At 69.9% G+C, this 53,936-nt stretch carries 60 protein-coding genes and 1 pseudogene (1 of these 61 running past the window's edge); 22 read left to right on the top strand and 39 right to left on the bottom strand.

The window, feature by feature from the left end; all coding sequences use genetic code 11:
• The 8 genes from AXK61_RS14355 to rpsH form a co-directional block, all read right to left on the bottom strand.
• Positions 1-391, bottom strand: partial view of an adenylate kinase gene (locus tag AXK61_RS14355; protein ID WP_068573253.1) — the 5' portion only. 155 nt of this gene lie to the left of the window's left edge; 391 of the gene's 546 nt are visible here — the first part of the coding sequence; the start codon lies at positions 389-391; its stop codon lies beyond the left edge, outside the window.
• A complete protein-coding gene (secY, locus tag AXK61_RS14350) occupies positions 388-1,707 on the bottom strand; it encodes a preprotein translocase subunit SecY (RefSeq protein ID WP_068573251.1) in 1,320 nt (439 codons plus the stop codon). Before secY ends, AXK61_RS14355 begins: the two co-directional genes overlap by 4 nt.
• 321 nt (positions 1,708-2,028) lie before the next feature.
• Positions 2,029-2,487 (bottom strand): 50S ribosomal protein L15, encoded by a 459-nt coding sequence (rplO, locus tag AXK61_RS14345; RefSeq protein ID WP_068573249.1) that lies wholly within the window; start codon positions 2,485-2,487, stop codon positions 2,029-2,031.
• A gap of 3 nt (positions 2,488-2,490) precedes the next feature.
• Positions 2,491-2,670 (bottom strand): 50S ribosomal protein L30, encoded by a 180-nt coding sequence (gene rpmD, locus AXK61_RS14340; protein ID WP_068573247.1) that lies wholly within the window; start codon positions 2,668-2,670, stop codon positions 2,491-2,493.
• A 3-nt stretch (positions 2,671-2,673) separates the two neighbouring features.
• Positions 2,674-3,318, bottom strand: a complete 645-nt coding sequence (gene rpsE, locus AXK61_RS14335) for a 30S ribosomal protein S5 (RefSeq protein WP_068573245.1) — start codon at positions 3,316-3,318, stop codon at positions 2,674-2,676.
• A 43-nt stretch (positions 3,319-3,361) separates the two neighbouring features.
• A complete protein-coding gene (rplR, locus tag AXK61_RS14330) occupies positions 3,362-3,766 on the bottom strand; it encodes a 50S ribosomal protein L18 (protein WP_068573243.1) in 405 nt (134 codons plus the stop codon).
• A gap of 3 nt (positions 3,767-3,769) precedes the next feature.
• A complete protein-coding gene (rplF, locus tag AXK61_RS14325; protein ID WP_068573241.1) occupies positions 3,770-4,309 on the bottom strand; it encodes a 50S ribosomal protein L6 in 540 nt (179 codons plus the stop codon).
• A gap of 15 nt (positions 4,310-4,324) precedes the next feature.
• Entirely contained in the window at positions 4,325-4,723 is a 399-nt protein-coding gene (gene rpsH, locus AXK61_RS14320) for a 30S ribosomal protein S8 (protein ID WP_068533016.1), read from the bottom strand.
• 555 nt (positions 4,724-5,278) lie between these two features.
• Here rpsH and AXK61_RS14315 point away from each other — a divergent pair.
• Positions 5,279-6,004, top strand: coding sequence for a hypothetical protein (locus AXK61_RS14315; protein ID WP_068573239.1), 726 nt, complete (start codon positions 5,279-5,281; stop codon positions 6,002-6,004).
• Positions 6,005-6,064: 60 nt separating this feature from the next.
• Here the strand turns inward: AXK61_RS14315 and AXK61_RS14310 are convergent, their stop codons facing one another.
• Positions 6,065-6,931, bottom strand: coding sequence for a hypothetical protein (locus tag AXK61_RS14310; RefSeq protein ID WP_068745965.1), 867 nt, complete (start codon positions 6,929-6,931; stop codon positions 6,065-6,067).
• A gap of 80 nt (positions 6,932-7,011) precedes the next feature.
• Here AXK61_RS14310 and AXK61_RS14305 point away from each other — a divergent pair, with 80 nt between their 5' ends.
• On the top strand, positions 7,012-7,395 hold the full coding sequence (locus AXK61_RS14305) for a DoxX family protein (protein WP_068745962.1): 384 nt from the start codon (positions 7,012-7,014) through the stop codon (positions 7,393-7,395).
• On the opposite strand, the gene AXK61_RS14300 is transcribed toward AXK61_RS14305, so the two are convergent.
• A complete protein-coding gene (locus AXK61_RS14300) occupies positions 7,370-7,885 on the bottom strand; it encodes an OsmC family protein (RefSeq protein ID WP_068745960.1) in 516 nt (171 codons plus the stop codon). The genes AXK61_RS14305 and AXK61_RS14300 overlap by 26 nt on opposite strands.
• 110 nt (positions 7,886-7,995) lie before the next feature.
• Between AXK61_RS14300 and AXK61_RS14295 the strand changes: the two genes are divergently transcribed.
• Positions 7,996-9,228: a hypothetical protein gene (locus AXK61_RS14295; RefSeq protein WP_068745958.1), complete on the top strand. Its 1,233-nt coding sequence runs from the start codon at positions 7,996-7,998 to the stop codon at positions 9,226-9,228.
• Positions 9,229-9,244: 16 nt separating this feature from the next.
• On the opposite strand, the gene AXK61_RS14290 is transcribed toward AXK61_RS14295, so the two are convergent.
• The 7 genes from AXK61_RS14290 to rplN form a co-directional block, all read right to left on the bottom strand.
• Entirely contained in the window at positions 9,245-10,363 is a 1,119-nt protein-coding gene (locus AXK61_RS14290; protein ID WP_082789358.1) for a cellulase family glycosylhydrolase, read from the bottom strand.
• 257 nt (positions 10,364-10,620) lie between these two features.
• The gene (locus AXK61_RS14285) at positions 10,621-11,346 is read right to left on the bottom strand and encodes a hypothetical protein (RefSeq protein ID WP_231855551.1); all 726 of its coding nucleotides are present in this window, start codon (positions 11,344-11,346) and stop codon (positions 10,621-10,623) included.
• A gap of 30 nt (positions 11,347-11,376) precedes the next feature.
• The gene (locus tag AXK61_RS14280; protein ID WP_068745956.1) at positions 11,377-12,717 is read right to left on the bottom strand and encodes a DUF5933 domain-containing protein; all 1,341 of its coding nucleotides are present in this window, start codon (positions 12,715-12,717) and stop codon (positions 11,377-11,379) included.
• A gap of 170 nt (positions 12,718-12,887) precedes the next feature.
• Positions 12,888-13,073: a type Z 30S ribosomal protein S14 gene (locus tag AXK61_RS14275; RefSeq protein ID WP_068522657.1), complete on the bottom strand. Its 186-nt coding sequence runs from the start codon at positions 13,071-13,073 to the stop codon at positions 12,888-12,890.
• A gap of 3 nt (positions 13,074-13,076) precedes the next feature.
• Entirely contained in the window at positions 13,077-13,640 is a 564-nt protein-coding gene (rplE, locus tag AXK61_RS14270; protein WP_013128002.1) for a 50S ribosomal protein L5, read from the bottom strand.
• A 1-nt stretch (position 13,641) separates the two neighbouring features.
• Positions 13,642-13,947 (bottom strand): 50S ribosomal protein L24, encoded by a 306-nt coding sequence (gene rplX, locus AXK61_RS14265; protein ID WP_068573227.1) that lies wholly within the window; start codon positions 13,945-13,947, stop codon positions 13,642-13,644.
• Between the two features lies 1 nt (position 13,948).
• Positions 13,949-14,317 carry a 50S ribosomal protein L14 gene (gene rplN / locus AXK61_RS14260; protein WP_068573225.1) on the bottom strand — a complete coding sequence of 123 codons (369 nt, stop codon included), beginning with the start codon at positions 14,315-14,317 and terminating at the stop codon, positions 13,949-13,951.
• A gap of 437 nt (positions 14,318-14,754) precedes the next feature.
• On the opposite strand from rplN, the gene AXK61_RS14255 reads away from it, so the two are divergent.
• From AXK61_RS14255 to AXK61_RS14235, 5 genes are read left to right on the top strand one after another with little or no spacing between them, the layout of a single operon-like run.
• Positions 14,755-15,789 (top strand): endonuclease domain-containing protein, encoded by a 1,035-nt coding sequence (locus AXK61_RS14255; RefSeq protein WP_068745954.1) that lies wholly within the window; start codon positions 14,755-14,757, stop codon positions 15,787-15,789.
• Between the two features lie 16 nt (positions 15,790-15,805).
• Positions 15,806-16,516: a hypothetical protein gene (locus tag AXK61_RS14250; RefSeq protein WP_068573219.1), complete on the top strand. Its 711-nt coding sequence runs from the start codon at positions 15,806-15,808 to the stop codon at positions 16,514-16,516.
• Positions 16,513-19,836, top strand: a complete 3,324-nt coding sequence (locus AXK61_RS14245) for a helicase HerA domain-containing protein (RefSeq protein ID WP_068745952.1) — start codon at positions 16,513-16,515, stop codon at positions 19,834-19,836. The genes AXK61_RS14250 and AXK61_RS14245 overlap by 4 nt, the downstream gene beginning before the upstream one ends.
• Positions 19,836-20,771: a hypothetical protein gene (locus AXK61_RS14240; RefSeq protein WP_068745950.1), complete on the top strand. Its 936-nt coding sequence runs from the start codon at positions 19,836-19,838 to the stop codon at positions 20,769-20,771. The genes AXK61_RS14245 and AXK61_RS14240 overlap by 1 nt, the downstream gene beginning before the upstream one ends.
• A 26-nt stretch (positions 20,772-20,797) precedes the next feature.
• Positions 20,798-21,037, top strand: a complete 240-nt coding sequence (locus tag AXK61_RS14235) for a hypothetical protein (RefSeq protein WP_068746033.1) — start codon at positions 20,798-20,800, stop codon at positions 21,035-21,037.
• Between the two features lie 6 nt (positions 21,038-21,043).
• Here AXK61_RS14235 and AXK61_RS14230 read toward each other — a convergent pair whose 3' ends face one another.
• Positions 21,044-22,456: a DEAD/DEAH box helicase gene (locus tag AXK61_RS14230; RefSeq protein WP_068746031.1), complete on the bottom strand. Its 1,413-nt coding sequence runs from the start codon at positions 22,454-22,456 to the stop codon at positions 21,044-21,046.
• Positions 22,457-22,792: 336 nt separating this feature from the next.
• On the opposite strand from AXK61_RS14230, the gene AXK61_RS14225 reads away from it, so the two are divergent.
• Together AXK61_RS14225 and AXK61_RS14220 are read left to right on the top strand one after the other, a co-directional pair.
• Positions 22,793-23,407 carry a hypothetical protein gene (locus tag AXK61_RS14225; RefSeq protein WP_068745947.1) on the top strand — a complete coding sequence of 205 codons (615 nt, stop codon included), beginning with the start codon at positions 22,793-22,795 and terminating at the stop codon, positions 23,405-23,407.
• 99 nt (positions 23,408-23,506) lie between these two features.
• The gene (locus AXK61_RS14220) at positions 23,507-24,019 is read left to right on the top strand and encodes a hypothetical protein (RefSeq protein WP_068745945.1); all 513 of its coding nucleotides are present in this window, start codon (positions 23,507-23,509) and stop codon (positions 24,017-24,019) included.
• A gap of 75 nt (positions 24,020-24,094) precedes the next feature.
• Here the strand turns inward: AXK61_RS14220 and rpsQ are convergent, their stop codons facing one another.
• Genes rpsQ through rpsJ form a run of 11 tightly spaced genes read right to left on the bottom strand, consistent with a single transcriptional unit; the run spans position 24,095 to position 29,325 of the window.
• Positions 24,095-24,379, bottom strand: coding sequence for a 30S ribosomal protein S17 (gene rpsQ / locus AXK61_RS14215; RefSeq protein WP_068573211.1), 285 nt, complete (start codon positions 24,377-24,379; stop codon positions 24,095-24,097).
• The gene (rpmC, locus tag AXK61_RS14210) at positions 24,376-24,606 is read right to left on the bottom strand and encodes a 50S ribosomal protein L29 (RefSeq protein ID WP_013128010.1); all 231 of its coding nucleotides are present in this window, start codon (positions 24,604-24,606) and stop codon (positions 24,376-24,378) included. The genes rpsQ and rpmC overlap by 4 nt, the downstream gene beginning before the upstream one ends.
• Entirely contained in the window at positions 24,606-25,022 is a 417-nt protein-coding gene (gene rplP, locus AXK61_RS14205) for a 50S ribosomal protein L16 (protein ID WP_068573209.1), read from the bottom strand. The genes rpmC and rplP overlap by 1 nt, the downstream gene beginning before the upstream one ends.
• A gap of 4 nt (positions 25,023-25,026) precedes the next feature.
• Positions 25,027-25,836, bottom strand: a complete 810-nt coding sequence (rpsC, locus tag AXK61_RS14200) for a 30S ribosomal protein S3 (RefSeq protein ID WP_068573207.1) — start codon at positions 25,834-25,836, stop codon at positions 25,027-25,029.
• 2 nt (positions 25,837-25,838) lie between these two features.
• Complete coding sequence (rplV, locus tag AXK61_RS14195; RefSeq protein ID WP_068573205.1) at positions 25,839-26,240, bottom strand: 50S ribosomal protein L22; 402 nt, start codon at positions 26,238-26,240, stop codon at positions 25,839-25,841.
• On the bottom strand, positions 26,240-26,521 hold the full coding sequence (gene rpsS / locus AXK61_RS14190; RefSeq protein WP_068573204.1) for a 30S ribosomal protein S19: 282 nt from the start codon (positions 26,519-26,521) through the stop codon (positions 26,240-26,242). The genes rplV and rpsS overlap by 1 nt, the downstream gene beginning before the upstream one ends.
• Before the next feature lie 14 nt (positions 26,522-26,535).
• Complete coding sequence (rplB, locus tag AXK61_RS14185) at positions 26,536-27,372, bottom strand: 50S ribosomal protein L2 (RefSeq protein ID WP_068573202.1); 837 nt, start codon at positions 27,370-27,372, stop codon at positions 26,536-26,538.
• Positions 27,373-27,684 (bottom strand): 50S ribosomal protein L23, encoded by a 312-nt coding sequence (gene rplW / locus AXK61_RS14180; protein ID WP_068573200.1) that lies wholly within the window; start codon positions 27,682-27,684, stop codon positions 27,373-27,375.
• Positions 27,684-28,337, bottom strand: coding sequence for a 50S ribosomal protein L4 (gene rplD / locus AXK61_RS14175; protein WP_068573199.1), 654 nt, complete (start codon positions 28,335-28,337; stop codon positions 27,684-27,686). The genes rplW and rplD overlap by 1 nt, the downstream gene beginning before the upstream one ends.
• Positions 28,334-28,999 (bottom strand): 50S ribosomal protein L3, encoded by a 666-nt coding sequence (gene rplC / locus AXK61_RS14170; RefSeq protein ID WP_068573197.1) that lies wholly within the window; start codon positions 28,997-28,999, stop codon positions 28,334-28,336. Before rplC ends, rplD begins: the two co-directional genes overlap by 4 nt.
• A gap of 20 nt (positions 29,000-29,019) precedes the next feature.
• Positions 29,020-29,325, bottom strand: a complete 306-nt coding sequence (gene rpsJ / locus AXK61_RS14165; RefSeq protein ID WP_003938093.1) for a 30S ribosomal protein S10 — start codon at positions 29,323-29,325, stop codon at positions 29,020-29,022.
• 382 nt (positions 29,326-29,707) lie between these two features.
• Here rpsJ and AXK61_RS14160 point away from each other — a divergent pair, with 382 nt between their 5' ends.
• A complete protein-coding gene (locus tag AXK61_RS14160; protein WP_068573195.1) occupies positions 29,708-30,715 on the top strand; it encodes an alpha/beta hydrolase family protein in 1,008 nt (335 codons plus the stop codon).
• Between the two features lie 143 nt (positions 30,716-30,858).
• Here AXK61_RS14160 and AXK61_RS14155 read toward each other — a convergent pair whose 3' ends face one another.
• Positions 30,859-31,482 (bottom strand): hypothetical protein, encoded by a 624-nt coding sequence (locus AXK61_RS14155; RefSeq protein WP_068573193.1) that lies wholly within the window; start codon positions 31,480-31,482, stop codon positions 30,859-30,861.
• 93 nt (positions 31,483-31,575) lie between these two features.
• Here AXK61_RS14155 and AXK61_RS14150 point away from each other — a divergent pair, with 93 nt between their 5' ends.
• Together AXK61_RS14150 and AXK61_RS14145 are read left to right on the top strand one after the other, a co-directional pair.
• On the top strand, positions 31,576-32,058 hold the full coding sequence (locus AXK61_RS14150) for a hotdog fold domain-containing protein (protein ID WP_068573191.1): 483 nt from the start codon (positions 31,576-31,578) through the stop codon (positions 32,056-32,058).
• Between the two features lie 121 nt (positions 32,059-32,179).
• Positions 32,180-32,911, top strand: coding sequence for a chymotrypsin family serine protease (locus AXK61_RS14145; protein ID WP_068573190.1), 732 nt, complete (start codon positions 32,180-32,182; stop codon positions 32,909-32,911).
• A 151-nt stretch (positions 32,912-33,062) separates the two neighbouring features.
• Here the strand turns inward: AXK61_RS14145 and AXK61_RS14140 are convergent, their stop codons facing one another.
• Both AXK61_RS14140 and AXK61_RS14135 read right to left on the bottom strand, forming a co-directional pair.
• On the bottom strand, positions 33,063-34,439 hold the full coding sequence (locus AXK61_RS14140; protein WP_068573188.1) for a serine/threonine-protein kinase: 1,377 nt from the start codon (positions 34,437-34,439) through the stop codon (positions 33,063-33,065).
• A gap of 130 nt (positions 34,440-34,569) precedes the next feature.
• Positions 34,570-35,667 (bottom strand): CaiB/BaiF CoA transferase family protein, encoded by a 1,098-nt coding sequence (locus tag AXK61_RS14135; protein WP_068573186.1) that lies wholly within the window; start codon positions 35,665-35,667, stop codon positions 34,570-34,572.
• 33 nt (positions 35,668-35,700) lie between these two features.
• Between AXK61_RS14135 and AXK61_RS14130 the strand changes: the two genes are divergently transcribed.
• A complete protein-coding gene (locus AXK61_RS14130; protein ID WP_068573184.1) occupies positions 35,701-36,330 on the top strand; it encodes an alpha/beta hydrolase family protein in 630 nt (209 codons plus the stop codon).
• On the opposite strand, the gene AXK61_RS14125 is transcribed toward AXK61_RS14130, so the two are convergent.
• On the bottom strand, positions 36,315-37,802 hold the full coding sequence (locus tag AXK61_RS14125) for a flavin-containing monooxygenase (RefSeq protein WP_068745941.1): 1,488 nt from the start codon (positions 37,800-37,802) through the stop codon (positions 36,315-36,317). The two genes, AXK61_RS14130 and AXK61_RS14125, sit on opposite strands and share 16 nt — an antisense overlap.
• 75 nt (positions 37,803-37,877) lie before the next feature.
• Here AXK61_RS14125 and AXK61_RS14120 point away from each other — a divergent pair, with 75 nt between their 5' ends.
• Genes AXK61_RS14120 through AXK61_RS14110 form a run of 3 tightly spaced genes read left to right on the top strand, consistent with a single transcriptional unit; the run spans position 37,878 to position 41,420 of the window.
• Positions 37,878-39,230 carry an ABC1 kinase family protein gene (locus AXK61_RS14120; RefSeq protein ID WP_068745939.1) on the top strand — a complete coding sequence of 451 codons (1,353 nt, stop codon included), beginning with the start codon at positions 37,878-37,880 and terminating at the stop codon, positions 39,228-39,230.
• A 52-nt stretch (positions 39,231-39,282) separates the two neighbouring features.
• On the top strand, positions 39,283-40,305 hold the full coding sequence (locus AXK61_RS14115) for a ferredoxin--NADP reductase (protein WP_068573178.1): 1,023 nt from the start codon (positions 39,283-39,285) through the stop codon (positions 40,303-40,305).
• Complete coding sequence (locus AXK61_RS14110) at positions 40,305-41,420, top strand: alcohol dehydrogenase catalytic domain-containing protein (RefSeq protein WP_068573176.1); 1,116 nt, start codon at positions 40,305-40,307, stop codon at positions 41,418-41,420. Before AXK61_RS14115 ends, AXK61_RS14110 begins: the two co-directional genes overlap by 1 nt.
• Here AXK61_RS14110 and AXK61_RS14105 read toward each other — a convergent pair whose 3' ends face one another.
• On the bottom strand, positions 41,421-42,230 hold the full coding sequence (locus AXK61_RS14105) for an SDR family oxidoreductase (protein WP_068573174.1): 810 nt from the start codon (positions 42,228-42,230) through the stop codon (positions 41,421-41,423). It lies immediately after the preceding gene.
• 93 nt (positions 42,231-42,323) lie between these two features.
• Between AXK61_RS14105 and AXK61_RS25420 the strand changes: the two genes are divergently transcribed.
• Positions 42,324-42,482: a DUF5302 domain-containing protein gene (locus AXK61_RS25420; RefSeq protein ID WP_175400061.1), complete on the top strand. Its 159-nt coding sequence runs from the start codon at positions 42,324-42,326 to the stop codon at positions 42,480-42,482.
• A gap of 197 nt (positions 42,483-42,679) precedes the next feature.
• The gene (locus AXK61_RS14100; RefSeq protein WP_068573173.1) at positions 42,680-43,450 is read left to right on the top strand and encodes a hypothetical protein; all 771 of its coding nucleotides are present in this window, start codon (positions 42,680-42,682) and stop codon (positions 43,448-43,450) included.
• A gap of 7 nt (positions 43,451-43,457) precedes the next feature.
• Here AXK61_RS14100 and AXK61_RS14095 read toward each other — a convergent pair whose 3' ends face one another.
• Entirely contained in the window at positions 43,458-43,814 is a 357-nt protein-coding gene (locus AXK61_RS14095) for a DUF732 domain-containing protein (RefSeq protein WP_068573171.1), read from the bottom strand.
• A gap of 138 nt (positions 43,815-43,952) precedes the next feature.
• Here AXK61_RS14095 and AXK61_RS14090 point away from each other — a divergent pair, with 138 nt between their 5' ends.
• A complete protein-coding gene (locus AXK61_RS14090) occupies positions 43,953-44,594 on the top strand; it encodes a peroxiredoxin-like family protein (protein ID WP_156485674.1) in 642 nt (213 codons plus the stop codon).
• Between the two features lie 137 nt (positions 44,595-44,731).
• The gene (locus tag AXK61_RS14085) at positions 44,732-45,652 is read left to right on the top strand and encodes a TIGR04222 domain-containing membrane protein (RefSeq protein WP_068745936.1); all 921 of its coding nucleotides are present in this window, start codon (positions 44,732-44,734) and stop codon (positions 45,650-45,652) included.
• A gap of 44 nt (positions 45,653-45,696) precedes the next feature.
• Here the strand turns inward: AXK61_RS14085 and drmC are convergent, their stop codons facing one another.
• The 4 genes from drmC to AXK61_RS14065 all read right to left on the bottom strand — a co-directional run bounded on the left by drmC (position 45,697) and on the right by AXK61_RS14065 (position 53,542).
• Positions 45,697-46,365: a DISARM system phospholipase D-like protein DrmC gene (gene drmC / locus AXK61_RS14080; protein WP_197466809.1), complete on the bottom strand. Its 669-nt coding sequence runs from the start codon at positions 46,363-46,365 to the stop codon at positions 45,697-45,699.
• A 25-nt stretch (positions 46,366-46,390) separates the two neighbouring features.
• Positions 46,391-48,433 carry a DUF1998 domain-containing protein gene (gene drmB, locus AXK61_RS14075; RefSeq protein WP_068745932.1) on the bottom strand — a complete coding sequence of 681 codons (2,043 nt, stop codon included), beginning with the start codon at positions 48,431-48,433 and terminating at the stop codon, positions 46,391-46,393.
• Positions 48,433-52,143, bottom strand: a complete 3,711-nt coding sequence (gene drmA, locus AXK61_RS14070) for a DISARM system helicase DrmA (RefSeq protein ID WP_068745929.1) — start codon at positions 52,141-52,143, stop codon at positions 48,433-48,435. Before drmA ends, drmB begins: the two co-directional genes overlap by 1 nt.
• Positions 52,144-52,243: 100 nt before the next feature.
• A complete protein-coding gene (locus AXK61_RS14065) occupies positions 52,244-53,542 on the bottom strand; it encodes a recombinase family protein (protein WP_197466808.1) in 1,299 nt (432 codons plus the stop codon).
• Between AXK61_RS14065 and AXK61_RS14060 the strand changes: the two are divergent.
• Positions 53,535-53,936: pseudogene (locus tag AXK61_RS14060) on the top strand (IS21 family transposase); the annotation flags it as partial. The gene AXK61_RS14065 and the pseudogene AXK61_RS14060 sit on opposite strands and share 8 nt — an antisense overlap.

The following is a 53,936-nucleotide window of genomic DNA, read 5'->3' as shown; positions in this document are numbered from 1 at the left end:
CCGCGCGGCCGCGCGCGAGCATGCGCTCGACGACGGTGTCCTCCGGGACGTCGAAGGAGATCACGGCGTCGAGCTTCTCGCCGCGCTCGGTGAGGATCTCGGCCAGCGAGTCGGCCTGATCCGTCGAGCGCGGGAAGCCGTCGAGGATGAAGCCGTTCTTCGCGTCCGGCTCCGTCAGGCGCGAGCGCACCATGTCGACGGTGACCGACGACGGGACCAGCTCGCCCGCGTCCATGTACTTCTTGGCCTGGACGCCGAGCGCGGTGCCCTCGCTGATGTTCGCACGGAAGAGGTCGCCGGTGGAGATGTGCGGGATGCCGTACTTCTCGGACAGCCGCTCGGCCTGCGTACCCTTGCCCGCCCCGGGAGGGCCCAGAATAACCAGTCTCACTTGAGGAATCCTTCGTAGTTGCGTTGCATCAATTGACTCTCGATCTGCTTCGTGGTGTCGAGCGCCACGACCACGATGATGAGGATCATCGTGCCGCCGAAGGGCAGATTGCTCGTGCTCGAACCGCCGCCCATCTCGAGGAACAGGTTGGGGAGAATCGCGATGATACCCAGGTACAGCGAGCCCGGGAGGGTGATCCGCTGCAGGACGTAGTTGAGGTAGTCCGCGGTCGGCTTGCCGGGGCGGATGCCCGGGATGAAGCCGCCGAACTTCTTCATCTCGTCCGCGCGCTCCTCCGGGTTGAAGGTGATCGCCACGTAGAAGTACGTGAAGAAGATGATCAGCGCGAAGTAGACGGCGATGTGCCAGGGGCTCGCGGGGTTGACCAGGTTGTTCTGGATCCACACCACCCAGCTCGCCGTCGAGCCGTTCGCGACCAGCTGGATCACCAGCTGCGGCAGGTACAGCAGCGACGACGCGAAGATGACCGGGATGACGCCCGCGGTGTTGACCTTCAGCGGCAGGTAGGTCGACGAGCCGCCGTACATCTTGCGGCCGACCATGCGCTTGGCGTACTGCACCGGGATGCGGCGCTGCCCCTGCTCGACGAAGACGACCGCGACGAGGATCACCACGACCGCGACGCACACGAGGCCGAAGACGAGGCCGCCCTGGCTCTGGAGGATCTTCTGCCCGTCGGCGGGCAGGCGGGAGGCGATGCCCGCGAAGATGAGCAGAGACATGCCGTTGCCGATCCCGCGCTCGGTGATCAGCTCGCCGAACCACATCACGACGATCGCGCCGGCGGTCATCACGACCACGATGGTGACCAGGGTGAACAGGTCGTTGTTCGGGAGGATCGGCTTGTCGGCCGGGCAGCCCTGCAGCAGCTGGCCGCGCGAGGCCATCGCGACGATCGCGGTGGCCTGCAGCAGTGCCAGCGCCACCGTGAGGTAGCGGGTGTACTGGGTGATCTTCGCCTGGCCGGCCTGGCCCTCCTTGCGGAGGGTCTCGAACCGTGGGATGACCACCATCAGCAGCTGGATGATGATCGACGCCGTGATGTACGGCATGATGCCGATCGCGAACACCGACAGCTGCAGCAGTGCGCCGCCGGAGAACATGTTGATCAGCGAGTAGACATCGGCGTTCGCGCCCTTGCTGACAGTATCGATGCACTCACTGACGTTCTTGAAGTCCACGCCGGGCGACGGCAGGGTCGCGCCGAATCGGTAGAGCACGACGATGCCCAGGACGATCAGCATCTTCCGTCGCAGATCCGGGGTCCGGAAGATCGGGACTAGGGCCGAAAGCACACATCCTCCTGGCAGCCGGGCGACCCCGACCGGGGCGCCCCACGCTCGTGGACACGTCCTCCACCCGCGGCGGAGTGCCGTGTCCTCATGGGTAATCCTGCAAACGTATGAAACTCTAACAGCCGCTCTCAAAGAGGCTGTTCAGGGTGGGTGGCAGACCGCATGCGCGGTGACCAGCCCGCGCGGCACACAGCCCGCGGGTTCGGAGCGTACCGCCCGGCAGGAGGCGGACGGTCACCGTCGAACCCGCGAAACGAGAGCCGCGGTAGGCACCGGTGACCGGCGCCTACCGCGGCGTCCACGTTGCGCTCAGCGCGAGGACTAGGCCTCGGCCGAGGGCTTCAGCTCGGTGGTCGAACCACCGGCGGCCTCGATCTTCGCCTTGGCGGCGCCGGTGACCTTGGTCGCCGTCACGTCCACCTTGACGCTGATCTCGCCGTCGCCGAGAACCTTGACGACACGGTTCTTGCGAACCGCACCGGCGGCGACGAGCTCGTCGATGCCGATGGTGCCGCCCTGCGGGAACAGACGGGCGATGTCGCCCACGTTCACGACCTGGTACTCGACCCGGTTGCGGTTCTTGAAGCCCTTGAGCTTCGGCAGCCGCATGTGCAGCGGCATCTGCCCGCCCTCGAAGTTCACGGGGACGTTCTTGCGGGCCTTGGTGCCCTTGGTGCCGCGACCGGCGGTCTTACCCTTGGAGCCCTCACCGCGACCCACGCGGGTCTTCGCGGTCTTCGCGCCCTTAGCGGGACGGAGATCGTGCAGCTTGATAGCCATTGCTTACACCTCCTCCACTTCCACGAGATGCGACACGACCTGGATCAGGCCGCGGTTGACGGGGGTGTCCTCACGGACGACCTGCTTGCGGATGCCCTTGAGGCCCAGCGTCCGCAGGCTGTCGCGCTGGTTCTGCTTGAGCCCGACCAGGCCACGCGTCTGAGTGATCTTCAGCTGTGCCATGACTTACGCTCCCTGACCCGCGCGAGCGCGGAGCATGCCGGCCGGGGCGACGTCCTCGACGGGCAGGCCGCGACGAGCCGCGACCTCCTCGGGACGCTGCAGCTCCTTGAGAGCCGCCACGGTCGCGTGCACCACGTTGATGGCGTTGTCCGAGCCCAGGCTCTTGGCGATGACGTCGTGGACGCCGGCCGCCTCGAGCACGGGACGCACGGCGCCACCGGCGATGACACCGGTACCCGGGCTGGCGGGACGCAGCAGCACGACGCCGGCCGCGGCCTCACCCTGCACCGGGTGCACGATGGTGTTGCCGATCATGGGGACGCGGAAGAAGTTCTTCCGAGCCTCCTCGACACCCTTCTGGATGGCCGCAGGAACTTCCTTGGCCTTGCCGTAACCGACGCCGACCATGCCCTGGCCGTCGCCGACGATCACGAGGGCGGTGAAGCTGAAGCGCCGACCACCCTTCACGACCTTCGACACGCGGTTGATGGTGACGACCTTCTCGATGAACTGGCTCTTCTCGGCCTCACGGCCACCGCGCTGATCGCGATCGCGACCACCACGGCCGCCGCGGCGGTCGTTCGAGTTCTCGGGGCCGTTGCTGCCGGCGGGCCCATTGCCGCCGTCACGACGCTGACGTCCGGGCATCAGGCTGCCTCTCCTTCGATGGAAAAGATGGTGGTGTTGGTCATCAGAACTCCAACCCGCCTTCGCGAGCGGCGTCCGCGAGAGCGGCGATCCGGCCGTGGTACTTGTTGCCACCACGGTCGAACACGACGGCCTCGACACCGGCTGCCTTGGCGCGGGCCGCGATGAGCTCGCCGACCTTCTTCGCCTGGGCCGACTTGTCGCCACCCGCAGCCTTGACGTCCGCCTCCAGCGTCGACGCCGCGGCCAGCGTGTGGCCCTTGAGGTCGTCGATCAGCTGCACGTGGATGTGCCGGCTGGAGCGCTTGACGACGAGGCGCGGACGGGCCGCGGTGCCCTCGATCTTCTTGCGCAGGCGGAAGTGACGGCGAGCCTTCGACGTGCGACGACGAGTCGAGACGTCCTTGCCCACCGGGATACGCTTGTTGTTCTCGGTCTGAGTTGCCATGAGTTACTTACCCGTCTTTCCGACCTTGCGACGGATCTGCTCACCCTCGTACCGCACGCCCTTGCCCTTGTAGGGATCGGGACGACGGAGCTTGCGGATGACCGCCGAGATCTGGCCGACCTGCTGCTTGTCGATGCCGGACACGGAGAACTTGGTGGGGCTCTCCACCGCGAAGGTGATGCCCTCGGGCGCCTCGATCGGCACCGGGTGGCTGTAGCCCAGGGCGAACTCGAGGTCCTTGCCCTTGAGCGCCACGCGGTAACCCACGCCGTAGATCTCCATCTTCTTGGTGTAACCCTCGGTCACACCGGTCACCATGTTGGCGACCAGGGTCCGCGACAGGCCGTGCAGCGCGCGATTGCGCCGCTCGTCGTCGGGACGGGCCACCACGACGGCGCCCTCTTCGTTCTTCGACACCGAGATCGGCTCGGAGACGGTCAGCGACAGCTGGCCCTTGGGGCCCTTGACGGTGACGTCCTGGCCTGCGATCTGCACGTCGACGCCCGCGGGAACGACCACGGGGTGCTTACCAATACGCGACATAAGTTTGTTGTCCCCTTACCAGACGTAAGCGAGGACTTCGCCGCCCACGCCCTGCTTGGCTGCCTGGCGATCCGTGAGGAGGCCCGAGGACGTGGAGATGATCGCCACGCCCAGGCCACCGAGGACCTTCGGCAGGTTGGTGGACTTCGCGTACACGCGCAGACCGGGCTTCGACACGCGGCGCAGGCCGGCGATCGAACGCTCACGGCTGGGGCCGTACTTCAGCGAAACGACGAGGTTCTTGCCCACCTCGGCGTCCTCGGTACGGAAGTCGGTGATGTAGCCCTCACGCTTGAGGATCTCGGCGATGTTCGCCTTGATCTTCGAGTGCGGGAGCGTCACCTCGTCGTGGTACGCCGAGTTGGCGTTGCGCAGACGGGTCAAGAAGTCTGCGATCGGATCAGTCATGGTCATGACAGATTCGTCTACCTTTCTCGCAGCGGTTCCCATGCATCGCCGGCGCTCTGGTGCCCTCACGAGGAGGGCCTGGATCGTCCGACGGTGGGCCTACTACGAAGCAAACCGTCCTGCAATACCGTTGCACTGCAGGGATTCCGGACCGGCCGGACGAGTCCGTACCGGTTCGGGGAAGTGCGCCGGCCGTGCTCGAAGCACGGCAGGCAACCTCTCTAGTGTAGAGAAAGTCCCGGTCAGAGTCGAATCAGTGTGGCTCGTCCGGCCCGGATGGCGTCACACGTCACCGGGCCCGACGGTGCCGCCCGGTCGTCCCCCGCGCCGCACAGACTCCCCCACTCCACGGCTCCGCCCCCACCGGACGCCGGTCGTGCGGTGGGGGCTCGGCCGTCCCCCACGCGGCGCCGACGTCCCCCGCGCCACGCCAGGCCTCCCGCATCGGACGCCGACTCCCCCACCACACGCCGTGCACCGTCGGCCATCCCCCGCGCGGCGCCGACTCCCCCACCGCACGCTGGATCCCCCACCCGACGCCCACCGCGTACCGTCGGCGCCATGACGCACGGCGATACCGGGGTCTTCACCCTCCACCTCGTCGAACTGCCCCGGACGACGACGGCGTCGCTGCTGGTGCGGCCGCCCGGGCCGGGCACCGTCCCCGGGCTGCGGCACGCCGAGACCCTGGCGCTGATGCGGCTCGGCGCGCCCGTCGTCTCCCCCGACCGCCTGCAGCTGCGCCGGTTGGCGATGTTCGCGCGGTGGGACGACGAGGCCGCGATCGACGACCACCTCGCGAGCCCGGCCGGCGCACGACTGGCCGACGGCTGGCACGTGCGGATGCGTTACCTGCGGCGATGGTCGCAGATCAGCGCGCTGCCGGGACTACCCGCACGGGCCGGCGAGTGGGACGAGGACGAACCGGTGGTCGCGGTCACCGTCGCCCGGATGCGCCTGCCGGAGGTGCCCCGCTTCCTGCACTGGGGGCGGCCCGTCGAACGCCAGGTCCGCGACGATCCCGGCGCGACGCTCGCGGGAGCGGCGATGCGCCCGCCGAACACCATCGCCACCTTCTCGATCTGGCGGACCGTCCGCGCGATGACGGACATGGTGCACGGCCACAGCGACCTGCCGGATCCACATCGGCACGAGGTCGCGATGGAGGAGCGCCGGCGCCGGGACTTCCACCACGAGTTCGCGACCTACCGGTTCCGGCCGGTCTCCGAGCACGGCAGCTGGGACGGGCGGCGCGGATACGTTCCCGGCCTCCCGCCCGGCGCGTGACGCCCGGGGTCGCTCCCGGCGCGTGATGCCCGGGGTCGCTCCCGGCGCGTGACGCCCGGGTCACTCCCGGCGCGTGAGCTTGTAGTGCAGCCGCAGCGCCGTCGCCGGCCCGACCCGCACGACGTGATCGGTGCGCAGCGTCCCCTCGTCGTCGACGTACAGCTGGAAGCTCTCGTGCAACGGCACCCGCTTGGCGAAGTCGCGGCCACTGTCGTGGACGGTGATGTACGCGCCGTCGGCGCCCCACGGGCCCCGCGGCGACGCCAGTTCGAGCGCTCCGCCCGGCCGGTCGGAGGGCCGTAGGAAGACCTGCAGGTTCCCCGCCTCGAGCGGGAAGGTGACGTGCACGCTGGGGCGGTCGGCGCCGGGCAGGGTCCGCGTGGAGTAGCAGCCGCTGAACACCGTGTCGCCGGAGCTGCGCAGTGTCCGGATCCAGCCGGCGGCGACCTGCTCGCCCGCACTGTCGGTGAGCACGGACACCCGGCCGTCGAGCCCGCGCGCGACGTCCAGGGGGTTCGTCGGGAGCGCGAGCTGCTGCACGCGCCGGCCGAAGCCGCGCGAGACGATCGCGCCGCCCGGCTGGAACAGCGGCGACCAGCTGCTCCACACCTCCATCCGCCACCGCGCGGTGCGCGCGTAGAAGTCGACGATCGACGGGTGCAACGCCGACGGGTCGAATCCCGCCCCGGCCAGGGCGCCCCAGTCGGGGATCAGTCCCGCGTCGGGCAGGTCGTGGTGGACCGTGCCGCCCCGGCGGGCGGCCTCGGCCTCGAGCCACGCCGTCCCGACGGGTCCGGGGCCGACCGTCGGCGCCCGGAGCCAGGCGTCGGCACCGTCGAGGTCGATCTCCCGCCCGGTCAGGCGCCAGAACTTCCGCGTCCCCAGGTCGACGGTGCGGGCGAACCGACGTTTCGGAGCATCTCGCATGCCGTCACCCCATCACACCCGCGCCGCGTCCGCCCTCGGGAGGACGACGGGGCGCGGGGCGCGGCGTACCGTCGAAGGGCATGAAGGTCCCCGAGATCGTGCACGAGCCCCGCCTCTATCAGCTGGCCGCCGCGGGCCAGGCGGCCGATGCCGCGATCTGCGTGCAGCCGATCCCCTACGTCGCCGCGTGCCTCGACTCCGTGGGGTGGCCCGACGGTGGGCGGTGGTTCTTCCCGGTGGTCAAGGGCGCGTCGGCGCTGGGGCTCGCGGCGGCGCCGCGGTGGCCCGGCCTGGCCCGGTTCACCGCGATCATGCTGACGCTGTACTTCAGCGTCGCGGTCGGCATGCACGTGCGGGCCCGCGACCTGCGGCTGAACTTCGCCGCCGCCTCGTCGATGCTGGTGTTCTACGCCGCGCTCGCCGCGACGGGGCCGCGCGTCAGTTCACCCGCAGCGTCGTCGTGACCGGGGTGGGGTTCTGGGTGAGGTCCAGGACCGGGCAGTGCGCGTCGACGGTGTCGGTCAGCTCACGGTAGCGCTCCTCGCTGTCCGGGCCGGTGATGTCGACGGTGACCCGCACGGCCGTGAATCCGGGGCGGACGGTGTCGTCCAGGCCGAAGAAGCCGCGCACGTCGAGGTCGCCCTCGGCGCTGAGCTTCAGCTCGTCGATGCTCACGCCCAGCTTGTCCGCGTAGAAGCGGTAGGTCACGACCTGGCAGGCCAGGAGCGCGCCCAGGTACGCCTCGACGGGGTTGATCGCGGTGTCCGTGCCGCCGAGCGTGGGCGGCTCGTCGACCGCGAGAGTGTGCTGCCGGGCCGTCGTGACGCTGCCGACGGTGCCCTGCGGCGCCGCGGTCGCGGAGAACACCACGTGCGCGTTGGCGACATTGCGCGAGACGGCCTCAGCGGTCGCGTCGATGATGGCGGTGAGGGTTCCGGTCGCGGATGCGGTCATGTGGGGTTCCTTCGGTGGGGGGCGGATGGTTCTTCCGCGGACCGTATGACCGTTTCGCCCGGGACGCACTGGTTGCGCTCAGCATGATTGCCTGCGGATATTCTGACCCCGTGTCCACCTCCCTCACGGTCGCCCTGCTCGCGGTGCTCACCACGGTGGGCCTGGTCGGGTCCGTCGTGTCCGACGGTGCCGCCTCCCTCGTCTGGGCCGTGACGACCGTCGCGGTCGCGGGGCTGCTCGCGTGGCGCCTGCGGTCCGCCCCGCCGGGGATGGGGCTGGTCGCCGCGTTCGTGACCGGCATCCTCGTGGTGTCCGCCGGGTTGCCGGTGGCGATCGTGATGACGGAGGACGCCGGTGGGTCGGGATCACGCGGCGCCGCGAAGCCCGCGGGGGTGGCTCCCGGCTCGGCGAGCCCCGTCGCCGACCCGTCGACGGAACTCCGCAGGGCCGTCGCGAAGGCCGGCGAGTTACCGGGCGGGGCGGAGTCGATCCTCTCCATCGACATCGACGAGAACACCACGCGGGTGACCACTCTCGACCTGACCACCGGCCAACGCGTCTCCGCCTACTTCTCCCACAGCAGCGACACGTGGTACGAGCCCAGTCGCAGCTCGACGAACGACCGCGCGGACGCCGCGTTCAAGGCCTCCGACATCGCCGGCCTCGACCTCACGGCGACGGCGACGAAGGTCACCGCGGCCGCCGACACGATCGGCATCGACCGGACCTCGCCGCACGCGTCGGACGGCATCGAGATCGAGCGGCGCAGCGGCGACAAGAAGCTCGTCGCGACCTTCAGCATGTCGGGCGTCGACATCGAGACCGACGGCGCCGGCGCCCTTCCCGACAACCTGGCTCTCGCGAAGGTCGACGGACTGCTACCCACGGCCGAACGACTCCTGCGCACCAACGGTCTGGATCCGGCGCAGCCCGTCATCGACGAGCTGCAGTACCGCGTGTTCGCCTCCAACGCCGGCTCCGTCGGATCCGGGAGGGGCACCGTCGAGATGCGGATCAACGGCGCCGGCCGATCCGGCACTCTCAAGGAGACCGTCGGCAAGTTCCCCGAGGTCAGCCTCACGCCGTCACGGTCGGCGAGCAGCTCCGCGTTCGCGCTCCGCGTCATCACCTCCGCCGGCATCGAGCGTGCCCGAGCGGACCTCGAGAAGCGCTTCACCGTCCTCCCCATCGACGCCCACGCTCTGGGACTCGAGATCGACGAGGACAGTCGTGCTCGTTCGTCCTCGCGGGCGGCACCGCCCGTGATGGAGGTCGGCCTCGGACCGGGCTCGAGGTCGAGCGCCTACTACGCGCTGGACGGCACCTACCTGCGCGCCGACTGAGCCGGATCCGCGCCGGTCAGGTGCGGGCCGTGAGGCGGCGCACCGTCGACACCTCGGACTCGCGGTAGGCACGACCGTCGGGCCAGAGCAGGTCGTGGAACCACTGCGCGGGCTGCCGCGCCCCGACGTAGGGCTGCTTCCACGAGTCCCACGGGTAGTAGGTCTGGCTGCGGCCCGCCACGAAGCCCCACTGGTAGGCGTCGATGCCGAGCTCCTTGCAGATCGGCAGGATCGTCTCGATCGTGCTGCCCTGCGGGCGGGCCATGTACTCGGTGAGCAGCATCGGCCGGCCCTGCTTCGCGAGGTCGGCGGCCATGGCACGGAACTTCTCCGGCGGGTCGTAGCTGTGGAAGCTGATGACGTCCGACTGGGCGAGCTGGATCGCGCGGATCTCGGGGCGGGTGTCGGCCCAGACGCCGGAGGTCAGCGGCTGCGTCGGGGCGCCGGCGCGGGCCCACTCGAAGGCCTTCGGGAGCAGCTGCGCGACGCGGGCCACCTTGTCCGGCGGGCTCAGCGGGTAGGAGTCGGCGAGGTTCTCCGGCTCGTTCCACACGTCCCACGCGATCACGCGCGGATCGTTCGCGAAGGCCTTGACCACGCCGGTCGCGTAGGCCCGCAGCGTGCTGGTGTCGGGGTTGGTCAGGCCCGCGGCGCCCGGGCTCTGCACCCAGGTCGAGTTGTGCACGCCGGGCGTGGGCTCGCGCTGGACGCCCGGCTTCGGGTTCGGATCCCAGCACGAGTCGAACAGCACGAACATGACCTTGATGCCGTTGGTGTTCGCGACGGTGAGGAACTGGTCGAGGCGCCGCACGAAGCCGGTCGGGTCGGCGGTCCACAGCTGGTCCTGCAGGAACACGCGCATCGTGGTCATGCCGAGCCCCTTGGCCCAGCTGAGCTCGAGGTTCATCCGCACCGGGTCGAAGGTCTGCGCCTGGAACATCTCGAACTGGTTCCCGGCGTTGGCGTTGATGTAGTTCGCGCCGACCATCCAGGGGTTCTGCGCGCGCCACTGCTGCGCGCGTTCGGGGGTCCAGCGGGTGGTGGGCCCGGCGGGGGCGCCCGGCGTCGTCGGCCCAACGGTGCCGCCCGCCCCCGGTCCGGAGCCAGGGTCGGCGGCGGCACGCGCCGCGATCATCGCGGCCGGCACCGCAGCGGCGGCCGCACCCAGCAGCACCCGTCGAGTCACAACAGTCACACTGACACCATAGGCAACAATTGTCACGGGAGTGTTGCGGCGCGCGGCAGCGCGCGCCGCGGACCACCGCGCATTACGGGTGCGAACGGCTTCCCGCACCCGTTTCGCGCAGCCGCACCCTGCACGCCGGGGGCGCTGGCGCATTTCAGGTGCGGATGACCTCGCGCACCCGTTCTGCGCGCGGCGATCGGTTCCGATCAGCTCTCGATGGCCTTGCGGGCCTCTGCCTCCAGCTCGGCGCGGAACCGCGGCGGCGCGGGCAGGACGCCCCGATCGACCAGCCGGTCGACGGTGCTCACCACCTGGTTCAGGTACGCCGCCCGCTCTGCGGCGGTGCTGGACGAAGCGTGACGGTAGAGCTTGAGCCCACGGTCGAGGTCGCGCGCGTCCTCGGCGGGCAGCCCGGTGGTGCCGGTGCTGCGGGCGTGCCGGTCGGCGGCGTACCAGGTGGTGCGCAGGTCGGTGACGGCGTCGGCGTACTCCGCGGCGGACCCCTCGCCGGGGTATTCGTCGGTGCGCAGGGCGCCCGCGTGCTCGAGGGCGTCGTGGAAGGCGATGACCTTCGGCGAGCTGAGGTCCCACATCGCCGGGAAACGGAGCAGCATCTCCGGATCGAGCTCGTAGCCCGCGTACTCGGACAGCACCTCGTCGTGACGGCCCGTCGCACGCTCCCACAGCGCCCTGCCCGACGGCGCCGGGGTCGCCTTCGGCTGCGCCCGCGGCCGCTGCGGCGCAGGGGCGTCGACGAACCGCAGCGGGTCGGGCCGGCGCACCGCCGCCGCGTCGCCGGGGCCGGCGAGGAGTACGACCATTGCGACGATCAGGCCGCCGGCCAGGAACAGCATCCCGATCGGCCCGATGAACCGCGTGGCGATCAATCCGACGGCGGCGACGCCGAGCGCCACCGCGATCGCGCTACGCATCGGAATCACCCACATCGGACAGCGTAGCCGTCAGGCCGCGAGCGCCTGCTGCCCCACCGGAGGTGACGTGGCGGCATCGTCGAGCGACGGGGGCCGCGCGATCCGCGCGTAGGCGACCACCATGACGCCCACGACACCGAGCAGTGCCACGGCGGCGAGATGGCCGCTCTGCGCCATGGGGACGCTGAGGTACCGGATGGCCAGCAGGATCGCGGCGAAGGCCACCGTCCCGCCCACGACGGTGACGATGCGGCGGGGGTGCCAGCCGTCCTCGGGGCGGATCATCGCGGCCTCGAGGGTGAGGGCGAAGACGAGGCCGGCCACGAGGTCGACGCCGTAGTGGGCGCCGAGGCCCAGGGTCGCCGAGATCGTGCACACCCACCAGACGACGCCGAACATCTTGAGCAGGCGCGGCCCGCGCAGGGCGTGCACGAGGATCGCGGTGGCCCAGGCGGTGTGCAGGCTGGGCATGCAGTTACGGGGCGCCTGCTGGCTGAAGTACGCCGAGACGGGCTCGAGCGACGTGGGCACCACGTGCGGCCAGACGTTCATCCAGCCCGCGCCGGCGACCTCGTTGCCGAAGGCGTACGCCGGTCCGACGACCGGGAACAGGAAGTAGACGACCGGGCCGATGGCGCCGATCAGGATGAAGGACTTCACGATGTGGTGCCGCGGGAAGCCCTCGGTGGAGCTGCGCCGCAGCTGGAAGTAGGCGACCACGGCCGCCCCGACGGGCAGGTAGGTGTAGACCTTCGTGATCAGCCACAGGTACCAGCCGTGCTCGTGCACGAGCCGCCCCATCACCCACGACGGGCTGCCGAGCGCGCGGTCGGCGACCTCGACGAAGTGGTCGGCGACATCGGGCAGCGCCTGCATCGTCAGGCCCAGCCAGACGGCGGAGACGGCGTTCGCAGCGATGAGGATCGCGGCGACGCCGGCGGCCTTGAGCGCCGCGGCCCGCTCCGAGCCGGTCAGGCGGGTGCCGGCGTAGACGGTGAGCGCGAGGAGCCCCCACATCACGCCGTTGCCGAAGTGCAGCGGCGACCCGGCCAGCAAGCGCTCGCCGTTGAACAGCACCTCGACCCCGGCCACGACGCCGACGAAGGGCAGCCGCAGCCGCGCGGGCATGCACATCAGGGCCAGTGCGAGGGCGGCGACCTTCACCTCACCGGTGACGGGACGGCCGACGAAGTCGGAGACGAGGCCGTGCACCGGGCCGCGGAGCCCGTAGTACATCGCCGCGGCCTGGATCACCAGGACGAACGCGACGACGGCGAGCACCGCCCAGGTCCATTGCCTCTTCCCCCAGCCGCGGCGGGAGCGCTCCCCGCGTGGACCCCGCGGGAGCGCGAAGTCTGCACGCACCAACATGAGATGACAGCATAGTTAACGGACGGGTAACTCTGTGAATCCGAACGGCGTTTCGTGATGGAGAACGCTCGAAAAAACGACAGCGGGCGCGCATCCCCGAAGGGATGCGCGCCCGTTTTGTCTGTGTCCGGTGAGGCCGGACGGTGTCCCGGGTCAGACCCGGGGATCACTCACCAGCTGCTCTTGTGCACACCGGGGAGCTCGCCGGCGTGCGCCATCTCGCGCAGGCACACACGGCAGAGGCCGAACTTGCGGAACACCGAGTGCGGGCGGCCGCACTTGTTGCAACGGGTGTACGCGCGGACGGCGAACTTCGGCTTCTTGTTGGCCTTGTTGACCAGCGCCTTCTTTGCCATGGCTCAGTTCTCCTTGAAGGGGAAGCCGAGGTGCTTGAGCAGTGCGCGGCCTTCCTCATTGTTGGTGGCAGTGGTGACGACGGTGATGTCCATGCCGCGCGGGCGGTCGATGGAGTCCACGTCGATCTCGTGGAACATCGACTGCTCGTTCAGGCCGAACGTGTAGTTGCCGTTGCCGTCGAACTGGTTGCCGTTGAGGCCGCGGAAGTCGCGGATACGGGGCAGCGCGATCGAGGTGAGGCGATCGAGGAACTCCCACATGCGGTCGCCACGGAGGGTGACGCGCGCGCCGATGGGCATGCCCTCACGCAGCTTGAACTGCGCGATGGACTTGCGGGCCTTGCGGATCTCCGGCTTCTGGCCGGTGATCAGCTCGAGGTCCTTGACGGCGCCGTTGATGAGCTTGGCGTCGCGGGCGGCGTCGCCGACGCCCATGTTCACGACCACCTTGACGACGCCGGGGATCTGCATCACGTTGGCGTAGTCGAACTCGCTGTTGAGCGCGTCCTTGATCTCGGCGCGGTAGCGCGCCTTCAGGCGCGGCTGGGTCTTCTCAGAGGTGGTCATCTCAGATGTCCTTCCCGTTCTTGCGGGAGATCCGCACGCGCTTGCCGGTCTCCTCGTCGGTCCGGTAGCCCACGCGGGTGGGGTTGCCGTCCGAGTCGACGACCATCACGTTGGAGACGTGGATCGGGGCCTCACGGACCTCGATCCCGCCCTGCGCGGTGGCGGACGTGCTGGTGTGCTTCTTGATCCGGTTGACGCCCTCGACGAGGACCTTGTCAGCCTGCGGGAAGGACTCGACGACCTTGCCCTTCGCGCCCTTGTCGGGTCCCGAGACCACGATGACGGTGTCGCCCTTGTGCACCTTCATGTCAGAGCACCTCCGGGGCCAGCGAAACGATCTTCATGAACTTCTTGTCGCGCAGCTCGCGGCCGACCGGGCCGAAGATGCGGGTGCCACGAGGATCGTTGTCGTTCTTGATGATGACAGCGGCGTTCTCGTCGAACTTGATGTACGAGCCGTCCGGACGGCGGCGCTCCTTGGAGGTGCGCACGATCACGGCCTTGACGACCTCGCCACGCTTGACGTTGCCGCCGGGGATGGCGTCCTTGACAGTGGCAACGATGATGTCACCGATGCCGGCATAGCGGCGCGAGCTTCCACCGAGCACGCGGATGCAGAGGATTTCCTTAGCACCCGTGTTGTCGGCGACCCGCACTCGCGATTCCTGCTGAATCACTAGAGAGTCTCCTCAGACCTGGATTTTCATGCGCGCCGGATTACCGACCCGAACACGCGCGGTCCGCCACCTGTGACACGAGGCCGCAGGCAACCGGTCCATGATAGAGGAAACCGCAGGTCGCTGTCGAATCACGCCCGGTCAGTCCCTCGGCCCCCTGTCCCCCAGGTCCGACGGTGCGCCGCCGCCACCCCACGCGGTCGCGATGGGGCCGGCCACTGCCCGCACCGGGCAGAACGGGTGCGGGAAGCCATCCGCACCCGAAATGCGCCAGCGCACCCGGCACGCAGGGTGCGACCGGGCGAAACGGTTGCGGGAAGCCATCCGCACCCGAAACGCGCCGGCGCACCCGGAGGACCCTCGCGCGGGCGCAGACCGTGTCGTTCGACCGGATGACGTGCTATGTGCCGCGACGGGCATGCCGTAACTTCCAAGACGTGCAGCTCTCGGACCTCCCCTCGGGCGGGGTGACGCGCCTGCGGGCCACGTCCCCGCTCGCACTGACGGCCGCTGCCGAGCGCCGCGGGCCGGAGGACCCGATCGTGGTCTTCCCGGGGCTCACGCAGCCGCTGGGATCCGCGCCCAGCGCGATCATCGAGGACGTGCTCGCGCGGACCGTCGCGGTCGCGCTCGAGCTGTTCCCGGCGTGGCTGCCCGCTGCGGACGGCACGGACGGCACGGACGGCGCCCCCGAATCCGACGGCGTCCTGGACCGGTTCGCGGTCCGCTCGCTCAGTCATCGGCACGACGGTGCCGCCGGGCTCGGGACGGCCCTCGGGGCGCTCGCGACGGCGGCGCTGCGGCCCGAGTCGATCGCCGCGTTCACGGAACTGCCTGCGGCGGACCGTCGGAGCGCGGTCGAGTACGCGCTGACCCGCGGCTACGGCGCCGGGCGCGCGGCACTGGCGCTGGTGGTCGACCGGCTCATCGCCCCGCATCAGGCCGACGCGCTGTCCGTCGGCGCGCAGTGGCTGGCGCGCGGCGGCTGCGCCGTGTGGCTGCTCGGTCCCGGTGCGGCACCGCTGGACCGGTTCCCCGTCGTCGACGGTCCGCCGGTCCCCGACGACGAGGACGTCTGGCCGACGCAGTACACGGTGGGCCTCGAGCCCGCCCCGCTCTACCCGCCGGTCGCCGGCAGGCCGCACCCGGCGAGCGCGGCGGAGAAGTACCTGGAACAGGGGCTGGCGCGGGTGGACTGGGCCGCGGCGCGGCACTGGAACTACGCCGTCGACCTGGGTCCGCTGCACCCGCCCGTGCGCGTGGACCTGCTGTTCCCGCAGCCCCGGTTGGTCGTCGAGATCGACGGCCCGGACCATCGCTCGGTCGAGAAGTACGAGGCCGACCGGCGCCGCGACGCGGACCTCCTGCTCGCCGGGTTCCGCGTGCTGCGGTTGACGAACAGCCGGATCTTGGGAGACCTCGCCGAGTCGATGTCCGTCATCCGTACATTGGTGCTGTCGGGAACGCGATGACAGAAGGGCGTGTCGGGTGAGCGAGTCGATCGCCGGTCTCACCGGCACGGAGACCGCGGTGCTGCTGGTCCTGGCCGCCGCGGTCGAACCGGTCCGCAATCCCGATCTCCAGCAGTTCGGACCCGCCCTCGAGGCGCCCGCACGCCGCCGGCTCGTCGATCGCGGACTCCTGGACGTGGAGAAGGGATCCCGGGGGGCGCTCGTGCTCTCCCTCACCGACAAGGGCTGGGCCGCCGCCGCCGATCTGCTCGAGTCGCCTCCCCCGCCGCGCGCGACCCCGCAGCTGCGCGCGATGCTCACGTTCGCCGCGGGCATCGGCCGCTACCTGCGCCGCGAGTCGCTCGCGCTCGGCGAGGTCATGATGCCCGGGCCGGGCACCCCGGAGCCGGTCCCGGCACCGTCTGGCCCGGGCGCGGCACCGTCGGCGCCGGTTCCGCAGTCCGACGATGCCGCCCACGCCCGCCCGGCAGGAAGCCCCGTCGAGCGGGTGCGCGCGGCGTACCTGCGGATCGCGGCGCCCGGCGCGTGGGTGGCGCTGCACCGCTTGCGCGCGGCGCTGCCGGACCTGCCCCGCGCGGACCTCGACGACGCCCTGCGCGACCTCTACCCCGAGCCCGGCGTGCACATCGTCGCGGAGGACAATCTCAAAGCCCTCACCGCCGAGGACCGCGCCGCCGCGCTGCACCTCGGCGGGAGGCCCCTGCACGCGATACGGATCACCCGATGACACTGTCCGACCTGCAGCGCGCCGCGCTGCGCTCCGTCCGCCTGAGCTGGGCCCCCACCTACGAGGAGGTGTGGGACACGGCGACGGAGGACATGCACGTCGACGGCCTGCACACCGACGTCTGGGAGGACCTCGAGGACGCGCTCGGCGACGCGGTCGCGTCCACCGGCGCCTCCCCCACCGGCCTGGTGATCACGGGCAACGCGGGCACCGGAAAGACCCACCTGCTCACCCGGTTCCGCGCCGAGGTGCAGTCGGCGGGCCACTACTTCGTCCTGCTCGAGCTGCTCGACGCGTCGGATTTCTGGCGCGCCGCCCTGACCTCGCTGCGCAGCTCGCTGCTCCGCCCGGCGCGCGACCACGAGACGCAGCTCGCGCAGCTGTTGTGGCTGCTCTCGGACGAGGCCGGGCTGTCGCGGGCGCACCGTCGGGAGTTCTCGGGCGACGCGGTGCCCACCCCCGAGGGCCTCGACGCGCTGGTCGCGGCCATGAGCAAGCGGCGCCCGCAGGTCCGGCAGTACCACGGCGTGCTGCGCGCGCTGGTGCTGCTGGGCTCGCCCGACAGCCGCCTCGCGGACCTGGGCTCCGCCTTCCTCGACGACATCGAGGTCGAGGAGACCGCCGCCGAGCGCCTGCACTGGGGCCTGCCCGCGCACGGCTTCCCCGCCGTCGAGACGGTGCGCGCGATCTCGGCGTTCATGGCCGAGACCGCGGCCACCGTGTTCGCGGTGGACCAGATCGACACCCTGCTCGCGCAGTCTGCGGCCACGCTGACCTCCCCCGATGCCGCGGAGTCCGAGGTGATCGAGCAGGTGGGCCACGGCCTGATGTCGTTGCGGCAGGGCCTGTACCGCACCGTCACCGTCGCCTGCATGCTGCCGACGGCGTGGGAGACGCTCTCCAGCCGGGCGACCGCGTCCGTGGCCGCCCGGTTCCGGGTGGTGGGTCCGCTCAAGTCGCTGCCCGACGGTGCCATCGCCCGCGCGATCGTCGAGCGGCGCCTGACGGCCGCCTACCGGGCGAAGGAGTTCGCGCCGCCCCACCCGACGTGGCCCGTCGCGCCGGAGGCCTTCGCCTCGGCGGTGCACCACACCCCGCGCGACCTGCTCACCAAGGTCGACGCCCACATCCGGGCGTGCGTGTCCACCCGTTCGGACTTCGAGCTCGCCTCCTTCGACGACGGTGCGCCGCGCACCGCCCCGGCGCCGACGGTGCCCGGCCCGACGCCGGAGCCCGCCGTGCAGCCCGCGCTGCCGGAGACCACGCCCGAGGAGGCCCTGGCCCGCATCGACGCGCAGTTCGAGGCGCTGCGGATCCGGGCCCGGGTGGGCGACGTCGCGACGGATCAGGCGGTCGCGGACAAGCGCATGAGCGCGCTGCTCGAGGCCGGACTGCGCGCCTGGACCCGCGAGGACGGCGGCGACGGCTTCCAGATCGAGCGCGGCAACAAGCAGCTCGACGGCCGGCTGCGGCGCCGCCTGCCCGGCCGCGTCGAGGACGAGCAGCACTGGGCCTTCCGCGCCATCCCCGCCCCGAACGCCGTCGCCACCACGAACCGGGTGCAGAGCGCCGCGACCGCGGCCGGCGTCGCTGCGGGCATGGACCGCCGCAAGCTGTTCCTGCTGCGGTCCACGCCCTGGCCCACCAGCCCGAAGGCATCGGCCGTGATCGCCGACGCCGTGGACCGTGGCGCCGAGCTCCTCCCCCTCGACGAGGGCGATCTCGCGACCCTCGACGCGCTGAGCCGGATCATCGCCAATTCCCCTGAGGGGCTGGACGAATGGCTGACCGCCCGGCGCCCCGCGCACGGGCTGCGGATGTTCGCCGGGCTCGAACGCGCGGCCCCGACGGTGACCGGAGCCCGTCCGACGACCTCCCCGCGTCGCGCGCGCGGCCTCATCCCCGGCGACGCGGTGGGCCGGGTCGGCGGGCTGTCGAGCGCCGTCGCGGACGTCATGTTCGGCGGCCCGCCCGCCCCGCGTGCGGACGCCCCGCCCGAGCACGCCCCCGCACACGCGCAGGTGCAGGCGCCGGAGGCACCCGGGCCGGGGGCGGCACCGTCGGAGCCCGGGAGCGTTCCCGTGGGCACCACCGGCGACCGGGCGCCGGTGCTCCTCGACCTCGCCGAGCTGCGCAAGCACACCGCGATCTTCGCGGGCTCGGGCTCGGGCAAGACGGTGCTGATCCGCCGGCTCATCGAGGAGTGCGCGCTGCGCGGCGTGTCCGCGATCGTGCTGGACCCCAACAACGACCTCTCCAGACTGGGTGAGGAGTGGCCGCAGGCGCCGTCGGGCTGGTGGGAGGGCGACGCCGAGCGGGCGCAGCGCTACCTCGCCGGCACGGAGGTGATCGTGTGGACGCCGAACCGGGAATCAGCGAGACCGCTCGTGCTGCAACCGATCCCGGACTTCGCGGCGCTGCGCACCGGCATGGACGGCGACGATCTCGACGCGCAGGAGGCTCGCGAGGGCTTCGCGATGGCGGTGGAGGCGTGCGCGAGCGCGCTGGAGCAGCACGTGGGCGTGGGCGGCATGCGGCGCGAGCAGCAGCGCGCGATCCTGCGGGAGGCGCTCGACGCGTACGGCCGGCAGGTGGACCGTTCGGACGTGCGCGGCTTCGCCGACTTCCTGCGGGAATGGGATTCGACGCGCAGCAGCCTCGGCAGCGCCGACAAACTGGCCCCGGAGCTCGCGGAGAACCTGCAGGCGGCGCTCATCAACAACCCGCTGCTCGGCGGCCGCGGCGAGGCTGTGGACCCGGTGACGCTGCTGACGCCGTCGGCGGGCAAGATCGCGCGGATCTCGGTGATCAGCCTCATCAGCCTGCCCGACGAGACGCAGCGGCAGACCTTCGTGGCGCAGCTGCAGCTGGCGCTGTTCTCGTGGATCAAGCGGCACCCGGCCGGCGATCGGCCGCTCGGCGCCCTGCTGGTCATGGACGAGGCCCAGCAGATCGCGCCGTCGGGATCGGTGAAGCCGTCCACGGAGTCCACGCTGTTGCTCGCCTCGCAGGCCCGCAAGTACGGGCTCGGGCTGGTGTTCGCGACGCAGGCGCCGAAGGGCCTGCACGACAAGATCGTCGGCAACAGCGCCACGCACTTCTACGGAAAGCTCAACGCGCCGGTGCAGATCCAGGCCGCCAAGGACCTGGCGGCCGCCCGCGGCGGTCGGATCGACGGGATCGGCGGGCTCGGCCCGGGCGACTTCTACCTCGGGTCCGGGGCGTCGACGGTGCGCCTGCACGCCCCGATGTGCCTCTCGCATCACGCCGCCAGCCCACCGACCGAGGACGAGGTACTGCGGATCGCGCGGGGTCACTGATGGACCTCCCGGTCGAGCTGCAGGACGCGGCCGCGCGGCTCGGCTACGCGGCGTCGGAGGGCACGGACGGGTTCGTCGCCCTGCGTCGTGCCGACGACCGCGTACCCGCCGTGTCGATCGGCCGCCTCGCCGACGCCTACGGCAACCGTGACGCGTACCTCCTGCGCACCCCCGGTGAGCCGGACCTTCGGGTGATCGGGGACCGCACGCTCACCCGATGCGTGATCACAGAACTCGGCCCCGGGTTCCGCGAGGCGGCGGGACTCGGCAAGGTCCGGCCGCGGCAGCCCTTGCACTGGTTCCACGAGCCCGCCGGGCACCACGTCGAGGAGGGCGAGGGGCGGGCGGCGCTGATCGGCCCCGACGGCGCCGTCGTCCTCGAGGTCCGGGGCCCGGGCCGCCGTGTCCCGTTCGAGATCCGGCGCCGGCTCACCTACCTCACCTGCGATCCGGCCGAGCTCGTCGACTCCTTCCTCGCCCGCAAGGGCGGCACCTACCACATGCTGGACGAGCCCCCGAAGGGCGCGAACCCCGTGCTGCTCATCGGCGGGCCCGTCGCCGCGATCGCCGTCGCGGCCGCGCTCGCGTGGGGCGCGACGCGCCTGTTCGGGCTCGGCGGCGGGTTCGACGCCGTCGTCACCGTGCTCCTGTTCGCGATGACGGTGCCGCTCATCGCGGTCGCGGGGTTCTTCGGCGTGTTCGCCGTGATGCTGTCCGACGGATACCCGACGTCGCGGGTGTCGTACGCCGGGATCGCCCTCGCCGTCTTCGGGCCGATCACGCTGGTGATCGCGATCGAGGTCGGCGCGATGATCCTCGCCGCCCGCGCCGACGGCCCGACCTTCTACTACCCGCTGATCAGCGCGGCCCTGTCCGCGATCGGGATGGTCGTGCCGCTGGCGATCGGCGCGATGCTCGTCGAGGCCTTCCATTGATGCACACACCGACGAAGGAGCAGTACATGACCCGGAAGAAGATCAGCTGGAGCGAGCTGTCGCCCCGAGCCAGGACCGCGATCGTCGCGACCGCGGCCGTCGACGCCGGACTCCGGGCCTGGGCCCTCGCCGACCTGGCCGGACGCGACGACGCCGAGGTCCGCGGCCCCAAGAAGCTCTGGGGCCTCGGCCTCGGCGTGGTCAACTCGGCGGGCGTCCTGCCCGCGGCCTATCTGCTGGTCGGCCGCGGTACCCGCATGGCGTAGCGGGACTCAGCCCGCGGGGCGGGTGGCGCGGCGGCGGGGCTGCTGGGCGCGGCCCTGCCCCTGCGGGCGACCCTGGCCCTGCGTCCGTCCACCGGACGGTGCCTGGCGCTGCTGCCCGGAGCGCTGACCGCCCTGGCCTCGCCCGGCGCCCTGACCGGCGCTGTGGCCGCGACCCGAGGACTGGCCCTGGCCGCGCCCGGCACCGTCGGACCGGGCACCCGTACCCTTGCCGCGCCCGGCGCGACCACGGCCCGGGGCGTGCCCGCCACCGGCACGACGCTGCTGCTGCGGCGGCGCGACGGGCGCCGGCTCGACGTAGGGGGCGGTCTCGCCGACCAGGTCGACGACCACCGGCGCGGTCGCGGTGACCGACGTCGGACGCGCGGAGATCGCGGCCTTCTTCAGCAGGACCTGGGTGTCCTTGCGCTGCTCCGGCGTCATCACGGTGACGACGGTGCCCGAGCTGCCGGCGCGGGCCGTGCGGCCGCTGCGGTGCAGGTACGCCTTGTGCTCGGCGGGCGGGTCGACGTGCACGACCAGCTGCACGTCGTCGACGTGCACGCCACGGGCGGCGATGTCGGTCGCGACGAGCACCCGGGCGGTGCCCGCGCTGAACGCCTCGAGGTTGCGGTCGCGCTGCGGCTGGCTCAGGTTGCCGTGCAGGTCGACTGCGGGGATGCCCTGCGCCGTGAGCTGCTTGGCCAGTTTCTTCGCCTGGTGCTTGGTGCGGGTGAACAGGATCCGCCGGCCGGTGCCGGAGGCGAGGACGCGAACCAGCTCGCTCTTCTCGTCCTTGCCGCTCACCTCGAAGACGTGGTGGGTCATGTCGACGACCGGCGAGTTCTCCGGATCGACGGAGTGCGAGACCGGATCGGTCAGGAACTTGCGGACGAGCTTGTCGACGCCGTTGTCCAGCGTGGCCGAGAACAGCATGCGCTGGCCGCCCGTCGGGGTGGCGGCGAGGATCCGGGTGACGACCGGCAGGAAGCCCAGGTCGGCCATGTGATCCGCCTCGTCGAGCACGGTGACCTCGACGCGCGACAGATCGACGATGCGCTGCCGCATCAGGTCCTCGAGGCGACCGGGGCAGGCCACCACGATGTCGACGCCGTTGCTCAGCGCCTGCTCCTGGCGGCCCTGCTTGACGCCGCCGAAGATCGTGGTGACGCGCAGTCCGGCCGCGCGGGCCAGTGGCTCGACGGTGGCGGTGATCTGGGTGGCGAGCTCACGGGTCGGGGCGAGCACGAGGCCGGACGGCTTGCCGGCGGGAGCGCGGTGGCCGGCGATGCGCGCGACCAGCGGGATCGCGAACGCCAGGGTCTTGCCCGAGCCGGTCTTGCCGCGCCCGAGAACGTCGCGGCCGGCCAGGGTATCGGGCAGCGTGTCGGCCTGGATGGGGAACGGGGTGCTGCGGTCCATGTCGTGGAGGGCGGCGATGAGGTTCGACGGGACGCCGAGGTCGGCGAAGGAACGAGTGGACACAGGGGTGCTCACGGCAGGTGGTACCTAACACTGGTGGGTGGCGAAGGCGGCGGTGGCCGCATCCGTTCGCCGCAAGAAAAGAACCGGGAGGTGGTCTCGAGCCGCGTGCGGCGAGACAGGGGCCCGGGAGCCCTACGACGGCGCGGAACGATGAACGTCCCGCATGTTCTAGAGCATAGCAAACCTGTTCGCACGAGCGTGCATACTCGAGGGGGAAGTGCCGACGCTCACAGTCCTCGCGGCGGCACCCCTGATGCAACGCGGAGGGGCTTCATGCGCGACAATGCAGTGATGGAGGCGTGCACGTCGACGCGCGCCGGGGGAGGCAAGAACATGACCGCACGTACGACCCGTCCCTTCCGCGGACGCGCCGGAGCGGCGCTCGCCGCGGGCGTCTCAGTGGTCGCCCTGGCCGGCTGCGCATCCGTGCCCGGCACCGGCTCCGCCGACCCGCAGGACGTGGCCGCCTACCAGAGCACCATCGCCGCCTCGCGCGCAGCGGCCGCTGCCGCGGCCGGCAAGTCGGCCTGCGCCTCGTGGCAGGCCGGATACGACATCCGGATCGTCGCCAGCCGCGCCACGGTCGCCTTCACCAAGGACCCGAAGTGGACCTGGGACGGCATCACCACCCTGCTCAACGCCGAGCTCGCGGCGATCGACACGGAGTCGGGCAAGTTGCCCGGCGTCATCACCACCGCGCAGCCCGCGGCCTCGATCCAGACCGCGATCACCGACTACAAGTCCAAGCTGGACGCCTACGGCGCCGCGCTGCGCGTCGACCAGGCGGCCCGCGCCTCGGGCGACGCGACCTGGGCGAAGAGCAACCCCGCGTTCGACGCGCTGGGCACGGCCGCGACGGCCGTCAAGCGGGTGTGCCCGTCGTCCTGAGTCGTCGGCTCACCGCACCAGACGATTCAGTTTTCACAATCACGCGATTCGCGATAGCTTATGCATGTCCTGTTCTTGATTTTGAACTAGAGGTACAGCATGAGCATTCATCAGTGGACCGTCCGGACCCTGTCCGCGGGCGTCCTCGCCGCCGCGATCGCCGCACCGTTGCCGGCTCTCGCCGCCCCCACCCCTGCCCCCACTCCCCCGCCCGCGCCGGCGGCACCGTCGAACAGCGCCGCGAAGGCGACCTGCGACCAGTGGGCGAACAACCGGGCGCCGCGGCTGCGGGCGAGCCGGGCCACCGTCGACTTCACCAAGAACCCGGACTGGACGTGGGCGGGAATCGGCCCCGTGCTCGACCGCGAGCAGAACGCGATCCGCGTCGAACTCGGCACCCTCCCCGGCACCGTCGCCCGCGCGGGCGGCAACCAGCGGCTCGCGAACGCCCTGCGCGCTTATCAGGCTCGGCTCACCGAGTACAACGCCACGCTGAACACGGACCGCGGGGCGCGCGCCAGCGGCGACGCCACCTGGGCCAGGAGCAACCCCGCGTACAAGCGCGTGACCGACGCGACGAACGCCGTCATCACCCTCTGCCGCACGCTCTGACCCCGAGCACGACGAAGCCCCCGACCCCTCCTCGCGGAGGTGCCGGGGGCTGTTCGTTCGGTGGTGCGGAGCGGCCTACTTCGCCTTCTCCAGCACCTCCACCAGGCGCCAGTGCTTGCTGGCGCTCAGCGGACGGGTCTCCATGATCCGGACGCGGTCGCCGACACCGGCGACGCCCTCTTCGTCATGCGCCTTCACCTTGGAGGTGGTGCGGATGATCTTGCCGTACAGGGAGTGCTTCACGCGGTCCTCGAGCTCGACGACGATGGTCTTCTCCATCTTGTCGGACACGACGTACCCGATGCGGACCTTGCGGCTGTTCCGCTCCTCGGTGGTCACATTGCTTCCGTTCTCGCTCATGCGGCGTCACCCTCCGGGCCGGAGGCCAGGCCGAGCTCCCGCTCGCGCAGGATCGTGTAGATCCGGGCGATGTCGGTACGCACGGTGCGCAGGCGACGGTTGTTGCTCATCTGCCCGGTGGCCATCTGGAACCGCAGGTTGAACAGCTCCTCCTTGGCCTCGCGCAGCTTCTCCACCAGCTCGTCCGCGGTGAGACCGCGGAGATCAGCGGCGACGGTGTTCGACATCAGAACTGCTCCTCTCGGGTCACGATGCGGGTCTTGCAGGGGAGCTTGTGCTGCGCGCGGCGCAAGGCCTCGCGAGCGGTCTCCTCGTTGGGGTAGGACATCTCGAACAGCACACGACCGGGCTTGACGTTCGCGACCCACCACTCGACGGAACCCTTACCGGAACCCATGCGGGTCTCGGCCGGCTTCTTGGTCAGCGGGCGGTCCGGGAAGATGTTGATCCAGACCTTGCCGCCACGCTTGATGTGGCGGTTGATGGCGATACGAGCGGACTCGATCTGACGGTTGGTGATGTAGGCGGGCTCGAGAGCCTGGATGCCGTAGTCACCGAAGGTCACCTTGTTGCCGCCCTTGGACTGGCCGGAGCGACCCGGGTGGTGCTGCTTGCGGTGCTTGACGCGACGGGGGATCAACACGGTGTCAGCCCTCCTGGTTCGTTGCGGCCGGAGCCGCCGCCACCGGAGTGTCCTCCGTTGCGGCGCGACCGGCCTCGGTGCTGGTGGCGGTCGTGCCCGACGCGCCGCTACGACGCGGGCGCTGGGGGCGCTCACGACGCGGGCCGCGACGGTCGTCGTTCGACGGTGCCGCCAGCTCGCGCCGGCCGCCCACGACGTCGCCCTTGTAGATCCACACCTTGACGCCGATCCGCCCGAAGGTGGTCTTCGCCTCGTGCAGGCCGTAGTCGATGTCGGCGCGCAGCGTGTGCAGGGGCACGCGGCCCTCGCGGTAGAACTCGCTGCGGCTCATCTCCGCGCCGCCCAGACGACCCGAGCACTGGACCCGGATGCCCTTGACGTTCGGCTGACGCATCGCCGACTGGATCGCCTTGCGCATCGCGCGGCGGAACGCCACGCGGTTGCTCAGCTGCTCCGCGATGCCCTGCGCGACGAGCTGGGCGTCGGCCTCGGGGTTCTTCACCTCGAGGATGTTCAGCTGCACCTGCTTCTTGGTGAGCTTCTCCAGCTCCGAGCGGATGCGATCGGCCTCGGCGCCGCGGCGGCCGATGACGATGCCCGGACGCGCGGTGTGGATGTCCACCCGCACGCGGTCCCGGGTGCGCTCGATCTCGATCTTGCTGATGCCGGCACGCTCGAGGCTGTCGGTCAGGCGCTTACGGATCTGGACGTCTTCCTTGACGTACTCCGAGTACTGCTTATCGGCGTACCAGCGGGACTTCCAGTCCGTGGTGATGCCGAGGCGGAAGCCGTGGGGATTGATCTTCTGTCCCATGCTTACGCTCCCTTCCGGCTGTTGCGGCTGGCGGCGGGCTTCTTCGCATCCAGCGACTCCACCACGACGGTGATGTGGCTGGTGCGCTTGCGGATCCGGTACGCGCGGCCCTGGGCCCGCGGCTGGATGCGCTTCATGGTCGGGCCCTCGTTGGCGTACGCCTCCGAGACGACCAGGGTGCGCGGGTCGAGACCCAGGTTGTTCTGCGCGTTGGCGATGGCCGAGGCCAGGACCTTCGCGACGGGCTCACTCGCGGCCTGCGGCGCGAACCGCAGGATCGCGAGCGCCTGCTCGGCGTCCTTGCCGCGGACCAGGTCGATGACCCGCCGCGCCTTCATCGGGGTGACCCGGACGAAGCGCGCGGTGGCCGACGCCGAGGTCTGTGCTGCTGTGTCGTTGCTCATTAGCGGCGCTTCGCCTTCCGGTCGTCCTTGATGTGGCCCTTGAACGTCCGCGTCGGGGCGAACTCGCCCAGCTTGTGACCCACCATGTTCTCCGAGACGAACACCGGCACGTGCTTGCGACCGTCATGGACGGCGAAGGTGTGACCGATGAAGTCGGGGATGATGGTGGAGCGGCGCGACCAGGTCTTGATGACCTGCTTGGTGCCCTTGTCGTTCTGGACGTCGACCTTCGCGAGGAGGTGGTCGTCGACGAACGGGCCCTTCTTGAGGCTGCGTGGCATTCTCTAACTCCCTCCTAGCGCTTGTTCTTACCGGACTTGCGGCGACGCACGATCAGCTTGTCGCTCGCCTTGTTCTTGCGGGTGCGGCCCTCGGGCTTGCCCCACGGGCTCACCGGGTGGCGACCACCGGAGGTCTTACCCTCACCACCGCCGTGCGGGTGGTCGACCGGGTTCATGACGACACCACGGACGGTCGGGCGCTTGCCCTTCCACCGCATACGGCCGGCCTTGCCCCAGTTGATGTTGCTCTGCTCGGCGTTGCCCACCTCGCCGACGGTGGCGCGGCAGCGCACGTCGACGCGACGGATCTCGCCGGAGGGCATACGCAGGGTCGCGTACGCGCCCTCCTTGCCCAGCAGCTGGATGCTGGCACCGGCCGAGCGGGCCATCTTGGCACCGCCACCGGGGCGCAGCTCGACGGCGTGGATCACGGTGCCGGCGGGGATGTTGCGCAGTGGCAGGGCGTTGCCCGGCTTGATGTCGGCGTTGGGGCCCGACTCGACGATGTCGCCCTGCTTGAGGTCCTTGGGGGCGAGGATGTAACGCTTCTCGCCGTCCAAGTAGTGCAGCAGTGCGATCCGCGAGGTGCGGTTCGGGTCGTACTCGATGTGCGCGACCTTGGCGTTGATGCCGTCCTTGTCGTGACGACGGAAGTCGATCAGACGGTAGGCGCGCTTGTGGCCGCCACCCTTGTGCCGGGTGGTGATGCGGCCGTGCGCGTTACGGCCACCGTGGCCGTGCAGCGGACGGATCAGCGACTTCTCCGGGGTCGAACGCGTGATCTCGTCGAAGGTCGAGCCCGACGAGCCACGACGACCCGGAGTGGTCGGCTTGTACTTGCGGATAGCCATTTAGCTCGCGCCTCCGAAGATGTCGATGGGCTTGCTATCGGCGCTCAGGGTCACGATGGCGCGCTTGGTGCTCTTGCGCTGACCGTAACCGGCACGGGTGCGCTTGCGCTTGCCCTGGCGGTTCAAGGTGTTGACGCTGTCGACCTTGACGCCGAAGACCTTCTCCACGGCGATCTTGATCTGCGTCTTGTTCGCCTCCGGGTGCACCACGAAGGTGTACGTGTTCTCCTCGATCAGGCCGTAGGCCTTCTCGGAGATCACCGGCGCGAGCAGGATGTCCCGCGGGTCGGCGGGGATGGTTGCGGTTGCCATCAGGCGTTCGCCTCCTCGGTCTTCGTGGCGCTCGCGATGAACGAACCCAGAGCCTCGCGGCTGAACACCAGATCATCGGCGTCGAGGACGTCGTAGGTGTTGAGCTGATCGGCAAAGATCCACTTCGCGTTCGGCAGGTTCTGGACGCTGCGCTGCGCGGTCAGGTCCTCGCGGCCCACGACCACGAGGAACTTCTTGCGCTCCGACAGCGCGGCCAGGAACAGGCGGGCGGTCTTGGTCGACGCCTCCTGGCCGGCCACCAGCTCGGTGACGACGTGGATACGGTCCTCGCGAACCCGGTCGGTGAGGGCACCGCGCAGGGCGGCGGCCTTCATCTTCTTCGGGGTGCGCTGGCTGTAGTCGCGCGGCTGCGGGCCGTGGACGGTGCCACCGCCGTTGAACTGCGGCGCGCGGGTCGAGCCCTGACGGGCGCGGCCGGTGCCCTTCTGGCGGTACGGCTTACGGCCACCGCCGCGGACCTCGCCACGGGTCTTGGTGGAGTGGGTGCCGGCACGCGCAGCGGCGAGCTGGGCCACGACGACCTGATGCATCAGGGCGATGTTGGGCTCCACGTCGAAGATCTCGGCGGGGAGGTCGACGGTGCCGTCGACCTTGCCGTCGGCGGTCTTGACATCGAGAGTCAGCTTGCTCATGCGCGAGCACCACCCTTCACGGCGCTACGGACCATCACGAGGCCGCCCTTGCGGCCGGGGATGGCGCCCTTGATCAGGATGACGCCGGCATCGGCGTCCACCTTGAACACGGACAGGTTCTGCGTGGTCACCTTGTCGGAGCCCATGCGGCCGGCCATCCGGACGCCCTTGAAGACGCGACCCGGGGTGGCGCAGCCACCGATGGAACCGGGGGCACGGTGCACGGCCTGCGCGCCGTGGCTGGCGCCGAGACCGGCGAAGCCGTGGCGCTTCATGACGCCGGCGTAGCCCTTGCCCTTGCTGATGCCGGTGACGTCGACGAAGTTGCCCGCCTCGAACACGTCGGCGCCCAGCTCCTGGCCCACCTCGTAGTCGGCGGCGGCACCGGCGTCGGCGAGCCGCAGCTCGGCGATGTGGCGACGCGGGGTGACACCGGCCTTGGAGAACTGGCCCGAGACGGGCTTGTTCACCTTGCGGGGGTCGATCGCGCCGAAGGCGAGCTGCACGGCGTCGTAGCCGTCAGCGGCCTGGGTACGGATCTGGGTGACCACGTTCGGCCCGGCCTTGACGACGGTGACCGGGACGACCCGGTTGTTCTCGTCGAAGACCTGGGTCATGCCGAGCTTGGTGCCCAGGATTCCCTTGATCTTGTTCTCAGTCATATCGATTTCTCCGCAGCCGCTTACTGGATGTTCACGTCGACGCTGGCCGGCAGGTCGATGCGCATGAGCGCGTCGACCGTCTTCGGCGTCGGGTCCAGGATGTCGATCAGCCGCTTGTGCGTACGCATCTCGAAGTGCTCGCGCGAGTCCTTGTACTTGTGCGGCGAACGGATGACGCAGTACACGTTCTTCTCCGTCGGCAGCGGCACGGGACCGACCACGCGGGCGCCGGTGCGGGTCACGGTCTCGACGATCTTCCGAGCAGACGCGTCGATCGCCTCATGGTCATAGGCCTTGAGCCTGATGCGGATCTTCTGTCCCGCCACGCTGTGTCCTCTTCCGTCAAGTGTTCAAACGTATTGCTAGACACACGGACAGCTGAATCACCTGCGGGAACGTATCCCGCCTGAAGTCGATCGACGCTGTTCATGTGTCAAATTGCTCCGGCCCACGCGGTCGGGCGTGTCGCGCTGGCGCTCATGCTCCGCCGTGTGTTCCGGTGGCTCCCGCGAGGGCGCCGGGTCGATACCGTCATCGAGTGGCAGACCAGCCCGTATCACGGAGACGTCATACGAGACCGCGCCGCCCGACAAGGCAACCCGACCAGTATGCACTGCTCGAGCCGCTTCTTCAAATCGAACCGGTCGATCCGGTCGGTGCGATTCGCGTCACACCCGGCGAGCCGTGCGCTCTGGAAGAATGAGTCCCATGACCGAGCAGCGCGTCGCGCCGAAGCTGGGCGCGCTGATCCTGGTGGGATCACTGGGCGCCGGGGTCGTCGGCTGCACCATTGACTCCAGGACCGGGCCCGGCGGACCGTCGGCCTCCGTGGCCGCGTCGAAGGCCCGGATCGTGGCGCGCCCCGCTACTACCGTCCGCGACGACGCCGTCCGCTACACCTATCCAGCGCCGAACGCCGACCCCCGGCAGAACTACGGCACTCTCTACCTCCCGCGGGGCGCGCACGCCCCGCGCTCGCTCCCGGTGGTGGTGCTGATCCACGGCGGTGGATGGCGGAACCGCTCCAGCGCCGGCTACATGGCCGAGGTCGCGCGGGCGCTGCAGGCGGCCGGCCTGGCGGTGTGGAACATCGAGTACCGGCGCGTCGGGTCCGGGGGCGGCTGGCCCACCACCTTCACCGACGTGGGGTACGCCGTCGACCACGTGCCCGCCCTCGCGGAGGCCGCACCCGCGCTGGATCCGGCGAACGTGATCCTCGTGGGGCACAGCGCCGGCGGTCAGCTCGCGGCGTGGGCGGCCTCGCGGCGCATCCTGCCGCCGGGGTCACCCGGAGTGACCTGGCCCGCGGGCGGCGGCCCGACGGTGACCCCGCGCGCGTTCGTGTCCATGGCGGGTGTGCTCGACATGCGCACCAGCTCGCGCCTCAACGATCACGTGCGGAACGCGCTCGGCGGGATGCCCGACCGGGTGCCCGAGCGGTACGCCCTGGCCAACCCGATCCAGCGCATCGACCCGACGATGCCCTCCGTCGCGATCCACGGGACCAAGGACACCGTCGTGCCGGACGAGGAGTCCGTGGCCTTCGTCGCCGCGGCGCAGGCTCTGGGCGCACCGTCGCTGCTGGTCCAGCTCGACGGTGCCAACCACGGCACCCCCGTCAACACCCGATCGCCGTACTGGCCGCGGATCCAGGCGACGATCGTGCGGCTCGCGAACGAGGGCTTCGACGCCCTCGCCGCGAACCCGCCCCGCTGACCGGCGCGGCACAGCCCCCGGATCACTCGGCTGATCTCCGGCCCCGGGCCCATGCCGCCAGCCATGGATCCTCGGTGCGAGTCTGCGGCGACACGCCGAGCGGTCGTCGACGACACGCACCGAGGATCGGCCAGGCGGACTCGTCAGGCCGTGAACCAGCGGCGCGCGGGCTCCGACGCCCACAGCAGGATCGGGACCGCGATCGTGGCGACGACACCCCAGCAGGTGAGGATCATCAGCCCGGCGGCGACGGTCGCGATGATCGCGATGCGCTTGGTCCGCTGCTGCAGCAGGAGCACGCCGGCCGCCACACCGAACAAGCAGATGAGGAGCTGGGCGATGCCGACCCCGACGACGATGCCCGTGGCGGCGCCGTTGTCGAGCCCGGCGACGCTCACCGACGAGGTGAAGATGCTGATCAGGGACAACAGCCCGAACAGGCCTCCGAACGCGATGAGCACGATCGCCGCGGCGAGCACCGTGCCGGGCCGGGTCGTGGGCACCGGACCGCCGAACCCGGGCTGACCGAAGCCCTGCTGCGGGTAGCCGGGCTGACCGTACGGCTGCTGGTATCCGGACTGACCGTAGGGCTGCTGTTGCGAGTAGTCCGGCTGGCCGTAGGGCTGCTGGCCGTAGGGCTGCTGCTGCGGGTAGCCGGGCTGGCCGTAGGGCTGCTGCGGGTACTCGGGCAGGCCGCCGTTCTGCTGTCCGCCCTGCGGGTTCTGCGGATCCTGCGGGCTCTGGCCGTACGGGTCGTTCGCGGTCATAGATCTCCCCTTCACTGATGTGTCCGATCACGCTACCCCCGGTTCCCCCGGTCGCGTCTCGCACTTGAACTTACCGCGCGGTAAGATAGCGGTATGACGAACACCAGCACGTTGAAGATGTGGCGCACGCTGAGCGACAAGCCGCTCGGCAAGCTGGCCTTCTCGGCCGCCGCCTCGCTCAAGGCCCCGTACTTCGCGTCGGTCACCCCGTACATCTCCGAGATCGAGTACGGCCGCGCGGTCGTCCACGGCCCCAAGTGGTGGTTCGTGCAGAACCACATCGGCACCTTCCACGCCATCGCTGCGTGCAACCTGGCCGAGGTCGGCATGGGCATGGTCATGGAGGCCTCCACGCCGGGCACCCACCGCTGGCTGCCGAAGTCGATGACGGTGGACTACCTCGCCAAGGCCGAGTCCTCGCTCGTCGCGACCGCGACGCTGGCCGAGGAGATCGACTGGGAGGCGATCACCACCGGGCGCGAGGTCGCCGTCGACATCGCAGTCCGCGACAAGAAGGGCACCGAGGTGGTGCACGCCCGGATCACGACCTGGGTCACACCCAAGCCCTCGAAGTGACCGATTTCTGCAACTCACACACCACTGGCAACGTGAGTTAACAGGGTTCACTCGGTTTACAGGCGGTGTGGTGTGTGGCACGCTACCGTCGCACAGTCCTGCGCCCGGCCCGAGGAGAATCATGCGCCGCACCACCGTGACCACGCCCCGCTCCGCGGCCGCGTCCGTCGCCCGTCGGGCGGCCGCCACGATGGCCGCCCTGGGCACCGTCGCCGTGCTCGTGCCCGGCTCGGCCCAGGCCGAGCCGGTGACCACCATCGTCCCCGGCAGTTCCGTGCTCACGGTGTCGAAGCTCGTCGGGAACGTCGCCGACGGACGCGGTTGCACCGTCGGGTTCATCGGGCAGCGCCCCGACGGTTCGCGGGTGGGCCTCTACGCCGGCCACTGCGGCGACCAGGGCCAGCAGGTCGTGGTCGACGGCCGCATCGTCGGCGTGAACACCGCCTCGTCGGCGCCCAGCCTGACCAAGACCGATCTGTTCGTCGTGCCGGACGCCCCCGACTGGGGCGTGTTCGCCCTCGACCCGAAGCTGGCGAAGGCCGCGCCCGGCGGCCGGATCCGTCCGAGCACGGTCGGCACCGCGCGGGCCGGCGACCAGGTCTGCAGCCAGGGCATCTCGTCCGGCTGGCGCTGCGGTTCCGTGGTGAGCGTCGACGGCGGGTACATCGCCACGACGATCCCCGTGCAGGTCGGCGACAGCGGCGGGCCGCTGATCCGCACCTCCGACAACGCCGCGCTCGGCATCGCCAGTCGCGCCGCCACCTTCGACGGTCCGCTGCGCCGCAACGGTTCCCTCTTCTACGACCTGGGTTCTGCGCTCCGCGCGAGCGGCACGTCGCTGGTCGTCGGGTAGTCAACGCCGCAGCGAGGCCCGTCTCCGTGGCAGGCACGAGATGTCTCGATCGTGCGCGTGAGCCCCGAGCGGCGCACTCGGATTCCGTCCACCTCGGACACGCTGTCCGGACCGGACAAGATCCGAGTGTCGCGGGAAAGCCCTGGGCGGCCTAGCCCGCGAACCAGGCCCGGGCGGACTTCGAGCCCCACAGGAGGAGCGGGACGGCGACGGTCGCGATCAGGCCGGTGCACGTCGCGCCCAGGATGACGGCCGCTGCGGTCGCGACGATCAGCGCTGTGCGGGTCCGCTTGGCGAACAGGAGGACCGCGCCCACCAGGCCCGCGACCGAGCTGACCACCCACAGCAGCCCCAGCGGCACCCCGATCTCCTTGTCGGCGAATCCGGAGATCCCCAGCAGGAGCCCGAACAGGCTGCAGAGGATCAGGACGATCGCGGAGACGATCGCCTGCCACGGCAGCTTCGTCGGCACCGGCGTACTCGGCGTCGCGAATGCCGGGAACGAGGGCTGGGACCCGTAGGGTGCCGGGCCGGACCCCGACGGGAACGGCGCGGCCGACGGCCGCACCGGCCCGGCACCGCCCTGGTACGGGGGCGGCGTGTGCGGCGCGGCGGGCGGCGGGGTCTGCGGAGGCACAGGGGTGGGAGCGGCCACCGTCGGGCGGGCGGCGGGGCCCGAACCGACCGACCGGGCCGCGGTCTCGAGCGCCCGGGCGAAATCGGCGCAGGTGCGGAACCGTCGGGCCGGATCCGCGGCCATCGCGGCGGACAGCGCACGATCGAGGGGTGCCAGACGCGGATCGGTCTCCGCGGCGCGGGGCACCTCACCGCGCATCTTGCGGCTGATCACCGCGCCGGGCGTGGTGCCCGCGAACGGACTCCTACCGGTGAGCAGGGTCAGCGCCGTCGCCGCGAGTGCGTACTGGTCCGTGCGGCCGTCGACGTTCTCGTCCGCGAGTTGTTCCGGCGCGGCGTAGGTCACGGTGCCGACGGCCATGTTGGTCGCGGTGAGCCCGGCATCGTCATCGATGCGGCGCGCGATCCCGAAGTCCGCGAGCAGGACCCGCCCGCCGGCGTCCGCGCCGGACTCGGCGAGCAGCACGTTGGCCGGTTTGACGTCGCGGTGGATGAGCCCCTTGCCGTGGGCGTGGTCCAGCGCGGAGGCGACCTGCGCGATCACCGAGACCACGTCCGCGACCGGCAGTCCGCGCGGATGCCGGTCGCGGATCAGCTGATCCAGGTCCGTGCCCGCGACGTAGTCCATCGACAGCCAGAGCTTGCCCTCGGACTCGCCGCGGTCGTGGACGCCGACGATGTTCGGGTGGAACAGCGTGGCGGCGAGGTCTGCCTCGCGGTTGAACCGGACCCGGTAGGACTGATCGTGCGACAGGTCCTGCGGCAGGATCTTCAGCGCCTCCTGCCGCGGCAACCGCGGATGCGCGACGAGGTACACCTCGCCCATCCCACCCGCGCCCAACCGACGAACCACCCGGAATCCGGCGAATTCCTCACCGGCCTGCATCGACATGCGCGAATCCTAGCGACCGCCCGACGGCGGCTTCGGGCATACCTCCCGAATCCGCCGGATTTGCGATCGCGCCGTGAATGCTGCGGCGCGACCGTCGTTTCCGCCGGTATCGGGACGCTCTACCGGGCGATCAGTCGCGCCAGAGCGTCGCCGGATCGGTGGTCTCGGCCGACGGCGCCGCCGGGGTGCCGGCCGGCGTACGGGAGAACCGCGGCGCGGGCATCGGGGCCATCGCTCCCCCGACCTCCTGCAGGTTGCCGCGCGCCGCCATGTGCGGGTGCTTCGGCGCCTCCTCGAAGGTGAGGATCGGCGCGACGCAGGCGTCGGAGTCGAAGAAGACCTCGGCCCACTCGTCGCGGGTGCGCGTCTTCAGCGCGGCACCGATCGCGGCGCGCAGCTCGGGCCACCGGGCCTGATCGAGCTGGAAGGGCAGGTCGTCCTGCTTGAGGTCCAGCTTGGTCAGCAGCTCCGCGAAGAACTGCGGCTCGATCGCGCCGACGGAGACGTACTTGCCGTCGGAGGTCTCGTAGGTGTCGTAAAAGGGCGCGCCGCCGTCGAGGGTGTTGACCCCACGCTCGTCGCTCCAGATGCCCTGGCCCCGGAAGTCCCACTGCATCTGCCCGATGAGGGAGGCGCCGTCGACCATGGCGACGTCGATGACCTGCCCCTTGCCCGAGGTGTTGCGCTCGTAGAGCGCGGCGAGGACGCCGAAGACCAGGAACATCGAGCCGCCGGCGAAGTCGCCGACGAGGTTGAGCGGCGGCACCGGGCGCTCGCCCTGGCGGCCGATCGCGTGCAGGATCCCCGTCAGCGACAGGTAGTTCATGTCGTGGCCGGCGCGCTGCGCGAAGGGGCCGTCCTGGCCCCAGCCGGTCATCCGGGCGAAGACGATGCGGGGGTTGCGCTCGAGCACGACGTCCGGCCCGAGGCCGAGGCGTTCCATGACGCCGGGGCGGAAGCCCTCGACGATGACATCGGCGCGGTCGATGAGGTCGAGGATGGTGGCGATGTCGTCGGGATTCTTCAGATCCGCCTCGACGATGGTGCGGCCGCGCTTGACGCCGGACGGCTTGCCGGTCAGACCGGTCACACCGACCCCCGGACGCTGCACGGACACCACGTCGGCGCCTTGGTCCGCGAGCAGCATCGCCGCGTGCGGGGCGGGTCCGAGACCGGCGAACTCGACCACCTTCAGCCCGGCGAGCGGACCCTGCTTCGTATCAGTCATGAATGCACGCTAACTTGCCCGTACTCTGAGCGGGTGACCTGGCTCTCGATTCACGACCCCGAAGGCCCCGGGACCGCCGCGCGCGCGACCCTTGTTCTGGCCCACGGCGCCGGCGGTGACCGGGACCAGGCGATGCTGCGGTTGCTCGGCGAGGAACTCGCGCAGCGCGCCGTCCGCACCGTCCGCATCGACCTCCCGTTCCGCAGGCAGCGTCCGAAGGGGCCGCCGTCACCGTCGGGCCAGACGGCGGACCGCGCCTCCTTCGCGGAGACCGTGCGACTCCTCGACATCGACGGTCCGGTCCTCTGGGGCGGACACAGCTACGGCGGGCGGATGGCGTCGATGGCCGTCGGCGAGCCCGCCGACGGTGCCGCGCTCCCCGACGGCCTGGTCCTGCTGTCCTATCCGCTGCACCCGCCTGGCCGCCCGGAGAAGGCGCGCACGGCGCACCTGCCGGGCATCGAGATCCCGACGGTGCTGGTGCACGGCAAGCGCGATCCCTTCGCCTCGCCGGAGGAGCTGGCCGAGGCCGCCGAGCTCATCACCGGCCCGACCACGATCGTCGAGGTCGCTGCGGCGCACGATCTGGCACCCGCGAAATCCGGCGCCCCGGCCAGGGCCGCCGACGCGATCGTGGCGCTGCTCGATCAGCTGAACGCGTAGTCCTCGATCGGGAAGGTCCGGGCGTCGCGGCGGGCGCCGATCACGGAGCTGGGGCGCAGCAGCGTGGCCTCGCCGTGCGGGTCGAAGTAGTAGCTGCGGCTCCCCGCACACGAACCGCGTTGGAACACCGACCTTTCCAGCCGGTGGCTCATGGTCTCCAGGAACCGCGCATTGGCCTGCTCGGTGACCTCGACGGTGCGGGCCGAACGCCGGTCGATCTCGTCGAAGACGCGCCGCAGGTGCACCATCTGCGCCTCGATGGTCCAGAAGTACGACAGCCCGGTGTAGCTGTAGGGGCTGTGCAGGCTGAAGAAGTTGGGGAACTTCGGCACGGCCATGCCCTCGTAGGCCTGGAACCGTCCCTCGCGCCAGAACTCACCGAGGTTGCGTCCGTCCCTGCCGGTCACGTCGATCGCGGGGAAGTTCTTCTCCCACAGCGAGAACCCGGTGGCGAGCACGAGCACGTCCAGCTCGTGGACGGTGCCGTCCGTCATCTCGATACCGTGCGGCAGCACCCGTGCGATCGACGAGGCCTCGAGCGTGACGTTCTGCCGGGAGAAGGTCGGGAAGTAGCTGTTGGAGAAGGTGGGCCGCTTGCAGCCGAAGGAATACGACGGGGTGAGCGCCGCCCGCGTCCTCGGGTCGCGGACCTGGGCGAACATGTGCGCCTTGGCCAGCAGCGCGGCGATGTCGTTGAACCGGTGCCCGTACTGGTAGTTCAGCACGCCGACAGAGTTGAGCACCTCGAGCGCACTCGAGTTCGCCAGGCGCGCAGCGCGTTGCGTGACCGGCAGCCGCCGGAACAGCGCCTTGACGGGGCCGGGCACCGGGAAGTCGACCTTCGGCACCACCCAGATCGGCGTCCGCTGGAACACCGTCAGGTGCCCGGCGACCTTGGCGAGCTCCGGCACGAGCTGCACGCCGGTCGCGCCGGTGCCGATGACGCCGATCCGCCGACCGGCGAGCGGCACGTCGTCGTCCCACTGCGCGCTGTGGACGACGGTGCCGGCGAAGTCCTCGACGCCCTCGATGTCGGGCAGCTTCGGCTGGCTGAGGAAGCCGGTGGCGGTGATCAGGTAGCGGGTGCGCAGCTTCTGCTCGAGCCCGCCGTCGCGCACCACCGTGACCTCCCACTCGGCGGCCCGAGCGTCCCACCGGGCGCCCCGCACGTCGACGCCGAAGCGCATGAGCGGCCGCAGGCCGTACTTGTCGGCCACCCGGCTCGCGTACGCCTTGAGCTCCGAGCCCGGCGCGTAGAGCCGCGACCAGCCCGGGTTCGGCTCGAAGGAGTACGAGTAGGTCACCGACGCGATGTCCACCGCGAGCCCCGGGTAGTGGTTGACGTGCCACGTCCCGCCCAGGTCGTCCTCGCGTTCGAGGATCAGGAGATCGTCGATGCCGCGACCCAGCAGCTCGATCGCGGCCCCCATGCCGCCGAATCCCGCCCCGACGATGATCACGTCGTGTGCCATGCCCGCCCCTTTCGGTGAACGAAACGTCAGTTCCATCGCAAACCTACACCGATGTAGGACCGATACCCTGATTCCATGACCCAGGACGATCCGTCCACCCGCTTACGACGGGGCGCGAAGCTGGGCGGAGCCGTGGCCCGCCAGGCCGTCGACCGCACCGTCGCCCGGGCCCGCGCACGGACCCCCGAGGAGCGCACCGCCGCCGAGGAGCAGGCCGCGCTGCGCGCCGCGGACCGCCTCGTCGCCGTGCTGGGGTCGATGCGCGGCGCGGCGATGAAGGTCGGGCAGGCGCTGGCCACCGTCGACCTGGGGCTGGTGCCCGAGCACGCCCTGCCGGCCTTCCAGGAGAAGCTGACGGCGCTCACCGATCGCGCGCCGGGCGCCGCGTTCTCCGAGGTCCTGCCCGTGATCGAGGCGGACTGTCCGCGGGGCGCCTTCGCCGACATCGATCCCGAGCCGATCGCCGCCGCCTCCATCGGCCAGGTGCACCGCGGCATCACCGCCGACGGTCGCGCGGTGGCGATCAAGGTCCAGTACCCGGGCGTCGACGGCGCGATCCGCGCCGACCTCAAGAACCTCGCTCTGCTGCTCACCGTGTGGCGGGGCCGCCGCGCCTCCGCCGTCCGGACCGAGGCCGTACTCGCCGAGATCAGCGAAACCATCCTCGCCGAGCTCGACTACCCGGGCGAGTGCCGCGCGCAGTTCGGCGTGGCCCGACGGTACGCCGGCCACCCGTTCATCCGGGTGCCCGCGCCGCTGCCGGAGCTGTCCGGGCCGCGCGTCCTGGTCACCGAGTTCGTCGACGGTGCGCGGTTCGGCACGCTGGAGTCGGCGCCGCGCGAGGTGCGCGACCGCGCCGGGGAGATCCTGCACCGGTTCTACGTGGGCGGCGTCTTCCGCGACGGCGAGTTCTGCGGCGACCCGCACGCCGGCAACGTCCTGGCCTGCGACGACGGACGGCTCGCCTTCCTCGACTACGGGCTCTACAAGACGCTCGGCCCGGAGTCGGCCGCGTTCGAGCGGGAGTGCTTCCGCGCCGCCGTCGCCGACCGCGGCGACGACCTCGTCGCCCTGCTGCGCGCCGCCGGAGCCCTCCGCGGCGACGGGCCCGGCGCCGACACGTTGCTGCGCTACTTCCGGCTGTCGGCGCCGTGGCACCTGCGGCCGGGACCGGCGACGATCACGCCCGCCGAGGTCAAGCGGGCCGTCGCGGTCGCGACCTCGCCGCCCGAGGCCGATCCCCCGCTGCGCCTACCTGCCGCGCACACCTTCTCCCGACGGGCGGAGCTGCTCACCTTCGGCATGATCGGCGGCCTCGAGGCCACCGCCGACTGGCACGGCATCTGCCGTGAGTGGATCCACGGCGACCCCCCGTCCACCGACCTCGGCCGCGAGCACGCCGCCTGGCTCGCGCGGTGTGGCGGATAGTGCCCGCTGGGCGGGCAGAATCCGCCACACGTCGGGCCGATAACCTGGACGCATGAGCCTCACCCCCCATTCGACCCGCAGCCAGATCGTCACCGTCGCCGAGGTGATCGATGAGACGGAGCTCGCGAAGTCCTTCGTCTTCGACGTCGAGTGGGACTACCGGCCGGGGCAGTTCGTGACGGTCCGCGTCCCGTCGGAGCTGACGGGGTCCGTGGCCCGGTCCTACTCCCTGTACACCTCCCCGTTCGACGCCGGCAGGCCCGGCGTCACGGTCAAGCGCACCGTCGACGGATACGCCTCGAACTGGCTGTGCGACAACCTGACCACCGGCTCCGAGCTGGAGGTCCTGCCGCCGTCGGGCGTGTTCGTCCCGGAGAGCCTCGACGTTCCCCTGCTGTTGCTCGCCGCGGGCAGCGGCATCACGCCGATCATGTCGATCCTGTCCGCGGCGCTGACGGCGGGGACGCAGCCGATCACGCTGCTCTACGCCAACGCCGATCCGGCGGCGACGATCTTCCGCGCGGAGATCGCCCGCCTGGAGGCCGAGCACGAACGGCTGACCGTCGTCTGGTGGATGGAGTCCGAGCGCGGTATCCCCGACGCGGACATGCTGGCCGCGCTGCTCACGCCGTACCACTCGCGCAACACCTACCTGTGCGGTCGCGACGAGTTCATGGCGGCGTGCAAGGAGGCGTGCAAGGTCATCGGGACCCCGCGCGAGCAGGTGCACCAGGAGATCTACGCCTCGCTCACCGGCGACGCGTTCGCCGACATCGTGCCCCACGAGGTGGCGGTCACGGCGGACTCGCCGCAGGTCACCGTGTACAACCTGGGAGCGACCTTCACGGTCCCGTGGCCCGAGGGCGAATCGCTGGTGGACGTACTCATCAACAACGGCCACGACGTGCCCTACTCGTGTCAGTCGGGCGAGTGCGCGACCTGCCTGTGCAAGCTGACGAAGGGCACCGTCGAGATGGCGGTGACCGACGGTCTGGACCCCGATGACGCCGAGGACGGCTACATTCTGGGGTGCCAGGCGAAGCCCACGTCGCCGGAGTTGGAGGTCGAGTACTGATGCGTATCCGCGGAGCCGTGCTGGAGGAGATCGGGCGCGCGCGTCCGTACGCACAGTCGTCGCCGATCTCGGTCGGCGAGCTGGAGCTCGCGCCGCCCGGCCACGGTGAGCTGCTCGTGCGCATCGAAGCCGCGGGCCTGTGCCACTCCGATCTATCGGTGGTCGACGGCAACCGCGTCCGGCCCGTGCCCATGCTGCTGGGCCACGAGGCCGCCGGCATCGTGGAAGCCTTGGGCGAGGGTACTTCCGGAGTCGCGGTCGGCGACCGCGTCGTGATGGCCTTCCTCCCCCGCTGCGGCGAGTGCGGCAATTGCCGTACCGACGGCCAGCTTCCGTGCACGCCCGGCAGTGTCGCGAACAACGCCGGCGAGCTGCTCGGCGGCGGCCGGCGGCTCTCCCGCGACGGCGCCGAGGTCCACCATCACCTGGGCGTCTCCGGCTTCGCCACGCACGCCGTGGTCGACGCACGCTCCGTGACCCGCGTGGACGCCGACGTCCCGCCCGAGATCGCCGCGGTCCTCGGCTGTGCCGTGCTCACCGGCGGCGGCGCGGTCCTCAACGCCGGAATGCCCTCCGGCGGCGATGATGTCATCGTCATCGGCCTGGGTGGGGTCGGCATGGCCGCCGTCCTCACCGCCCTGTCCCTCAAGTCCGACGGTGCCGTCGGCCGCGTGATCGGCGTCGACGCGCAGCCCGCCAAGCTCGACGCGGTGCGCGCCCTCGGGGCCGACGCCGCCTACACCCCTGCGGAATTGGTGGAGGCGGGCGTGCGAGCACCGGTCGTCATCGAGGCCGCCGGACACCCTCGCGCCTTCGAATCCGCGGTCGCGGCCACCGCGGTCGGCGGGCGGACGGTCACCGTCGGACTGCCCAATCCCGCTGCGCGGTCCGAGATCAGCCCCCTCGTGCTCACCGCCGAGGCCCGCACGATCGTCGGCAGCTACCTCGGATCCGCCGTGCCACAGCGCGACATCCCGCGGTACGTCGAGCTGTGGCGCGCCGGGAAGCTCCCGGTGGAGAAGCTGATCAGCGGCGTCATCACCCTGGAACAGATCAACGAGGGCATGGACTCCCTGGCCGACGGTGCCGCCGTCCGCCAGGTGATCCGGTTCTGACTAGCCCTGGTCCGGCGGTGACGCCGGCCGGGGCCAGTCCAGCGGACGCTGCTGGGCGTCGAGGCCACCGTCGGCGAAGATGACCGAGCCGACGACGTAGCGCGAGTCCGGCCCGAGGAGGAAGTCGGTGAGCGCGGCGATCTCCTCCGGCCGCCCCGCGCGACGGGCGGGGACCAGTTCGAGGAAGGCCTTCATCGCGGCGGCGATGTCGGGGTCGACGTCGCGGGTCATGGGGGTGTCGATCATGCCGGGGGCGATGGCGTTGAGTCGGATCCCGTCGGCGATGTACTCGGCGGCGTGCGTGCGCACGAAGTAGGCGAGCGCCGCCTTGGTCGCGGGATAGGCGAGCACCGAACCGTACTCGCCGTACGAGTCGGCCAGGTCGCAGGCGTCGTGCTCGTCGCCTCGCAGGCACGTCTCCGCCAGCTCCATCGGCCAACCGGGCTGGGTGGTGGTCGAGTTCGAGCTGACCAGGACGGCGGACGCCGCTGCGGAGCGGGCCAGCAGCGGACGCAGCCCGACCAGCAGGTCGACGGCGCCGAAGTAGTTCACCGCGACGAGCGACGACCCGGGGCGACCGCCCGCGGGACCGATCCCGGCGAAGGCGGCGAAACCGTCGACCGCGCCGCTCCCGACCAGCTCCCCGATCCGGGCGACCGCCTCGAACCGTCCGCCCGGCGACCCGAGGTCCGCCTCGACGTCCGCGCCCGCCCGGTCGACGCCGATCACCCCGTGCCCCGCAGCGTGCAGGCGATCCGCGGTGGCGGCACCTATTCCGGATGCCGAACCGGTGACAACGTACGTACCCATGTACCCACGGTAGCGCCGCGCCGGCCCGGTAATCCGGATGCCCCGTCGATTCGTCCGGATTAGGGTGGTGGTCACCCGACGAGAGGAGACAGCATGACCGCCGACGGTGTCGCCGACAAGTTCAAGGAAGCGCTGGAGAAGAAGAACGCCGCCAACCGCAAGGGCTCCGCCCATCTGGACGGCTCGGCGAAGGGCCAGGCGCCCCACGGCTCCGAAAGCCACCAGCAGCAGTTCCGCCGCAAGAGCGGATAGCGACGAGTGCCCGCGGCGGCCGTCGGGACATCGGATAGGATTGCCATTGCACATCCGGGTCGCGCGAGGAGGCGTTCATCGACCTTCCGCTGCTCGTCCCCATCCCCGTCGGCCGCCCGCAGGCACACGGCGTTCCCGCGTCGGAAACCCCTGAGATCCAACAGGTCCGCGCCGTCGTCGCATCGATCCTCGGCTCGTTGCGCAGTGGCCCGCACCTCCCCGAGTCGGGGCTGAACTGGGCCGTCGCCTACCTCACCCGCGGCTCCGAGCCACTCCTCGCGGCCACCACCACGGACGCCGGATGGCTGCCGCGCGGCACCGTCGTGCCGGCCGACGTGCGCGTCCTCTGGAACGTCCCCACCGCGGCGGCGTGGGCCACCGTCGACGATCCCGTGCGCCAACTGATCGAGTTCGCCGAAGAGGGCGGCTACACGATCCGCGCGGTCGCCACCACGCACCCCAGCCGGGCGCATCACATCCCGAACGGGCCCTGGAAGCTCGTCGGGCAGCGCCACCCAGGGCCGGTCCTGCCGCGGCGCGCCACCCGGTTCGAGGTCGTCGCCTCCCCCGCCCGTGTCGAACAGATCCGGGCGATGAACCCCGAGGCGGCAGCCCGGCAGACCCGCGCGCTCCTGCGCGACCTGGAGCGGGTCACCGTCGACCCGGCGCACGCGATCGGCGTCGACGAGGCGCGCACCGAGGCCCGGCGGTACCTGTCCGGCGGGCACCAGGTGCCCGAGGAGGTGCTCGCCCAGCTCCTCCTCGACCAGGACGCCCTCGCCGACGCTCTCAGCCTGACCCGCACGTCGCCGCGCGTGCTCACGGCCGGCAGCGGGCCGCCCGACGGTGCCGCGCTCCGCGACCGCCTGCTCGAGCGCGCGCTCGTCGAGGCCACGCTCTCCGCGGCCTATCACGATGTCGAGTCCGCGGTGTACGCGTGGACCTTCGCCCGCTACCTGGCCCGCTGATCCACCGTCACGGGTAGGTCTTGTACCGGTCCCAGTTCCGGTTGCACAGGTACTGCGCGGCGTAGAACACCACCTGCTGGCGCTCCCACTCGGGGTTGCCCGCCTGGCGGTACAGCGACTGCGTCGCCGCGACGGTGCTCGCGGGGTTGCGGTCCAGGGCCGCACAGGCCTGGTACCCGAACCGGAGCATCTGCGCGTCGGTGGTGCGGTTCCCGAAGGGCTTGACGAAGTCGTGCATGTTGCTCGTGACCACCAGGAACCGGCCCTGATCGAGCCGTCCGTCCGCGTGGGCCGGGGCCTGGACCAGCGTCGCGGCCCCCAGCGCCGCGATCCCCGCCGCCATCGCCCTCATCAGCTTCGACATCGTCCGCTCACCTCCATCGGGTGGGGCAGCGCCCCACGTGCCGACGATTATCGCCGATCGACGTCGTCCGCGTGACGATTCGCTGACGTCCCGGCCGCGGGGCGGGCGGGGTACCTTCGGGCTGCCTACCGTGGAGGCATGAGCACCTTGGACGATGCACTGACCGCCCAGAAGTCGCGGGCCGCCGCCGCGGGCGGGCCCGCCGAGATCTTCGCCGCCGAACAGCGCTCCCTGTCCGGGACCGCGCCCACCGGCGTCGCGAGCCCCGGCACCCCACTGCCCGACGGTGCCGTCCTCGACCCGTACGGCACCCCCACCACGCTGCGCGCGGTGCTCGGGGGCAGGCCGGCCGTGATCGTCTTCTACCGCGGCGCGTGGTGCCCCTACTGCAACCTCACCCTGCACACCTACCAGGCCGAACTCGCGCCGGCCCTCGCCGCACGGGGCGTCGAGCTCGTCGCGATCAGTCCGCAGAAGCCCGACGGTTCGCTGTCGGCCGCCGAGAAGAACGAGCTCACCTTCGCGGTGCTGTCCGACCCGGGCCTGGCGATCGCCGATGCACTCGGCATCGTCACCGCACCTTCCGACGACGCCCGCGCGGCCCAGCTGGAACTCGGTCTCGACGTGACCGCGGCCAACGCCGACGGCACCACCCGCCTCCCCTATCCGACGGTGCTCGTCGTCGACGCCGGAGGCACCATCCGCTGGATCGACGTGCACCCCGATTACACGACCCGCACCGAGCCGTCGGCGATCCTGGAGGTCGTGGACGCGCTCTGACCCGCCCGCGTCGCCCCGCCACCACCTGAGAGCCGACCGTGGGATCGGTCACGGATCGGCCTCGAACCCCTTCCCGCAGTAGCGCGATCGCCGATTCACCGCCAGTCTGAGGGCATCGACGAGAGGGGTGGATCACGATGACGCACTACCTGGCCGCGGGCGAGACCTGGGGCATCGCGAGCGGGGACTTCCTCTTCCTCTACCTCGTCCTGTGCTTCTTCTCCGTGGGTGCCGCGCTCATCACGCGGGGCGCTACCGGCGATCGCGGTCGCCGGATGGCCGTGCTCAGCCCGGTCGAGGTCGGGATGCTCGTCTCCGACGGGAACGCGGTCCTCGCGGCGATCGCCCAGTTGCGCGTCGCCAGGGTGATCGACCAGGACGGCACACCCGTCCGGTCCATCACTCGGGAGGATCGCGCCACCCTGGACTGGTTCGTCCGGTCGGTCGGAGAGCGCATCGCGAGCGGGTCGACGTCCCTGGTGAGGGACCTTCAGACGCCGCTGCGGCAACTGCGCTCCGCTCTCGTGCGCGACGGCCTGCTGCGCCGGCACCCCCGCACCGCGGGGTCCGCGCTGCTGCTCCTGCCGGTGATCGTCCTCGGATTCGCCCGCCTCGGCGCCGGGATGGCGCACGGCAGGCCGGTCGGATTCCTGGTCCTCGCGATGCTCGCGATGGGCGGGCTGTTCCTGTACTTCGCGTTCCGCACGCGTCGGCGCACCGCCGCCGGCCGCCGTGAGCTCGAGGCGGCCCGGCAGCGCAACGCCTACCTGCATCCGCGGCTGCAGCCCTCGATGCGCACGTACGGCCCCCAGGCGGCGGCGTACGGCGCGGCCCTGTTCGGCGTCGCCTCGCTGATGCTGTTCGACCCGGTCCTCGCCGCCGCGCCCGCAGCCGCGCAGGCGGCCGCCATGACCCCCGCGTTCACGATCGGCGGCGGCACGGGATCGGGGTCCAGCTGCTCGTCGGGCTCGTCCTTCAGCAGCTGCTCGTCGGGCAGCAGCTGCGGCTCGTCCTCGTCGTCCAGCAGCAGCTGCGGCGGGGGTGGCTGCGGCGGGTGACGGCGCACCGTCAGGGTTTGAGCCCTCGTCATTCAATATCGAAGTCACACAAGTTCATATAGTGTGCCGTGCTTGCTGAGCATTGTCGTCTCGACCGATGCGGCTAGCGCAGAATCGCGAATAAGGACACCGAACTCGACATTGCGATTCTCTGCACTGAAGGAAAAGTTGGCGCTCGTCAGCAGGAGCACCTCGTGATCGATGATGATGAACTTGGCATGACTGACGACCCGCTTGCCATTCGGCAGCTCGGCTGACTGGTAGACCGTAGCCTTCGGCAGTTGGTTCTTAACCTTGACTGCATCGGCCTTGTCTCCATCGACGTAGACGGTGACGACGACACCTGGCTGCTCGGACGCCTCCTGCAGCACCCTCCACATCTGGGAGCTTCGCTCGAAGTTGTACGTCGCGCACACGACGGACTGACGCGCTGCCTGAACAAGGCGGTGAAACTCACCCGTCAGGTGGCCGGTCTTCGCTTCGTTGCCCGGCATCGTCCAGACGGGCGTGAGGTCGCGAGTAAGAGACTTCGCCCCGGCGATGGCATGCAGCAACGCCGCCGCGCGCTCACCATCATCGTGGCTAAGTCCTGCATCGGCGAGCAATTGCTTAGCGTCGCCGCGACGTACGGCGTTGACGACAGCCAGTGCCTTGATGGTGTGCTGGCCGGAGGCGAACTGGACGGCGAGGGTTTCGGCCTCACTGGCGGTCAAGAACTCCCCGAGTGATGCGAAGGCGTCAGAAGGCATCAGTGCTCCCGAAGAACCCGGGCACGGTCTCATCCGTCGCCGTCGGGAGGTTGAGCAGGAACCGCCGGTCGAGGAAGCGATTGGCCTTCTCGCAGGAGGTCTCCGAAGCAAAGGAACAGCAGTGGCAAGCAGCGCCGTGTAGGAAGTCCTCCGGGTCGCTCGGGGTCCGTGTAGCGCACACAGGGTCGGATGAACACCGGGCAGCCCTGCGTAGTGCCCTAACCACAAGGTCGTGCATCTTCGACGGATCGGAGAGGGCCACGAGACCGCCCAACGTGCCTTCGCTGTCGGATGCGGTCGTGCAGATCAGCAGTCCGGCGGCGGCCTCGCGCTGCGGCGTACTCGCCCAGCCGTAGATTCGTTCGGTCAGGCTGGCCGCGCCATAGCCACTAGACATCGCCATCTCGCGGATGAGCGAGTGCGCGAACGTGTGCAATAGCCAATAGCGAGGCGCGGGCAGACGCAGGTCAGGGTCAACGTTCTTCGCGGTCTCAGAGAAGCGACGCTCGAAGTTGCGGCGATGGGCGGAGCGGTGTGCGTCCCACAGTGAGGTCGAGAGGATCGACTGCTCCCACGTCGCGACCGTGTCGAGATCGAGCTGGAGGAAGATACCTTCGCCCCGGTCCTCGGTGGCAGGAACCCAGGTCGGTTTGCCGTTGCGGGTGAGCTTCACCAGACGGCCAACAAGGTCGTTGACGCGGTCCATCTCGTCGAGGCGAGTGAAGCCGAGAACCGCGTTGATCTTCTTCATCTTGTTGACCGCGACGACACGACTGATCCGTTCATGTAGATCAGGATTGCGTGGCATCTCGGTGACCATGAGACCGCTGGAGTTCTGCTGCTGCGGGAACAGTGACGGCTTCTGGAGATAGCGCCACTCGGGCACGAGCAGGTCGACCGGGTCCCAAGCTGCGAGCTTCTCTTGGCGCTCCTCCTCGGAATCTGCAGGTGCGAGTGCGTCTGCCACCGCACCTGCGAGAGTCGCATCGTCCACCTCCGACAAGTCCAGCTTGCCGTCCGCGACATCACGGAGGGTCTCCAGATCGTCGGCGTATTTCGCGACCCGCTCGACCCCGATAGCGACACGCAGTTGATCGCCGAGGGCTTCCTTCTCCTCGGCGTCGGTGCGAGGCATGACGATGATCGACTGGGTGGAGGCAAACCAAAGGTTCGAGGCCCCCATCATGATGAGTGCGGGGCGGGCGTCGCAGCCGCTGTCGAAGGCATTGAGGTGCGGGTGGCGACCACGGCATTTCTGGGGGAGCTTGTCGCGGCCAATGGACCCCTGAGCCTCGGCCATGCCTCGAGTCTGACCACACGAGGCGCAAACGATGACCGAGCCGACACTCTTGCCGACATTGGCGTCCTTCATCTTCAGGTCAGGCAGTTCAGCCTTGGGGCACTTCTTGCCTCGATGGACCCACAGCGAGTACGGGAACTCGTCGAGGTGGCCATTGGTACATGTCAGCAGGTGCTGGGCAGGCACGGCGGGGCTACCTGACTTCCTTTTCACGTTGCCTCCTCTGCCGGGGCAGTTCTTGTGGGCGAACTGCGCGAGGTCGGGGCGAAAGGGGTGCGTGTTGGTGTAGTCGAAGCGCGGCAGCGGACCGAGGTAGTCGCACGCTGTGCAGCGGAACCATTGCGGGAACACCCGTCCCGGGATGCCGAGATCGGAGCCCTCACTCGACATGCCCATCCGCTTCGGTTGCCACGGGAACGGACGCAGCGCGTCGATCTGATTTCCACGCAGTACGCGCACAACTTTCAGCAGTCGTGGTTCGACGATCGAGGGCACGTGGTCACGTCGCTTCCAGATCGTCTCCCAGTCATCAAGGCCTGCAGGCATGACCGAGAAGTTTGGCAGGTCCATGATCGCGCCAGGACCGTAGGTGTAAAGCAGCGACGAAGGACGGGCCGAGCCGACCTTGGCTCGGTTCTTTACGGCACCTTCCTCAGCGTCCCCCAACGGGTCGAGCATCTCGTGCTCGTCGTGCAGCATGTCCTCGCCGAACTCAGGCAGCAAGTCGGTCATCAGTCCTCATCCCAGACCGGCAAAACCCAGTCATCGACACCATCGGGTTTCCTCGCGAACAGCCGGTCGGGCACCGGGCTGACCAACAGATTGATCTCGGGCTGGACCTCGCGCATGGAGTTGGCGATCACGAACGGCGCCTCCACCGAGCTGCCGACGGACTCCCTCGCGTTCTCGGGGCTGACGATGAGCGGCAAGTACTTCCCGCCCTCGCCCGTGCGCTCGTAGACGAGTGTCTTGTGCATGTCGGCGGCGCGCTTGGCACGTTCGGCCCAACGGTCAATCCGATTGACGAGCAGGTCGTTGGCTCTCTTGGTCGCGGATTCATCGAGAGCGGCGGCGGCGATCCGCTTCTTGAGCTTCCCAGCGATGACCTCAACCGCAATGCGCTGCTCTCTGATCCGCCACGCCTCGCGCTCGGGGGAGAGTCCGTCAGGGACGGCCGCTTGAAGGACACGGGCAGCGCTCACGAGCAGCCCATCGATCCCGCGCTCCAGCGAGGTCGGTGAGTAAGGCGTGACCGACAGGGCTTCGACCTGAGCGTAGAAAGTCTCGTGGTAGTGCCGGAATTGTTCGAAGTGCGCAAGGTCGCGCGGCCGGGCCCAGTTGCCAAGGGACACGACCAACCCAGGACGTGCCGAAGGGTCGCGGCCAACGCGAGACGATGCCTGGATGTACTCAGCGGTGTTCTTGGGCTGGCCGACGACCAGCATCAGACCGAGGCGCTGGACGTCCACGCCGACCTGCAACATTGACGTCGCCAGTACGACGTCAAACGGCGAGTCGGCCTCGGTGCGACGAGCAGTCTTCTCGCCTGCCTTGTCGTCGGCGATGCGCTGGCGAGCAGCGTCCGTGGTGTCATATCCGGGGTCGAACTCCAAGCCGAGGCGGTCGAGAGTCGCACCAATCTCGGACGACGCGATACGGGATGTCAGCTCACCGGTCTTCAACAGACCGAAACTTGCGCCACGCCGGCTCGGGAAGCCGGAGTCCTTGCGCGGGCGCTTGACGCGACTTTGCACGTCGTCGGCGACATACCGAGCCATACCGGCGAGCTCACGGGTGGCGTTGAAGTAACCGACCAGCGTCATGTACGGATCGGCAGCGACCCCAGCTTTGTCGAGCAACAACTGCCCGGCCGAGAGCAGAACTTCCGAGACGCGGATCTCGGCACTCGACAGTCGCACGCCCTGGGCGCTGACACCGATGTAGCGCCGACCTGGGGTCGAGCCGTCCAAGGGGACTTCTTCGGAAAAGAACGTGTCAGCGACGTCGAGGACCTGCGGCGGGAATATTTCGACCTGCCGGCCGTAGAGTCCGCGCACCTGCTCCTGCGCATTGCGCACGGTTGCTGTCGAGGCGACAATAAGCGGCTTCACCGGCGCACCGTCAAGGGTGTCCCACGACGACAACATCTCGACGGCCACCTCAAACAGTCCGACCGAGGTGCCGAGTGCACCGGTGATGAGGTGCAGCTCATCTTGGATGATGAGGTCCGGTGGTCGGAGGCGGCCGACGGGTGCAACAGTCGCGCCAGGCATCCCGCCCTTGGCAGGGTGCGAACCGACCTGACATGGCGCATAGTCAGCGTGAACGTAGCCGTGCCGCCCGCAGCGCTTGCTGACGAACCCGAAGAGCGCAGCTGCTTCGCCTTCACGAGCGAGGCGCGCGAATTTGTCGACCGTGGCGATAACGAAAGCCGGGGTGAGACGGTAGATCTCCTCATCCACGGTCAGGACGGGCAGGCCCTCCCTGACTTCTCCGCCCTTCGAGAATGGGCAACGTGCCAGCTCGTCGCCGCAGTGGACGAAGACTCGGCGGTAGTTCGCGTCTGCCTTGACCTGGGCTCCGGTGATCGGCGTCCCGCACCACGGGCAGCGCTGGATCTGAAGGACGGTCAGACGATGACCGAAGCCCTCGTTGGCCTTCTTGAGTTGCTCGTCGGCTTCCTCGAACCGCTTGGGGCTGACGTCGGTTCCTACCCACAGTCCGATGCGGAACGGCTCTGTGCCCCAGGTCTTCTCGTCATCCAGGCGGGCAAGTTCAGCGGCGCAGACAAGCGCAGTCGCACGTTGGAACTGCTGGGCGGTCAGTAGGCGGAGCGTGTAACGCATGAGCACCGCGATGCCGGCACGTCCGTCAAGCGGTCCATCGACCGACTCGACGACGCCCTGACGGCGACGAATCGCGAATGTGTAGGCAGCGAGCCCGAGGTACGCCTCGGTCTTGCCACCACCGGTCGGGAAGAACAGCAGCTCGACCTTCGACTGGTGTTCCGAACTGCGGACAGACGCGGTTGGGTCGGTCAGCGCGCCGAGCTGCATCAAGATGAAGGCGAGCTGGAACGGGCGCCACGACGCGGCCAACGGGCCCCGGCCCGCAACGCTCTCTCGCGCCGCTTGAATGGAAAGCATCGCATCAGCTGCGCGAGCCGCCGCCACCTGTGAGGCGATGCGCTGGTCGCGCATGACACGGTTCATGAACTGGAAGCAGCGCAGCGCTTCGGCATCGGCGGCGACGTGCTGCAGTCCAGCGACGAGTCGCGTGTGAGCCTCGCGTGCCTCCCACAGTGCGACCTCGGCAGTGGCCTGGAGGTGGCTAGGCAGTGTGGCTGCCTCGGCTTCCTGTGTGGCCAGCCACGCACCGTACCCATCAACCAGCGGAGCAAGGCCCGACCGCAAGCCGTCTGCGGTGACGGTCGAGAGCACGTCCATCGACAACGTCGCGTCTTCAACCGAGCGCGCCTTGGTCTGCGCGGTCTCTCCAATTGGCAGCCAGGTCGTCTCAATAGCAGTCGCGCGACGCGAGCCGGTCTTCAGCGTCCAGTCGGCCGAGCAGGTGCGACCGATCGCGAACTCCAACCGGTTGCGGTACTGGAGGTTGAGACGCTTGACCTCGTCGTCGTGCTCAGGCCAGTCCTGTTCCATCACGTCCTGCACCGGCAAGAACACTTCGCCGCCGCCCGCATCCACAAGAAGCTTGGTCTGGAACAACCACATACTCAGCGGGATCGGCATGGGGGTTTCGCGGTCGTTGCACAGCGCGATCTCCACGAGTATGCGATCGAACTTGGGGTCGTCGTACCGGTCGATTCGAAGGACGATCGACTCCTTCAACCCGACCGTCGCGGTCTGACCGGGAGTGACATCAGCGAGACGCACGGTACGAGTCTCTTCGACGGGCGTGCGCTGGTACTCGCGCACAGGACGACCGGTCTTGGTGACCTTGTCGGTCTCAATCGTCTCGTAGGTGCCCCACGAGGCGACGACCCGGAACGCTTCCAGATCAGCAGGCACCTGAAATCGCACGCCCATCGACGCGGGGATCATCAGTCCCTGCTTCGGCGCTCGGTCCTCGGCATCGTCGTCCTCGCTATCCGCCTCGGTGTCGTCGGCGGCGTACGCCGGCACGCCACGCCCCTCGGTCACACCGTCAACATCTGCGCGGACCTCGACGAGGTCGCCACCGTCGGTGTCGTCCGATGTCGCCGTCGCCGAGCCGATCAGTTTGACCGGCGCGATGTGCCCGACGAGGTACTGCGAGCGAGGGCTGAACGGGAGGGTCTCCTCGGGGCCGTGGATAGGACCGAGCAGTTCACGCTGGAGGATGTCCACAAGGTTCTCGCGCACCGCATACGACGAGCCATCCAGGTCATAGTTCAGCTCGTACGACGCCTGCGGACCAGCAACGTCAGTGGTTACCTCTGTCACAGGTCACAAGTATGCCGTAGAGGTGCGGCAGAGCGCGGGCACAACCGCACAACCTGCGACAGTCGCGCGCCGTCTCCGATCTCCGCCCAAGGTAGTGCCCTCACGCCGAATCCCTAGCCCGCCAGCGGAGCAGAACGCGATCCTCGTCGAAGTAGCGACCAACCACACCTCGGCGGACTCGGAGGCTCTCCAGCTGAGTCAAGAGAATCTTGCGCCGCGCCTCGTCGCTACTGCCGGCGGCCGCCCAGTGAGCCTCTACTGTCGAGCCACCGAGTGGCTCCCTCCCGCGGTCGGCCAAGAGGCGAGCGATGAGGTAGGGGTCGAAGGCTGATCGGCTCATGGTCTGGCGGCACGACGGGCAGTACAGCACCGGCCGCTTCTGGTTAGTACCTCGGCAGAGAAACACATCGCAGTCATCGCAGCGGACGACACGCGACAGGAAGGGGCTCGTCGCCTCCCGCTCACTCCGCTTTCGGGCCTGCGGAGCGCTCCGCGCATCGAGCAACTTCTGAAGGACTGTGAACTCCTCGGCGGTGATAACTGCGAGTGCTTCGTTGACAACCGGCTCGCCCTCTTCATCGCGGAACACAGCGAAAGGATCGGCACGCTTCGCACTCTTGGGGCGGCCGGGGTTGTGCGGGCTCATGCCGGCAAGCACCGGGTTTCGAAGAATGCCGTCAACTGTCTGACGATTCCAGGCAATGCCGCCCGATTTGCGTCGCGCGATTGACCCCGCGGGCAGGGGAGCGCCTTCGGACGTCAACCAGGTGGTGATGGCGTTGACGGTCACACCTCCGAGCGCTTTGCCGACGATCGCAACGAGCCAAGGTTCGCGGTCTGGGTCCTTGACGAGCACCCAGCCGGGACCTCCGGGGTTTCGGGCTGACAGGTAGCCGTACGGGATTCCGCCACCAGCCCAGCGGCCGTCCTTCAGGAGCTGCGCCCGAGCCGCCCGGACACGAGCACGAATGGCCTCGGCCTCCATCTCGCCGAAGACCGCGAGCATCACTGCGAAGGCGCGGCCCTGCGGGCTGGTCATGTCGATGGGGTCCTCGACGGCAACGAGGCCAGCTCCGCGCTTCTGGAGCGCTTCGTCGGCGTGGAGGAAATCGAGGACTCGCCGAGCAAGCCGGTCGACCTTCCAGATGATGACCGCGTCGAAGTCGGTCGCGGCGAGGAGAGCTGCCCAGCCGTTGCGGTCTTCGGGGCGATTGGCCGTGGCCGAGACACCGTCGTCGACGAACTCGCCTACCACGTCCCACCCTCGGGCCTCGGCGTACCGACGACAGGACTGAAGCTGGCGGACGATGGAAACGGACTTGTCGACGACGGCTGAATACTGAGCAGTGATCGACGGGCGAAAGTTGAGCAGCCCGGTTACCTGTTGAGGGGTGATCACTGTGGAGGACTGGGCGGAGATCCGCCGGTTGCACTATTCGGAAGGGCTGCCGAAGGCGGAGGTCGCTCGGCAGCTGGGCATCGCGAGGAACACGGTTCGGGCGGCGTTAGCGTCGGATCGGCCACCGAAGTATAAGAGGGCACGGGTCGGCTCGGTGGTCGATGCGTTCGAGCCGCAGATCCGGGTGTTGCTGTCGCAGTGGCCGACGATGCCGGCGACGGTGATCGCGCAGCGGATCGGTTGGCCGTATTCGTTGACCACGCTCAAGGATCGGCTGCGGGAGATCCGGCCGGAGTTTCAGGGCGTGGATCCGGCCGATCGGATCTCGTATGAACCGGGGAAGATCGCGCAGTGCGATCTGTGGTTCCCGGATGCGAGGATCCCGGTCGGACCT

Source organism: Tsukamurella pseudospumae (assembly GCF_001575205.1).
GTDB lineage: Bacteria > Actinomycetota > Actinomycetes > Mycobacteriales > Mycobacteriaceae > Tsukamurella > Tsukamurella pseudospumae.
The sequence above is the reverse complement of the archived record's forward strand: the minus strand, read 5'-3'. Positions and strand labels throughout refer to the sequence as shown.

What these genes read in the sequence shown, in the direction of transcription:
- rplO (WP_068573249.1), bottom strand. Translation starts at nt 2,487, where the DNA reads ATGGCTATCAAGCTGCACGATCTCCGTCCCGCTAAGGGCGCGAAGACC.
- rpmD (WP_068573247.1), bottom strand. Translation starts at nt 2,670, where the DNA reads ATGGCACAGCTGAAGATCACTCAGACGCGTGGCCTGGTCGGGCTCAAG.
- rpsE (WP_068573245.1), bottom strand. Translation starts at nt 3,318, where the DNA reads ATGCCCGGACGTCAGCGTCGTGACGGCGGCAATGGGCCCGCCGGCAGC.
- rplR (WP_068573243.1), bottom strand. Translation starts at nt 3,766, where the DNA reads ATGGCAACTCAGACCGAGAACAACAAGCGTATCCCGGTGGGCAAGGAC.
- rplF (WP_068573241.1), bottom strand. Translation starts at nt 4,309, where the DNA reads ATGTCGCGTATTGGTAAGCACCCCGTGGTCGTTCCCGCGGGCGTCGAC.
- rpsH (WP_068533016.1), bottom strand. Translation starts at nt 4,723, where the DNA reads ATGACCATGACTGATCCGATCGCAGACTTCTTGACCCGTCTGCGCAAC.
- AXK61_RS14315 (WP_068573239.1), top strand. Translation starts at nt 5,279, where the DNA reads ATGACGCACGGCGATACCGGGGTCTTCACCCTCCACCTCGTCGAACTG.
- AXK61_RS14310 (WP_068745965.1), bottom strand. Translation starts at nt 6,931, where the DNA reads ATGCGAGATGCTCCGAAACGTCGGTTCGCCCGCACCGTCGACCTGGGG.
- AXK61_RS14305 (WP_068745962.1), top strand. Translation starts at nt 7,012, where the DNA reads ATGAAGGTCCCCGAGATCGTGCACGAGCCCCGCCTCTATCAGCTGGCC.
- AXK61_RS14300 (WP_068745960.1), bottom strand. Translation starts at nt 7,885, where the DNA reads ATGACCGCATCCGCGACCGGAACCCTCACCGCCATCATCGACGCGACC.
- AXK61_RS14290 (WP_082789358.1), bottom strand. Translation starts at nt 10,363, where the DNA reads ATGATCGCGGCGCGTGCCGCCGCCGACCCTGGCTCCGGACCGGGGGCG.
- AXK61_RS14285 (WP_231855551.1), bottom strand. Translation starts at nt 11,346, where the DNA reads ATGCGTAGCGCGATCGCGGTGGCGCTCGGCGTCGCCGCCGTCGGATTG.
- AXK61_RS14280 (WP_068745956.1), bottom strand. Translation starts at nt 12,717, where the DNA reads ATGTTGGTGCGTGCAGACTTCGCGCTCCCGCGGGGTCCACGCGGGGAG.
- AXK61_RS14275 (WP_068522657.1), bottom strand. Translation starts at nt 13,073, where the DNA reads ATGGCAAAGAAGGCGCTGGTCAACAAGGCCAACAAGAAGCCGAAGTTC.
- rplE (WP_013128002.1), bottom strand. Translation starts at nt 13,640, where the DNA reads ATGACCACCTCTGAGAAGACCCAGCCGCGCCTGAAGGCGCGCTACCGC.
- rplX (WP_068573227.1), bottom strand. Translation starts at nt 13,947, where the DNA reads ATGAAGGTGCACAAGGGCGACACCGTCATCGTGGTCTCGGGACCCGAC.
- AXK61_RS14245 (WP_068745952.1), top strand. Translation starts at nt 16,513, where the DNA reads ATGACACTGTCCGACCTGCAGCGCGCCGCGCTGCGCTCCGTCCGCCTG.
- AXK61_RS14240 (WP_068745950.1), top strand. Translation starts at nt 19,836, where the DNA reads ATGGACCTCCCGGTCGAGCTGCAGGACGCGGCCGCGCGGCTCGGCTAC.
- AXK61_RS14235 (WP_068746033.1), top strand. Translation starts at nt 20,798, where the DNA reads ATGACCCGGAAGAAGATCAGCTGGAGCGAGCTGTCGCCCCGAGCCAGG.
- AXK61_RS14230 (WP_068746031.1), bottom strand. Translation starts at nt 22,456, where the DNA reads ATGGACCGCAGCACCCCGTTCCCCATCCAGGCCGACACGCTGCCCGAT.
- AXK61_RS14225 (WP_068745947.1), top strand. Translation starts at nt 22,793, where the DNA reads ATGCGCGACAATGCAGTGATGGAGGCGTGCACGTCGACGCGCGCCGGG.
- AXK61_RS14220 (WP_068745945.1), top strand. Translation starts at nt 23,507, where the DNA reads ATGAGCATTCATCAGTGGACCGTCCGGACCCTGTCCGCGGGCGTCCTC.
- rpsQ (WP_068573211.1), bottom strand. Translation starts at nt 24,379, where the DNA reads ATGAGCGAGAACGGAAGCAATGTGACCACCGAGGAGCGGAACAGCCGC.
- rpmC (WP_013128010.1), bottom strand. Translation starts at nt 24,606, where the DNA reads ATGTCGAACACCGTCGCCGCTGATCTCCGCGGTCTCACCGCGGACGAG.
- rpsC (WP_068573207.1), bottom strand. Translation starts at nt 25,836, where the DNA reads ATGGGACAGAAGATCAATCCCCACGGCTTCCGCCTCGGCATCACCACG.
- rplV (WP_068573205.1), bottom strand. Translation starts at nt 26,240, where the DNA reads ATGAGCAACGACACAGCAGCACAGACCTCGGCGTCGGCCACCGCGCGC.
- rpsS (WP_068573204.1), bottom strand. Translation starts at nt 26,521, where the DNA reads ATGCCACGCAGCCTCAAGAAGGGCCCGTTCGTCGACGACCACCTCCTC.
- rplB (WP_068573202.1), bottom strand. Translation starts at nt 27,372, where the DNA reads ATGGCTATCCGCAAGTACAAGCCGACCACTCCGGGTCGTCGTGGCTCG.
- rplW (WP_068573200.1), bottom strand. Translation starts at nt 27,684, where the DNA reads ATGGCAACCGCAACCATCCCCGCCGACCCGCGGGACATCCTGCTCGCG.
- rplD (WP_068573199.1), bottom strand. Translation starts at nt 28,337, where the DNA reads ATGAGCAAGCTGACTCTCGATGTCAAGACCGCCGACGGCAAGGTCGAC.
- rplC (WP_068573197.1), bottom strand. Translation starts at nt 28,999, where the DNA reads ATGACTGAGAACAAGATCAAGGGAATCCTGGGCACCAAGCTCGGCATG.
- AXK61_RS14160 (WP_068573195.1), top strand. Translation starts at nt 29,708, where the DNA reads ATGACCGAGCAGCGCGTCGCGCCGAAGCTGGGCGCGCTGATCCTGGTG.
- AXK61_RS14155 (WP_068573193.1), bottom strand. Translation starts at nt 31,482, where the DNA reads ATGACCGCGAACGACCCGTACGGCCAGAGCCCGCAGGATCCGCAGAAC.
- AXK61_RS14150 (WP_068573191.1), top strand. Translation starts at nt 31,576, where the DNA reads ATGACGAACACCAGCACGTTGAAGATGTGGCGCACGCTGAGCGACAAG.
- AXK61_RS14145 (WP_068573190.1), top strand. Translation starts at nt 32,180, where the DNA reads ATGCGCCGCACCACCGTGACCACGCCCCGCTCCGCGGCCGCGTCCGTC.
- AXK61_RS14140 (WP_068573188.1), bottom strand. Translation starts at nt 34,439, where the DNA reads ATGTCGATGCAGGCCGGTGAGGAATTCGCCGGATTCCGGGTGGTTCGT.
- AXK61_RS14135 (WP_068573186.1), bottom strand. Translation starts at nt 35,667, where the DNA reads ATGACTGATACGAAGCAGGGTCCGCTCGCCGGGCTGAAGGTGGTCGAG.
- AXK61_RS14125 (WP_068745941.1), bottom strand. Translation starts at nt 37,802, where the DNA reads ATGGCACACGACGTGATCATCGTCGGGGCGGGATTCGGCGGCATGGGG.
- AXK61_RS14120 (WP_068745939.1), top strand. Translation starts at nt 37,878, where the DNA reads ATGACCCAGGACGATCCGTCCACCCGCTTACGACGGGGCGCGAAGCTG.
- AXK61_RS14115 (WP_068573178.1), top strand. Translation starts at nt 39,283, where the DNA reads ATGAGCCTCACCCCCCATTCGACCCGCAGCCAGATCGTCACCGTCGCC.
- AXK61_RS14110 (WP_068573176.1), top strand. Translation starts at nt 40,305, where the DNA reads ATGCGTATCCGCGGAGCCGTGCTGGAGGAGATCGGGCGCGCGCGTCCG.
- AXK61_RS14105 (WP_068573174.1), bottom strand. Translation starts at nt 42,230, where the DNA reads ATGGGTACGTACGTTGTCACCGGTTCGGCATCCGGAATAGGTGCCGCC.
- AXK61_RS25420 (WP_175400061.1), top strand. Translation starts at nt 42,324, where the DNA reads ATGACCGCCGACGGTGTCGCCGACAAGTTCAAGGAAGCGCTGGAGAAG.
- AXK61_RS14095 (WP_068573171.1), bottom strand. Translation starts at nt 43,814, where the DNA reads ATGTCGAAGCTGATGAGGGCGATGGCGGCGGGGATCGCGGCGCTGGGG.
- AXK61_RS14090 (WP_156485674.1), top strand. Translation starts at nt 43,953, where the DNA reads ATGAGCACCTTGGACGATGCACTGACCGCCCAGAAGTCGCGGGCCGCC.
- AXK61_RS14085 (WP_068745936.1), top strand. Translation starts at nt 44,732, where the DNA reads ATGACGCACTACCTGGCCGCGGGCGAGACCTGGGGCATCGCGAGCGGG.
- drmB (WP_068745932.1), bottom strand. Translation starts at nt 48,433, where the DNA reads ATGACCGACTTGCTGCCTGAGTTCGGCGAGGACATGCTGCACGACGAG.